General features: G+C 63.6%; 55 protein-coding genes (2 of these 55 only partly in view). 24 read left to right on the plus strand and 31 right to left on the minus strand.

Translation table 11 applies throughout. The features are described from left to right. The 5 genes from QPW08_RS11670 to QPW08_RS11690 all read right to left on the minus strand — a co-directional run. On the minus strand, positions 1-444 hold the 5' portion of the coding sequence (locus QPW08_RS11670) for a nitroreductase (protein ID WP_284125982.1). It extends 228 nt beyond the left edge of the window; 444 of the gene's 672 nt are visible here — the first part of the coding sequence; its start codon is at positions 442-444; its stop codon lies off the left edge, out of view. Next, entirely contained in the window at positions 441-911 is a 471-nt protein-coding gene (locus QPW08_RS11675; RefSeq protein ID WP_284125983.1) for a hypothetical protein, read from the minus strand. The genes QPW08_RS11670 and QPW08_RS11675 overlap by 4 nt, the downstream gene beginning before the upstream one ends. Before the next feature lie 96 nt (positions 912-1,007). Next, on the minus strand, positions 1,008-2,825 hold the full coding sequence (cobT, locus tag QPW08_RS11680) for a cobaltochelatase subunit CobT (RefSeq protein WP_284125984.1): 1,818 nt from the start codon (positions 2,823-2,825) through the stop codon (positions 1,008-1,010). Between the two features lie 94 nt (positions 2,826-2,919). Next, positions 2,920-3,573 carry a fructose-6-phosphate aldolase gene (gene fsa, locus QPW08_RS11685; protein ID WP_284125985.1) on the minus strand — a complete coding sequence of 218 codons (654 nt, stop codon included), beginning with the start codon at positions 3,571-3,573 and terminating at the stop codon, positions 2,920-2,922. Between the two features lie 90 nt (positions 3,574-3,663). Further along, positions 3,664-4,347: a DUF4197 domain-containing protein gene (locus tag QPW08_RS11690; RefSeq protein WP_284125986.1), complete on the minus strand. Its 684-nt coding sequence runs from the start codon at positions 4,345-4,347 to the stop codon at positions 3,664-3,666. A 54-nt stretch (positions 4,348-4,401) separates the two neighbouring features. On the opposite strand from QPW08_RS11690, the gene QPW08_RS11695 reads away from it, so the two are divergent. From QPW08_RS11695 to QPW08_RS11705, 3 genes are all read left to right on the plus strand, one after another. Beyond that, complete coding sequence (locus QPW08_RS11695) at positions 4,402-6,567, plus strand: primosomal protein N' (protein ID WP_284125987.1); 2,166 nt, start codon at positions 4,402-4,404, stop codon at positions 6,565-6,567. A 14-nt stretch (positions 6,568-6,581) separates the two neighbouring features. Continuing rightward, on the plus strand, positions 6,582-7,220 hold the full coding sequence (locus QPW08_RS11700) for a glutathione S-transferase family protein (protein WP_284125988.1): 639 nt from the start codon (positions 6,582-6,584) through the stop codon (positions 7,218-7,220). Between the two features lie 108 nt (positions 7,221-7,328). Continuing rightward, positions 7,329-8,891, plus strand: coding sequence for a cryptochrome/photolyase family protein (locus QPW08_RS11705; protein ID WP_284125989.1), 1,563 nt, complete (start codon positions 7,329-7,331; stop codon positions 8,889-8,891). 9 nt (positions 8,892-8,900) lie between these two features. On the opposite strand, the gene QPW08_RS11710 is transcribed toward QPW08_RS11705, so the two are convergent. The 7 genes from QPW08_RS11710 to QPW08_RS11740 form a co-directional block, all read right to left on the minus strand. Beyond that, entirely contained in the window at positions 8,901-11,153 is a 2,253-nt protein-coding gene (locus tag QPW08_RS11710; RefSeq protein WP_284125990.1) for a copper-transporting P-type ATPase, read from the minus strand. Between the two features lie 43 nt (positions 11,154-11,196). Continuing rightward, positions 11,197-12,087, minus strand: coding sequence for a CPBP family intramembrane glutamic endopeptidase (locus tag QPW08_RS11715; protein ID WP_284125991.1), 891 nt, complete (start codon positions 12,085-12,087; stop codon positions 11,197-11,199). Positions 12,088-12,258: 171 nt separating this feature from the next. Continuing rightward, a complete protein-coding gene (locus tag QPW08_RS11720; RefSeq protein ID WP_284125992.1) occupies positions 12,259-13,401 on the minus strand; it encodes a DSD1 family PLP-dependent enzyme in 1,143 nt (380 codons plus the stop codon). After that, positions 13,401-14,654, minus strand: a complete 1,254-nt coding sequence (locus tag QPW08_RS11725) for a D-arabinono-1,4-lactone oxidase (protein WP_284125993.1) — start codon at positions 14,652-14,654, stop codon at positions 13,401-13,403. The genes QPW08_RS11720 and QPW08_RS11725 overlap by 1 nt, the downstream gene beginning before the upstream one ends. Before the next feature lie 102 nt (positions 14,655-14,756). Beyond that, entirely contained in the window at positions 14,757-15,506 is a 750-nt protein-coding gene (locus QPW08_RS11730; RefSeq protein WP_284125994.1) for an isocitrate lyase/PEP mutase family protein, read from the minus strand. Continuing rightward, a complete protein-coding gene (locus QPW08_RS11735) occupies positions 15,503-16,534 on the minus strand; it encodes a bifunctional transcriptional activator/DNA repair enzyme AdaA (protein ID WP_284125995.1) in 1,032 nt (343 codons plus the stop codon). Before QPW08_RS11735 ends, QPW08_RS11730 begins: the two co-directional genes overlap by 4 nt. A 67-nt stretch (positions 16,535-16,601) precedes the next feature. After that, positions 16,602-17,330 (minus strand): SH3 domain-containing protein, encoded by a 729-nt coding sequence (locus QPW08_RS11740; RefSeq protein ID WP_284125996.1) that lies wholly within the window; start codon positions 17,328-17,330, stop codon positions 16,602-16,604. Positions 17,331-17,394: 64 nt separating this feature from the next. Between QPW08_RS11740 and QPW08_RS11745 the strand changes: the two genes are divergently transcribed. Further along, a complete protein-coding gene (locus tag QPW08_RS11745; RefSeq protein WP_284125997.1) occupies positions 17,395-18,942 on the plus strand; it encodes a S1C family serine protease in 1,548 nt (515 codons plus the stop codon). A 125-nt stretch (positions 18,943-19,067) separates the two neighbouring features. Here the strand turns inward: QPW08_RS11745 and QPW08_RS11750 are convergent, their stop codons facing one another. Next, positions 19,068-19,895 carry a TauD/TfdA dioxygenase family protein gene (locus QPW08_RS11750; protein WP_284125998.1) on the minus strand — a complete coding sequence of 276 codons (828 nt, stop codon included), beginning with the start codon at positions 19,893-19,895 and terminating at the stop codon, positions 19,068-19,070. Positions 19,896-20,101: 206 nt separating this feature from the next. Between QPW08_RS11750 and QPW08_RS11755 the strand changes: the two genes are divergently transcribed. Genes QPW08_RS11755 through QPW08_RS11775 form a run of 5 tightly spaced genes read left to right on the plus strand, consistent with a single transcriptional unit; the run spans position 20,102 to position 24,834 of the window. Further along, a complete protein-coding gene (locus tag QPW08_RS11755) occupies positions 20,102-20,656 on the plus strand; it encodes a F0F1 ATP synthase subunit delta (RefSeq protein ID WP_284126347.1) in 555 nt (184 codons plus the stop codon). Between the two features lie 4 nt (positions 20,657-20,660). Then, positions 20,661-22,190 carry a F0F1 ATP synthase subunit alpha gene (gene atpA, locus QPW08_RS11760; RefSeq protein ID WP_284125999.1) on the plus strand — a complete coding sequence of 510 codons (1,530 nt, stop codon included), beginning with the start codon at positions 20,661-20,663 and terminating at the stop codon, positions 22,188-22,190. Positions 22,191-22,219: 29 nt separating this feature from the next. After that, positions 22,220-23,092, plus strand: coding sequence for a F0F1 ATP synthase subunit gamma (locus tag QPW08_RS11765; RefSeq protein ID WP_284126000.1), 873 nt, complete (start codon positions 22,220-22,222; stop codon positions 23,090-23,092). A gap of 21 nt (positions 23,093-23,113) precedes the next feature. After that, on the plus strand, positions 23,114-24,571 hold the full coding sequence (atpD, locus tag QPW08_RS11770; protein ID WP_284126001.1) for a F0F1 ATP synthase subunit beta: 1,458 nt from the start codon (positions 23,114-23,116) through the stop codon (positions 24,569-24,571). A 5-nt stretch (positions 24,572-24,576) separates the two neighbouring features. Further along, positions 24,577-24,834 (plus strand): ATP synthase F1 subunit epsilon, encoded by a 258-nt coding sequence (locus QPW08_RS11775; protein WP_284126002.1) that lies wholly within the window; start codon positions 24,577-24,579, stop codon positions 24,832-24,834. Positions 24,835-24,924: 90 nt separating this feature from the next. On the opposite strand, the gene QPW08_RS11780 is transcribed toward QPW08_RS11775, so the two are convergent. After that, positions 24,925-25,260 carry a PilZ domain-containing protein gene (locus tag QPW08_RS11780; protein ID WP_284126003.1) on the minus strand — a complete coding sequence of 112 codons (336 nt, stop codon included), beginning with the start codon at positions 25,258-25,260 and terminating at the stop codon, positions 24,925-24,927. A gap of 194 nt (positions 25,261-25,454) precedes the next feature. Here QPW08_RS11780 and QPW08_RS11785 point away from each other — a divergent pair, with 194 nt between their 5' ends. Further along, positions 25,455-27,644 (plus strand): prolyl oligopeptidase family serine peptidase, encoded by a 2,190-nt coding sequence (locus tag QPW08_RS11785; protein WP_284126004.1) that lies wholly within the window; start codon positions 25,455-25,457, stop codon positions 27,642-27,644. Between the two features lie 183 nt (positions 27,645-27,827). Beyond that, the gene (locus QPW08_RS11790; protein ID WP_284126005.1) at positions 27,828-28,073 is read left to right on the plus strand and encodes a DUF1153 domain-containing protein; all 246 of its coding nucleotides are present in this window, start codon (positions 27,828-27,830) and stop codon (positions 28,071-28,073) included. Between the two features lie 123 nt (positions 28,074-28,196). On the opposite strand, the gene QPW08_RS11795 is transcribed toward QPW08_RS11790, so the two are convergent. The 3 genes from QPW08_RS11795 to QPW08_RS11805 form a co-directional block, all read right to left on the minus strand. Continuing rightward, complete coding sequence (locus tag QPW08_RS11795; RefSeq protein WP_284126006.1) at positions 28,197-28,517, minus strand: PilZ domain-containing protein; 321 nt, start codon at positions 28,515-28,517, stop codon at positions 28,197-28,199. 111 nt (positions 28,518-28,628) lie between these two features. Next, the gene (locus QPW08_RS11800) at positions 28,629-28,943 is read right to left on the minus strand and encodes a hypothetical protein (RefSeq protein ID WP_284126007.1); all 315 of its coding nucleotides are present in this window, start codon (positions 28,941-28,943) and stop codon (positions 28,629-28,631) included. Positions 28,944-29,053: 110 nt separating this feature from the next. Next, positions 29,054-29,323: an HNH endonuclease gene (locus QPW08_RS11805; RefSeq protein WP_284126008.1), complete on the minus strand. Its 270-nt coding sequence runs from the start codon at positions 29,321-29,323 to the stop codon at positions 29,054-29,056. Positions 29,324-29,384: 61 nt separating this feature from the next. Here QPW08_RS11805 and QPW08_RS11810 point away from each other — a divergent pair, with 61 nt between their 5' ends. Next, positions 29,385-30,101, plus strand: coding sequence for a glutathione S-transferase family protein (locus tag QPW08_RS11810; protein ID WP_284126009.1), 717 nt, complete (start codon positions 29,385-29,387; stop codon positions 30,099-30,101). Here QPW08_RS11810 and glmU read toward each other — a convergent pair. After that, on the minus strand, positions 30,098-31,459 hold the full coding sequence (glmU, locus tag QPW08_RS11815; protein ID WP_284126010.1) for a bifunctional UDP-N-acetylglucosamine diphosphorylase/glucosamine-1-phosphate N-acetyltransferase GlmU: 1,362 nt from the start codon (positions 31,457-31,459) through the stop codon (positions 30,098-30,100). The two genes, QPW08_RS11810 and glmU, sit on opposite strands and share 4 nt — an antisense overlap. A 60-nt stretch (positions 31,460-31,519) precedes the next feature. On the opposite strand from glmU, the gene QPW08_RS11820 reads away from it, so the two are divergent. The 4 genes from QPW08_RS11820 to QPW08_RS11835 all read left to right on the plus strand — a co-directional run bounded on the left by QPW08_RS11820 (position 31,520) and on the right by QPW08_RS11835 (position 35,340). Further along, positions 31,520-32,215 (plus strand): HAD hydrolase-like protein, encoded by a 696-nt coding sequence (locus tag QPW08_RS11820; protein WP_284126011.1) that lies wholly within the window; start codon positions 31,520-31,522, stop codon positions 32,213-32,215. A 146-nt stretch (positions 32,216-32,361) separates the two neighbouring features. Further along, positions 32,362-33,294: an SDR family NAD(P)-dependent oxidoreductase gene (locus tag QPW08_RS11825; RefSeq protein WP_284126012.1), complete on the plus strand. Its 933-nt coding sequence runs from the start codon at positions 32,362-32,364 to the stop codon at positions 33,292-33,294. Between the two features lie 69 nt (positions 33,295-33,363). Then, positions 33,364-34,521, plus strand: a complete 1,158-nt coding sequence (locus QPW08_RS11830) for a hypothetical protein (RefSeq protein ID WP_284126013.1) — start codon at positions 33,364-33,366, stop codon at positions 34,519-34,521. Between the two features lie 129 nt (positions 34,522-34,650). After that, the gene (locus QPW08_RS11835; protein ID WP_284126014.1) at positions 34,651-35,340 is read left to right on the plus strand and encodes a DUF4328 domain-containing protein; all 690 of its coding nucleotides are present in this window, start codon (positions 34,651-34,653) and stop codon (positions 35,338-35,340) included. Between the two features lie 3 nt (positions 35,341-35,343). Here the strand turns inward: QPW08_RS11835 and QPW08_RS11840 are convergent, their stop codons facing one another. The 4 genes from QPW08_RS11840 to QPW08_RS11855 are packed head-to-tail and all read right to left on the minus strand — an operon-like array spanning position 35,344 to position 38,334. Continuing rightward, positions 35,344-35,697, minus strand: a complete 354-nt coding sequence (locus QPW08_RS11840; RefSeq protein WP_284126015.1) for a DUF2794 domain-containing protein — start codon at positions 35,695-35,697, stop codon at positions 35,344-35,346. Then, positions 35,697-36,401: a serine O-acetyltransferase EpsC gene (gene epsC / locus QPW08_RS11845; RefSeq protein ID WP_284126016.1), complete on the minus strand. Its 705-nt coding sequence runs from the start codon at positions 36,399-36,401 to the stop codon at positions 35,697-35,699. Before epsC ends, QPW08_RS11840 begins: the two co-directional genes overlap by 1 nt. Before the next feature lie 27 nt (positions 36,402-36,428). Continuing rightward, complete coding sequence (locus QPW08_RS11850; protein ID WP_284126017.1) at positions 36,429-37,049, minus strand: P-loop NTPase family protein; 621 nt, start codon at positions 37,047-37,049, stop codon at positions 36,429-36,431. A gap of 10 nt (positions 37,050-37,059) precedes the next feature. Beyond that, positions 37,060-38,334, minus strand: coding sequence for a heavy-metal-associated domain-containing protein (locus QPW08_RS11855; RefSeq protein WP_284126018.1), 1,275 nt, complete (start codon positions 38,332-38,334; stop codon positions 37,060-37,062). A 69-nt stretch (positions 38,335-38,403) separates the two neighbouring features. Between QPW08_RS11855 and purM the strand changes: the two genes are divergently transcribed. The 3 genes from purM to QPW08_RS11870 all read left to right on the plus strand — a co-directional run bounded on the left by purM (position 38,404) and on the right by QPW08_RS11870 (position 42,083). Further along, complete coding sequence (gene purM / locus QPW08_RS11860) at positions 38,404-39,510, plus strand: phosphoribosylformylglycinamidine cyclo-ligase (protein ID WP_284126019.1); 1,107 nt, start codon at positions 38,404-38,406, stop codon at positions 39,508-39,510. 120 nt (positions 39,511-39,630) lie between these two features. After that, the gene (gene purN / locus QPW08_RS11865; RefSeq protein WP_284126020.1) at positions 39,631-40,590 is read left to right on the plus strand and encodes a phosphoribosylglycinamide formyltransferase; all 960 of its coding nucleotides are present in this window, start codon (positions 39,631-39,633) and stop codon (positions 40,588-40,590) included. A gap of 95 nt (positions 40,591-40,685) precedes the next feature. Further along, positions 40,686-42,083, plus strand: coding sequence for a metallophosphoesterase (locus QPW08_RS11870; protein WP_284126021.1), 1,398 nt, complete (start codon positions 40,686-40,688; stop codon positions 42,081-42,083). A 64-nt stretch (positions 42,084-42,147) separates the two neighbouring features. Here the strand turns inward: QPW08_RS11870 and ndk are convergent, their stop codons facing one another. The 6 genes from ndk to QPW08_RS11900 form a co-directional block, all read right to left on the minus strand. Continuing rightward, positions 42,148-42,570, minus strand: coding sequence for a nucleoside-diphosphate kinase (ndk, locus tag QPW08_RS11875; protein ID WP_284126022.1), 423 nt, complete (start codon positions 42,568-42,570; stop codon positions 42,148-42,150). Positions 42,571-42,701: 131 nt separating this feature from the next. Further along, on the minus strand, positions 42,702-43,199 hold the full coding sequence (locus QPW08_RS11880) for a hypothetical protein (RefSeq protein ID WP_284126023.1): 498 nt from the start codon (positions 43,197-43,199) through the stop codon (positions 42,702-42,704). 58 nt (positions 43,200-43,257) lie between these two features. Then, positions 43,258-43,692, minus strand: a complete 435-nt coding sequence (locus QPW08_RS11885; protein WP_284126024.1) for a DNA polymerase III subunit chi — start codon at positions 43,690-43,692, stop codon at positions 43,258-43,260. Continuing rightward, the gene (locus QPW08_RS11890; RefSeq protein ID WP_284126025.1) at positions 43,689-44,129 is read right to left on the minus strand and encodes a hypothetical protein; all 441 of its coding nucleotides are present in this window, start codon (positions 44,127-44,129) and stop codon (positions 43,689-43,691) included. The genes QPW08_RS11885 and QPW08_RS11890 overlap by 4 nt, the downstream gene beginning before the upstream one ends. Continuing rightward, positions 44,126-44,278: a DUF2256 domain-containing protein gene (locus QPW08_RS11895; RefSeq protein WP_284126026.1), complete on the minus strand. Its 153-nt coding sequence runs from the start codon at positions 44,276-44,278 to the stop codon at positions 44,126-44,128. Before QPW08_RS11895 ends, QPW08_RS11890 begins: the two co-directional genes overlap by 4 nt. A 59-nt stretch (positions 44,279-44,337) precedes the next feature. Next, entirely contained in the window at positions 44,338-45,798 is a 1,461-nt protein-coding gene (locus QPW08_RS11900) for a leucyl aminopeptidase (RefSeq protein ID WP_284126027.1), read from the minus strand. 113 nt (positions 45,799-45,911) lie between these two features. Here QPW08_RS11900 and QPW08_RS11905 point away from each other — a divergent pair, with 113 nt between their 5' ends. The 4 genes from QPW08_RS11905 (at position 45,912) to rsmA (ending at position 51,549) form a co-directional block, all read left to right on the plus strand. After that, positions 45,912-48,176 (plus strand): LPS-assembly protein LptD, encoded by a 2,265-nt coding sequence (locus QPW08_RS11905; protein WP_284126028.1) that lies wholly within the window; start codon positions 45,912-45,914, stop codon positions 48,174-48,176. A gap of 172 nt (positions 48,177-48,348) precedes the next feature. Then, on the plus strand, positions 48,349-49,722 hold the full coding sequence (locus tag QPW08_RS11910) for a peptidylprolyl isomerase (RefSeq protein ID WP_284126029.1): 1,374 nt from the start codon (positions 48,349-48,351) through the stop codon (positions 49,720-49,722). Continuing rightward, a complete protein-coding gene (gene pdxA / locus QPW08_RS11915; protein ID WP_284126030.1) occupies positions 49,719-50,723 on the plus strand; it encodes a 4-hydroxythreonine-4-phosphate dehydrogenase PdxA in 1,005 nt (334 codons plus the stop codon). The genes QPW08_RS11910 and pdxA overlap by 4 nt, the downstream gene beginning before the upstream one ends. Then, positions 50,716-51,549: a 16S rRNA (adenine(1518)-N(6)/adenine(1519)-N(6))-dimethyltransferase RsmA gene (rsmA, locus tag QPW08_RS11920; protein WP_284126031.1), complete on the plus strand. Its 834-nt coding sequence runs from the start codon at positions 50,716-50,718 to the stop codon at positions 51,547-51,549. The genes pdxA and rsmA overlap by 8 nt, the downstream gene beginning before the upstream one ends. Here the strand turns inward: rsmA and QPW08_RS11925 are convergent. The 3 genes from QPW08_RS11925 to QPW08_RS11935 all read right to left on the minus strand — a co-directional run bounded on the left by QPW08_RS11925 (position 51,546) and on the right by QPW08_RS11935 (position 54,977). Further along, entirely contained in the window at positions 51,546-52,085 is a 540-nt protein-coding gene (locus tag QPW08_RS11925) for a PilZ domain-containing protein (protein ID WP_284126032.1), read from the minus strand. The genes rsmA and QPW08_RS11925 overlap by 4 nt on opposite strands. Before the next feature lie 91 nt (positions 52,086-52,176). Then, positions 52,177-52,854 (minus strand): D-Ala-D-Ala carboxypeptidase family metallohydrolase, encoded by a 678-nt coding sequence (locus QPW08_RS11930; RefSeq protein WP_284126033.1) that lies wholly within the window; start codon positions 52,852-52,854, stop codon positions 52,177-52,179. A gap of 8 nt (positions 52,855-52,862) precedes the next feature. Beyond that, positions 52,863-54,977, minus strand: coding sequence for a malate synthase G (locus tag QPW08_RS11935; RefSeq protein WP_284126034.1), 2,115 nt, complete (start codon positions 54,975-54,977; stop codon positions 52,863-52,865). 152 nt (positions 54,978-55,129) lie between these two features. Between QPW08_RS11935 and QPW08_RS11940 the strand changes: the two genes are divergently transcribed. After that, positions 55,130-55,859: the 5' portion of a hydrolase gene (locus QPW08_RS11940; protein WP_284126035.1), read on the plus strand. Its footprint extends 470 nt past the window's final position; 730 of the gene's 1,200 nt are visible here — the first part of the coding sequence; the start codon lies at positions 55,130-55,132; its stop codon lies off the right edge, out of view.

Here is a 55,859-nt window from a genome sequence, read left to right on the forward strand (position 1 = left end):
CATGCCGATATCGCTCCACTGCGGCGGGCCCATGTAGCGGGGGGTGTGGACCAACATCAGCACCGGCGCCCCGAAGGCGCGGAAGTTGTTGGCGAACCACATCAGCCGCTGGCCCTTATCCTCGCGGGAGATTTCGAGTGCACCATACATGTCCTCGCCCACGCCGCGGCGGCGCTGCTCATAGGCGCCATCGAGCTCGGGCGGATAGACGTGATACTCCGGCGCAAAGGCTTCGCGCCCTTTGGGCAGGTCCTGCGCGATCCGGGCAAACAGCGCCTGCATCGGTTCGCCGGTCAGGACGATGCCGTGCCACGGCTGGGTGTTCCCGCCCGATGGCGAGCGCTGCGCGGTTTCGAGGATGCGGGTGAGCGTGGCCTGGTCGACGGGTGTGTCGAGAAATGCGCGCACGGAGCGGCGGGACTGGACGGCTTCGGTGACGTTCATTTGGTCTCTTCATTCAGCAATGTTGAAATTTCGACCTCGGGTATCTCATCGAGTTCCTCTTCAGTCATCAAAGGCAATTCGCCAGTCACGATAATATCAACCGTTTCAATTGCTTGATCAAGTTCGCGGAATGCCACGTCAAAACTGGACATCGAAAAATTTCTACCTTCGTCAGCAGCGCCCAGCAATTCGCCAACACAGAATAGAAGGGCTTCTAATCTTAGTCCAAGCGCGACCAACGAGACCATCAGTCGGTCGCTCTCGCCCGGAGCCCTTTCGATCAGGTTTCGAACATAGGTCTCCGCCACCACTAGTCGCGCAAGACCGCTGACGCTTCTACTTTTCTCATAATCGTTGAGTCGCGACTTCAGGAAATTTGTTACCGCGAATGCCCCATGGAGCACTGCGTACTCCTTCTCTAGCCGCTTCTTATCTTCCGACTTTTCCTTGCGGCTATGCTCACCCAAGAGTTAATGAAGGTGGAACCGAAGCCGAGGAATACACCCACGACGAGAAAAGCCCCGTTGATAATGGCAGTGAGGAGACTGTCGTTCACTCGCCCATCACTCCACCTCGAACAAATCAGCCAGCTGCTCGATAATCGTTCCGCCGAGCTGTTCGACATCCATGATCGTCACCGCGCGCTTGTAATACCGCGTCACGTCGTGCCCGATGCCGATGGCGACCAGCTGCACGGGTGACTGCTTCTCGATCCAGTCGATCACCTTGCGCAGGTGGCTTTCGAGATAGCCCGCGCTGTTGACGCTGAGCGTGCTGTCGTCCACCGGCGCGCCATCGCTGATGACCATCAGGATACGGCGATCCTCCGGCCGGGCGATCAGGCGGTTGTGCGCCCACAGCAGCGCTTCGCCGTCGATGTTCTCCTTGAGCAGCCCTTCGCGCATCATCAGGCCGAGGTTGCGGCGCGCGCGGCGCCACGGTTCGTCGGCCTTCTTGTAGAGGATGTGGCGCAGGTCGTTGAGGCGGCCGGGCTGCGCTGGCTTGCCGTCGGCGAGCCATTTCTCTCTGGACTGCCCGCCCTTCCACGCGCGGGTCGTGAAACCAAGTATCTCGGTCTTGACCCCGCACCGCTCCAGCGTGCGCGCCATGATGTCGGCGCTGATCGCGGCGATGCTGATCGGGCGGCCACGCATCGAGCCCGAATTGTCGATCAGCAGCGTGACGATGGTGTCCTTGAACTCGGTTTCGCGCTCGATCTTGTAGCTGAGCGAATGGCCCGGGCTGATGACGACGCGGGCGAGCCGTGCGGCATCGAGCAGCCCTTCTTCCTGGTCGAAATCCCAGCTGCGGTTCTGCTGCGCCATCAGGCGGCGCTGGAGCCGGTTGGCGAGCCGGGTGACGACGCCCTGCAACCCGGTCAGCTGGCTGTCGAGATAGGCGCGCAGGCGGTCGAGCTCCTCGGCATCACAGAGCTCGGGCGCTTCGATCACTTCATCGAAGGCTTCGGTGTAAGGCTTGTAGTCGAAATGTTCGGGCAGCTCGGTCCACGGGCGGTTGGGCCGGACCGGCATCATGCCTTCCTCGCCATCGTCGCCCGGATCGCCGTCGGCCATTTCGTCGCCGACTTCGGCTTCGGTTTCGCCGTCGGCCTCGCCTTCCTGCGTTTCGCCGGCCGCCTCGGCGGGCTGCGGCTGCTGGTCGCCGCCGGTCTCGTCTTCGTTCTCGTCCTGGTCCTGCTCTTCGCCGTCCTCGTTGTCGCCGTCTTCGTCGCCGCTGTCGTCGGGCGCATCGGTGGCATCGGTCAACTCGAGGTGCCGCAGCATGTCGAGTGCGAGCGACTGGAACGCCTTCTGGTCGTCGAGCGATCCGGCCAGGTCCTCGAAATCACTGCCGGTGCGGCTCTCGATATATTCGCGCACCATCTCCACCCCGGCCCTGGCACGATCCGGGATCGGCTTGCCGGTCAGGCTTTCGCGCAGCATCAGGCCGAGCGCGGTCTGCAGCGGCACTTCGCTGTCGTTCTGTGCGCGGGCGATGGGATCGGTGGCGGTCCGCAGTTCCAGCGCCGCGTCGAGGTTTTCCGAAATCCCGCCGTAGTTGTTGGAGCCGATCGCTTCGTAGCGGACCTGCTCGATCGCGTCGTAACAAGCGCGTGCGACCGGATCGCTCGGCGCATGGCGATCATGCAGCGTCTGGTTGTGGTGCCTCAGCTTGAGCGCAAAGCTGTCGGCAAAGCCGCGCGCTTCGGCGGCCTGGTCGGGCGGGACGTTGCGCCCCGGTAGCGGGACGCGGAAATTCTTGCCCTGCGCGCTGGGGCTGTCCGCGCTCCACGCGACTTCGATCTCCGGCTCATGCGCCAGCGCGCGCGCCGTACCGGTCAGCGCGCGTTTGAAGCTGTCGAGGGGGGATTCGTCGCTCATAAAATCCTTGTGCGTCCCAGCGAAGTAAGGGGCCTCCTCCCACTAGCAAAACGCTGGTGGAGAGAGGTCCCTGCCTGCGCAGGGACTCATGCGATCACAGAATACTCTGCCCGGTGGCTTCCCAATCCTTGAGGAAGCCTTCGATGCCCTTGTCGGTCAGCACATGGTTGAACAGCGCCTTGATGACCTTGGGCGGCGCAGTCATCACATCGGCCCCGATCAATGCGCTCTCCAGCACATGCGTAACGTGGCGCACGCTGGCGACGAGGATCTCGGTATCGAAGGCGTAGTTGTCGTAGATGTGACGGATGTCGCGGATCAGGTCCATGCCGTTGACGCCATTGTCATCATGCCGTCCGACGAAGGGCGAAACGAACGTAGCCCCTGCCTTGGCCGCGAGCAGCGCCTGGTTGGCGCTGAAGCAGAGCGTGACGTTCACCATCGTGCCATCGTCGGTCAGCGCCTTGCAGGTCTTGAGGCCATCGACCGTCAGCGGAACCTTGATGCAGACATTGTCAGCGATTTTCCTGAGGACATCGGCCTCTTTCATCATCGTGGCGTGATCGAGCGCGACCACTTCGGCGCTGACCGGACCGTCGGTGATGCCGCAGATTTCCTTGGTCACTTCCATGAAATCCCGCCCCGACTTGGCGATCAGCGAAGGATTGGTGGTCACGCCATCGAGCAGGCCGGTGGCGGCCAGTTCCTTGATGTCGTCGATCTCGGCTGTGTCGGCGAAGAATTTCATGAGTGCTTGAGCTCCGGAAAAGTGATTCCCCGGTTCCCTACCGAAGCATGCGGGCGCTCGCTAGCCCCGCCCTTCGTCCGCTGTCGAAACTTACAGCCGCGAACCGACTCCGAATACCCCGATGAGAAGCGCGTCATTGGTGCTGCCGGGATCGCGGCGGATCAACGCCTCTTCCTTGCCCATCTCCGCCCAGATGGCGTCGTTGACCCGGTTGCCCACGCGGCGGGCGACGCCGGTCACATCGACCCCGGTGATGGCATTGACCGCCTGCGCAACCAGCGGGTCCTCGGCCACGCGGATGGCCTGGTCGAGGCCGGGCAGCACGGCATCGATCAAGGCCGTGCCCATGTCCGCCTTGAGGAAATCGGTCGCCGCGCTGGGCCCGCCGCGAACGAGGTCGACCGCGTTGGCAAAGCCGATGGTCCGCACTGCCTCCGTCACCACCGGCGCTGCGCGATAGCTGGCATCGACCGCAAAGCCGGCGAAGGCGCGTTCCAGCCGGTCCTTGAACAGCTGCGAAGTGAGAATGCGCGAGAGCACGTCCCCGCGCGCGCCTAGCAGCGAAGACAGGCCGATGCGCGCGACTTGCTCGTCCCAGAATCCACCGGGCGCGGCCAGCCGGGCAAAGGCGCGCTCGCTGGAGAGCAGCAGCAAGCGGCGGATCGCTTCGGTCAGGCTGTAGCCGCCGCCGACGGTCGAACACGCCGGCAACGCCAGCAACGAAGCCGCGCCCATGCCCGCGAGCATCCGGCGACGGGTGAGAATATCGGTCATTTCGCAGCCTCCTTGCTTGCGGGACACTACTGCCCCTCGCCATATGATGCCACGATGAACCGCGCTCGCCTGCTCACTTTCAATGCCGCGCTCCCGGTGCTCGACTACCGGGTGCCTGATGGCATGAGCGTAGTGCCGGGCAGCGTAGTGGTCGCCCCGCTCGGTCCGCGCGAGATCCTAGGCGTGGTGTGGGAAGAAGACCGGCTGCCGGCGCAATCGGTGCCCGATGCCAAGCTACGGCCGTTGCGCGATATCGTCCCTGTCCCCCCGCTCAGGCCGGAATTGCGGCGGCTGGTTGAATGGACGGCGGACTACTACTGCGCGCCGATGAGCGCGGTGGCGCGCATGGTGCTCTCCAGCGGTGGCGCGTTGCGTGGCCCATCAACCGCGACCGAATACCGATTGAGCGGCGGCATGCCCGAGCGGATGACCCCGCAGCGCGAACAGGCGATGGAACGGCTCGATGGCGAGCAGGCGACCATTCGCGAACTGGCCGAGCTGGCGGATGTTTCCGAAGGCGTGCTGCGCGGGCTAGTGAACCAGGGCGTGCTGGAGCCGGTCGTGGTCGATATCGACCGCCCCTACCCCCGCGCCCATCCTGACCATGCCGAGCCGATCCTGTCACCCGAGCAACAGGAAGTTGCTAACGAGCTGGTAGCAGCGGTCGAGGCAGAGGAATTCAGCCCGATCCTGCTCGACGGGGTGACCGGCTCAGGCAAGACGGAAACCTATTTCGAGCCGGTCGCGGCGGCGCTGCGGATGGGCAAGCAAGTGCTGGTGCTGTTGCCGGAAATCGCGCTGACCGAGGCCTTCCTGCGCCGGTTCGAGGATCGTTTCGGCGCGGCGCCGGTGGTGTGGCATTCGAGCCAGAAATCGAGCGAACGCAGGCGGGCCTGGCGCGCCATCTCCACCGGCGAAGCGCAGGTTGTCGTGGGGGCGCGCTCGGCATTGTTCCTGCCCTATGCCAATCTCGGCCTGATCGTGGTCGACGAAGCGCACGAGGTGAGCTTCAAGCAAGGCGACGGTGTCCGCTACAACGCCCGCGACGTAGCGGTGATGCGGGGGCATTTCGAGCAGATGCCGGTGATCCTCGCCAGTGCTACCCCGGCGCTGGAAAGCCTGCAGATGGCGGAGAGCGGGGTCTACCGGAAGCTCGAACTGCCGAGCCGCTTCGGCGGGGCCGAGCTGCCGACCATCCGCCTGATCGACCTGACGGAGGAAAAGCCCGAACGCGGGCGCTGGCTAGCCCCCTCGCTGGCGCGCGAGCTGTTCGCCCGGCTTGAACGCGGCGAGCAGTCGCTGCTGTTCCTCAACCGCCGCGGCTATGCCCCGCTTACGCTTTGCCGCAATTGCGGTTTCCGCTTCCAGTGCAGCAATTGCAGCGCCTGGCTGGTCGAGCACCGCTTCACCCGCAAGCTCGCCTGCCACCATTGCGGGCACGAGGAGCAACCGCCCGAGACCTGCCCCGAATGCGGCGAGCCCGATTGCCTGGTCGCCTGCGGCCCCGGCGTGGAGCGGATCGCGGATGAAGTGGCGGAAATCCTGCCCGAAGCGCGGGTCGCCGTCGCTACCTCCGATACTCTCAACACGCCCGACAAGGCGGCGGAATTCGTCGCCATGGCCGAGGCCAAAGCGATCGATGTCATCGTTGGCACCCAGCTGGTGACCAAGGGCTTCCACTTTCCGGAACTGACGCTGGTCGGCGTAGTCGATGCCGACCTTGGCCTCGAGGGCGGGGACCTGCGCGCAGCCGAGCGGACTTATCAGCAGGTGGCGCAAGTCGCCGGGCGCGCCGGGCGCGGATCGAAGCCCGGCGAAGTGCTGATCCAGACCCGACACCCGGAAGCCCCGGTCATCGCCGCACTGGAGGCGGGCGACCGCGACGCTTTTTACGAAGCCGAGACCGAGGCCCGCCGCCATGCCGGCGCGCCGCCCTTCGGCCGCTGGGCCGCGATCATCGTCTCCAGCGAAGACGAGGCCGAAGCGCGCGAAGCCGCCAATCGCATCGGTGACACCCGCCCGCGAATCGAGGACATCGCCATCATCGGCCCGGCCCCGGCCCCGCTTGCCATGCTGCGCGGGCGCTATCGCTATCGCCTGCTGATCAACGCCCGCCGTTCGGCGCGCGTGCAGGATGCCATCCGCGACTGGCTCGCGCCGCTGGACTTCCCGCGTGGTGTGCGCGTATCGATCGATATCGATCCCTACAGCTTCGTTTGAGAGGAACTTGCCCGATGCTCACTGTCCACCACCTGCGCCTGTCGCAATCCGAACGTATCGTGTGGCTGTGCGAGGAACTGGGCATCGATTACGAGGTCAAGCTCTACAATCGCCGCACCGACAACAACCTGGCACCCGACGAGTACAAGGCGCTGCACCCGATGGGCATTGCCCCGGTCATAACCGACGGAGACTTCGTGCTCGGCGAAAGCGGTGCGATCATCGACTGGATCGTGTCCAAGCATGCGCCGGATACCGATCTCGTCCCCGGTCCCGATCATCCCGACTTCGCCGACCATCTGTTCTACTACCACTGGGCCAATGCGACCTTCATGACCAACGGCATGATGGCGCTGGTTGCCAGCCGCATGATCGATGGCGGCGAGATGCCGCCCTTCGTTGCCGATCGCAACGCCAAGGGTTGGGCCATCGTCGAGAAGCGGCTGGGCGAGGCCGAGTATTTCGGCGGCTCGCAGCTGACCACGGCGGATATCATGATGGGCTTCCAGCTAACCACCAGCCGCGCGATGAGCGGCATGGCTATCGACGGCATGCCGAACCTGCAGGCCTATCTCAAGCGCATCGGCGAGCGCCCCGCCTATCAGGCCGCCATGGCAAAGGCCGAGCCGGGTATGCCGCCCAAGCTGGATTGAGGGTGCGTACCCGCGAAGGCGGGTACCTCGGGCCACTGCCGGACCACCTGATTTCCTGAGGCTCCCGCCTGCGCGGGAGCGCACGGGAACTTCGTGCGTTAGGCCACCATGTCCGAACCCGGCCCAATCCTCGTCCCCATCCTCGGCGACCAGCAGACCCGTGCCCTCGCCTCCATCCGGGGGCGGGCCAAGGACGACACCGTCATCCTGATGATGGAGGTGTGGGACGAAGCCACCTACGTGAAACACCACCAGCAGAAGATCGCGCTGATCTTCTCCGCAATGCGACATTTCGCGGCTGAGCTGGAAGATGCCGGCTGGACGGTGGACTATGTGAAGCTGACCGACGAGGACAACTCCGGCAGCTTCACCGGCGAAGTCGCGCGGGCAATCGATCGGCACTCCCCGCGCGCGGTCCATGTCGTCGAAGCCGGCGAATGGCGGGTACAGCAGGCGATTGAGGAATGGCCCGACAAGTTCGACTGCGAAATCCATATACTGCCCGACGACCGCTTCCTGTGCAGCAAGTCCGAATTCAACGACTGGGCCGAGGGGCGCAAGACGCTTCGGATGGAGTTCTTCTACCGCGAAATGCGCCGCAAGACCGGCCTGCTGGTGAAGGGGGAGGAGCCCGAGGGCGGACAGTGGAACTACGACAGCGAGAACCGCAAGCCGCCCAAGCAAGGCCTCTCGGCCCCGCAACGCCCGCTGTTCGAGCCTGACGCAATCACTCGCGAGGTGCTGGACCTCGTGGCAGAGCGCTTCGGCGACCACTTCGGCGATCTCGAACCCTTCCAGTGGCCCGTCACCCGTGACGAGGCCGAGCAGGCAGCCGATGCCTTTTTTGCCGAGCGTCTGCCGCAGTTCGGCGACTACCAGGATGCCATGATTCATGGCGAGGACGACCTGTTCCACTCAATGCTCTCGACCAGCATCAACCTCGGCCTGCTCGATCCGGTCGAGTTGTGCCGCCGGGCGGAGGAGGAGTATCGCGAGGGTCGCGCTCCGCTCAACGCGGTCGAGGGCTTCATTCGCCAGCTGATCGGCTGGCGCGAGTATGTCCGCGGCTTCTACTGGCGCTTCATGCCGGGGCTGGCCGAGGCCAACGAACTCGGTGCCACCCGCCCGCTGCCGGAGTTCTACTGGACTGGCGAGACCGACATGCGCTGCCTCGCCGATTCTATCCGCTCTACTCGCGAGAACGCCCACGCCCACCACATCCAGCGGCTGATGGTACTGGGCAATTTCGCGCTGATCGCCGGGATTGAGCCGAAGGCGGTGCAGGACTGGTACCTGGCGGTCTATGCCGACGCCTTCGAATGGGTCGAGCTGCCCAACGTCAGCGCCATGGTGCTCTATGCCGACGGCGGCAAGTTAGCCTCCAAGCCCTATGCGGCGAGTGGCAACTACATCAACAAGATGAGCAACTACTGCTCCGGCTGCGCCTACTCCGTCAGCAAGAAGACCGGCGAAGGCGCCTGCCCCTTCAACGCGCTCTACTGGCACTTCATGGACCGCCACCGCGAACGGCTGGAGGTGAACCCGCGCATCGGGCGGATCTATTCAACGTGGGACCGGATGGATGAGGCGAAGCAGGCCGAGTACCTCGCCAGCGCGGAGAAATTCCTCGACACGCTGGAGCCGGCAAAGGATGGGTGGGCACGCGACTGATCCGCTACTTCAGATCTCCACCGCGCGTAACCTGAGCGAATTGGTCACCACCGAGATCGACGATGCGCTCATAGCAAAAGCGGCGAACATCGGGCTGATAAGGATGCCGGAGAAGGGATAGAGGACCCCGGCCGCGACCGGCACGCCCAGAGCGTTGTAGCCGAGCGCGAACAGCAGGTTCTGGCGGATGTTGCGCATGGCCGCCCGCGCCAGCTTGCGCGCCCGGACGATGCCATCGAGATCGCCCTTGACCAGCGTTATGCCGGCGCTTTCGATAGCGACATCGGCCCCCGTGCCCATGGCAATGCCGACATCGGCCTGCGCCAGGGCCGGCGCATCGTTGACCCCGTCACCCGCCATCGCGACCTTGCGCCCATGCTGTTGCAGCTCGGCGATGATCCGGGCCTTGTCTGCCGGCAACACATCGGCGCGCACTTCATCTATACCCAGCCGTGCGGCGACAGCCCGCGCTGTGCGGGTGTTGTCGCCGGTCGCCATTATGATGGTCAGGCCCAGCTTGTGTAGCGCAGCCAGCGCATCGGGCGTGCTCGCCTTGACCGGGTCCGCCACGCTGACCATGCCTGCGACCCGATCGCCCGAAGCAACGAACATGACGGTCTCGCCATCATCGCGGCGGGCATCGGCTGTCGAGACCAGCCCTGCGACATCGAGCCCGAGGTCTTCCATCAAGGCGCGATTGCCCAGCGCAACCTGCTTGCCATCGATCCGACCTTTAACACCCTTGCCTGTGACCGCTTGGAATTCCTCCGCCTTGGCCAGTGCAAGACCACGTGCTTCGGCCCCGGCCACGATCGCCTCTGCCAGCGGATGCTCGGACCCGCGTTCCAGCGATGCAGCCAAGCGCAGCAATTCGTCTTCAGGCATGCCATTCCCAGGCAGCACTGCCACCAGCCGCGGCTTGCCTTCGGTCAGCGTCCCGGTCTTGTCGACGACCAGCGTATCGATCTTCTCGAACCGCTCGAGCGCTTCGGCATCGCGGATCAGCACCCCGACCTGCGCCCCGCGCCCGGTCGCAGTCATGATCGACATCGGGGTCGCCAGGCCCAGTGCGCAAGGGCAAGCGATGATGAGGACGGAAACCGCAGCGATCAGGGCATAGGAAAGCGGCGGCTCCGGTCCCCACACGGCCCAACCGGCAAAAGCCAGTACCGCCACTCCGATCACTGCCGGGACGAACCAGCCGGCTACGGTATCGGCATACTTCTGGATCGGTGCGCGCGATCGCTGCGCCTTTGCCACCATCTCCACGATCTGGCTCAGCACGGTGTCCGCACCGATCCACCGTGCTTCCATCACCAGGCTGCCGGTGCCGTTGATGGTCGCACCCGTCAGCGTGTCGCCAGCCGATTTCTCGACCGGCACTGCCTCGCCGCTGATCATGCTTTCATCGACCGAGGAATGTCCCTCTACGACTTCACCATCGACTGGGACCTTCTCTCCAGGGCGCACGCGCAACCGGTCGCCCACCGCGACCTCTTCCAGCGAGATCTCTTCCTCGCTGCCGTCCTCGCGGATCACCCGCGCGGTCTTGGCAGCGAGATCCAGCAGCGCACGGATCGCCTTGCCGGTGCCTTCGCGGGCGCGCAGTTCCATCACCTGCCCCAGCAATACCAGTACTACGATCACGGCGGCGGCTTCGAAGTACACGGGCACGCTACCGTGCATGTCGTGGAAGCCGGCCGGGAACAGCTGCGGCGCGAGGACTGCCACGAGACTGAACAGCCACGAGGCAGAGACGCCCATGGCAATAAGCGAGAACATGTTGAGGTTGCGCGAGCGGAACGAAGCCCAGCCGCGCTCGAGGAACGGCCAGCCACACCACAGCACCACCGGCGTTGCCAGCACCAGCTCTGCCCACCGCGCGGTGCCTTCGCCGAGGCTGTCGCGCAGCATGCCGAGCCCAACCATCGGTCCCATCGCCAGCAGCAGCAGAGGAATGGTAAGGATCGCGCCGATCCAGAACCTGTGAGTGAAATCGGCCAGCTCCGGATTGGGTCCCGCTTCAGCGGCATGGGCGGCGGATTCAAGCTCCAGCGCCATCCCGCAAAGTGGGCACGAACCGGGGGCTACCTGCCGTACTTCGGGATGCATCGGGCAGGTATAGATCGCTCCGGCATAGCCAGCCGGGACCGTGTCGAAGCGCCCGTCCCCCGGTGCGCTTTCGTCGTGGGTGTGATCGCCATGGCCGCAGCATTCGTGCCCGGCCTTTGCCCCATGATCATGGTGCTTATGCCCGTTCATGCTAACCGATATAGGCGCTGGGCGCGTGAATTGCAGGGGGTCGCTATCCCCCTCGCCGCACCCACCATGGCTGCATCACTTCGCCCTTGTCCATCGCCAGTTTGACCAGCCACACGCCAAACGTCGTCGCCACGATCAGCGCTATGACCGAGGCCTCGAGGCCAAACGGATAGCCCGACAGGATCGGATTGCCCCCCAGCTGCGCCTGCACCAACCCGTCAACGTCGAAGCCCGAGACCGGCACGTCCCACACGAAGCCCTGCGTCACGTTCCAGCCTAAATGCAGTCCGATCGGCGCCCATAGCGAGCGGGTGAGCATATAGGCCCCGCCCAGCAAAACGCCCGCCTCCATGGCGATGGCGAAGCTGGAGAACCACGTCGCGTTCTCATTGTTGATATGGACCAGCCCGAACAGTGCCGAGCTGACCACCAAGGCCGCCCAGCTGCCGCCGAATTCCTCGACCCAGCGGAACAGCACACCGCGAAACAGCAGCTCTTCGAAAAACGCCGCATTGACCCCGGCCACCAGCAGCAGCCAGGCCCAGCTCGCCATGCCGCCCCAGCCGATGATCCAGTACACCCCGAGCACGGCGGCAAGCCCGACGATCAGCGTCATCAGCGCGAAGGCGCCGGCAATACCCAGCCCCAGCTCGCGCGCGGCGCCCGGCAAAGCGAGGTCATCGTGTTTGCGCGCGCCCAGTTCGCAGATCACCAGCTTGTAGAGAGCGAACAGGATGACGACGTGCATCGCCACGCTGATGGCGAGCTTAAGCAGCCCTTCCTCCAGCGGCAGGCGCGCAGCGACGAACCCGATCGCGGCGCTAACGCCCAGCACCAGCGCGGTGGCGACGACCAGCGTCACCAGCGGGAAGTCCCAGACCTTGCGCCAGAGCGGGGTTTCGGGGCTGTCGGGTGTGGGGGCTGTATCGGTCATGCGATCCTTCCTGTCGGCCATTCGAGCCTTGTCAGTCCAAAGAATCGCAATCCGGGGCCCAAGTCAATCGCGGCAAGCGGCGTGGCACCGACCTGTCCCTTTGCGGGGCGGCGCGCGGGGCAAAGGTGGGAGTAACACTTTGCTGCAATAGTCTGGGCCTGATCGGAAGAGCTACCGCGCTCGACCGCGCGCGCTGACAGGCCAGATACCAACGAGCGTACCATCCCGCACCACGTGATAGTTGTCATACAGGTTCACGGTCGGATCGCAGTGCGGCACCACAAGGCTCACGAGATCCCCGGGGCGCAAGCTGGTGCCGATATCCGGCCCCACAAGCGCGCCGTGCTCGTCGCCCATGAACGCAAACACCGTCTCTGGCGCTGCGCCGCTGCTGACCCGCGGGCTGCCCCCGTCGGTCGACAATGACTTGAACCCGGAATCGATCGTGACGAGGGCGCTGTGGTTCGCACTGACCACGCGGGAGTCGACCGCTAGCGACGTCTCGAATGGCGCTTCACCGCTGCCGTCGAGGTCACAATCGAGATACTGCGTATCCATGAAGACATAGGATCCGGCCTGGAGCTCGGTAAAAACACCCAGCTTGAGGTCGATCGCATGGGTCCCAGTGCCGGAACCGGTAACGATCTCAGGCGGAAAGCCAGCCTCGGAAAGCGCATCTACAACGGTTCGGAGATAGTCCGTTCGTTCTTCGATAGCTTCCCTGCGTGCGGCGAAATCCTCGATATGCTGCTGCACCCCGCAATAGAACTGTACCCCGCGCAAACGCAGGTGCCCGCAATCGGCAATCGCTCGCGCCAGTTCGACGGCTGCTTCTGCCGAAGCGACCCCGGTGCGGCGGATGCCGGGATCGATATCGACGATAACATCGAGCATCGCCTTGCTATCGGCCAGGGCAGCATCGATTGCGCGCGCCACCTGCGGATGGTCGACCGTCGCCATCAGGCCTTCGGCGCGACCAGCTAGTTGTCCCAGCCGGGCGATCGCCGCGGGGGCAGCCACGGGCGACGTAATCAGCACGCCCGCAATCCCGGCATCGACCATGACTTCGGCCTCACCGATTTTTGCACAGCAGATGCCGACCGCACCGGCGGCAACCTGCCGCTTCGCGATGTCGACGCTCTTGTGCGTCTTGGCATGGGGACGCAACGCTACACCCTTTTCCATCGCTTTCGCCTGCATCGCGGCAATGTTGCGCTCGAGCCGGTCGAGATCGAGCACGAGGACAGGCGTGTTGAGCGCGGCGCGCGATCCCTGCTGGCCAATCAGGTGTTCATGGAGCTCTCGGTCGTCCATCAGCTGAACAGCTCCTCAAGATGCGGGTTCAGGAATTTTCCGGTTGGATCGGCCGCGCGGCGCACTTCGCGATAGCGCTCTGCCATGGGATAGAGCGCATCGACATCACCGCGCTGCAGCGTATGACGCTTGGCCCAATGCGGCCTCCCCCCATGGGCGCGGAAGATGGCCTCGGCCTCGGCAAAGAGTTTGCGCCACGGCATCTTCGCATACTGATGCATGGAAATCGCTGCCACCGGACCGGCGTTCATCGGGCTCATCCAGATATCGTCGGCAGCAACGATGCGGAACTCGAACGGGAACGACACCGGCAACCGCTTCTTGCGGATCCAGCCGACCACCTCTTCCAGCGTTTCCAGTCCGACCGAGACAGGCATCTCGTACTCCATTTCCTCGAATGGAATGGTGCGGTCGGAGGCAAAGATCGTGTGTGCGGGCCCGCGACGATGGCCGCTCATATTGCTGCGCATCATCAGCCTCTGCAGCGTCGGCACCAGCGCGGGAACCGTTGCCCCAATATTGAGCAGGCGGCGGAAGGTGGCCTCTTCCATGTCGGTCGTGGTGGGCGGCGGATCGCATGGATCGCAAGGCTCCAGCGTCTTCAGGATCACGTCGTCGGCGTGAGGAAAAAGCCAGAACTCGACGTGACGCAGTTCGGCCGCCATTTCGAAGTATTTCTCACGGACTTCGGCCCATGGGCGTTTCTCGATCCGCTCGACGAGGTGATAGGCGGGGACGACATCGCACTCGATTTCCGTCGCGATGCCGAACATCCCCAGCGACAACCGCTGGGCTTCGAACAGCTCTGCTTGCGTCGTCGCGTCGCACCAGGTCGCGGTGCCGTCGGCCCCGACCAGGCGGAAGCCGCGCGCGAATGTTGCAATACTGCCCAGGTCCCGGCCGGTGCCATGAGTCCCGGTGGCCATCGCGCCGGCAAGCGACTGCGGATTGACGTCGCCCTGATTCTCCAGTGCCAGTCCCTGCGACCACAGCTCCTGCGTCAGCCGCTTGATGCTCCAGCCGGCGGGGATACGCGCGGTCGTCCGGTCGGCGGCAATTGTGAGCCGACCTTCCATCTCGGCCAGGCTGAAGATGGCTTCATCGCTGGCACACAGCGGCATGAACGAGTGCCCGGCACCAGTGGGCCTGACCTTGCTTGCGGCACGCACCAGTGCACCGAGCTCTTCCTCGGTCTGCGGTCGATGGACCGTACCCTCCGCGCCTACGCTGCCTGACCAGTTGGACCAGCTCATCGCGCAGGAGAGTAACAGGAGGTATCAATGAAGCTAGTATTTTCCAAAAAATGGCACGGTCGGGAAGAGACAATCACCTCTTCTTCGCTCGCGAGACACCGCTCACCCAAACACCTCGCGCGCCCTCTCCCCCAGCCATTCCATCGCCGCCGCCCACGGCCCGTGGCCGTAGCTGATCCGCGCCACGCCCAGCGCCGCCAGCTCGGCATGGGTCCCGCGGCCCGGGGCCCATAGGACGTTGACCGGGAGCGGGGAGCGGTCGCAGATTGCGGCGATGGTCGCGTGGTCGCCGAGGAAGGGGACGAACAGGCTGCCGGCACCCGCTGCGGCATAGGTTTCGGCGCGGGCGATGGTCTCCTCGATCATCGCGGGGGTGTAGTCGTCCGGGCTGACGCCGCGATAGACGTCGGTGCGGGCGTTGACCCACAGGCCGGTGGCAGCTGCGGCAGCGACGTTGGCGGAGGCGGTTTCCACCGGCAGCAGCGCGGTTTCGCCGGGGGCGCGATCCTCCAGGTTGATGCCGACCGCGCCAGCTTCCACCACTGCGGCGGCGGAGCGGGCGACGGCTTCGGGCGTCTCGCCATAGCCGGCCTCGAGGTCGATGCTCACCGGCAGGTCGGTCACGCTCACCACCTCGCGGCAATTGGCCAGCGCGAGTTCGAAGGGGAAGGTCTCGCCGTCCTTGTAGCCATGCGCCTCGGCCACGCCATAGCTGCCGGTGGCGATGGCTTTCGCCCCTGCCCCGGCCACGACCCGGGCCGATCCGGCGTCCCAGATGTTGTAGATGATGACCGGGTCGCCCGGCACATGCAGCGCGGCGAAGGTCTCGTGTTTGCGCGCATCGATCGTCATTGCGCTTCCCTCTTCAGCAGTTCGGTCTTGATATCGAGCCCATAGGCATAGCCGCCCAGCGTGCCGTCAGCGGCGATCACGCGGTGGCAGGGGATGAGGACGGCGATGTTGTTGGCCCCGTTGGCGCTGCCGACCGCGCGGCTGGCCTTGGGGTTGCCGAGCATCGCCGCCTGTTCGCCATAGCTGCGGGTCTCGCCCGGCGGGATCTGCCGCAGCGCCTGCCAGCAGCGTTGCTGGAAAGCGGTGCCCTTGACGTCGAGCGGGATGTCCGCGCCGGTTCCGGGTTGTTCGACGGCAGCGACCACCCGGTCGAACAGCGCGCGGAATTCCTCGCCGCCTTCGACCAGCTCGGCCTTGGGGAAGCGGGCGCGCAGTTCCTCCTCGCCTTCGTTGAAGGAAAGGCAGCACACGCCCTTCTCCGTCGCGGCGACCAGCATCGGGGCGATGGTGGTTTCGACGACGGCGTAGTGGATGGTGCGGCCTGCGCCGCCATTTTTCCAGTCGCTGGCGGTCATGCCCATCTTGCCCTCCATATCGGCGTAGAAGCGGCTCGGCGCTTCGTATCCGGCATCGTAGATCGCGTCGGTGACCCGGCCTGCCCCCGCCAGCGCGTCTTTCGCCCGCTCCTCGCGCAGGGCGCGGGCATAGGCCGCAGGCGAGAGCCCGGTGGCTCGGGTGAAGACGCGCTGGAAATGGGTGGGGGAGTAGCCGGTCAGCTCGGCCAGCTCGTCAAGCGTGGGTCGACCTTCGCTAGCCTTGATCTCGTCGATCGCCGCCAGCACCGCGGCCGCGTCACGCCCCACGTCATCGGGGAGACAGCGCTTGCAAGCACGCAATCCGGCAGCGCGCGCCTCGGCTCCGCTGGCGAAGAAGCGCACGTTCTCGCGGGCCGGATGGCGGGCGGCGCAGCTGGGTCGGCAATAGATACCGGTGGTAAGCACCCCGGTGACGAAGCGCCCGTCATACGCGCGGTCGCGCCGCATGACAGCGGCCCAGGCGGTATCGGGACTGATCTCTTGGTGGGTCATGCCGCCCTTCTAGCGGGCACGGATCAGGCCCGCGTCCCGCAGCTTGCGATCAAAGCGATGCCCGCCCTCACCCCTCGCAATTGCGCTGGTTGAAGAAGCCTTCGCGCCCGTCGCGGGTGCACAGAAGACCGCCGGGGATATATCCCTCGCGCCCGTTGGGCAGGCGCACCTTGTACCACGGATCGCTCTCCAGCCAGCGGCGGTCGGTGCGGGCCAGCAGGGTTACAGTGAAACCCAGCGGCACGCCTGCGACACGCCCGAACTGCGTACCCGGTCCGGCGCGGACATTGCCGCCCCAGGTGATGGCGGTCCCAGCCATGGGTGATTCAGTCCACGTCTCTTCGCCCCGGGTGATGACTTGCACGCCCTCGACAACTGCAGTGTCGTCCGGCGCATAGTCGCCAAGGCCCGGGTCGCCCGCTTCGCCCACCGCGCCATATTGCCAGCCGGGGCCGACCGGGACCGAACGGCTGGCAAAGCACCGGCTCTCGCCAAAATCGCCATAGAGCATAGCTTCGTCACCGCCGATGACCATGGTCATCTCGTCATTGGCATAAACATAGCGCCAGCCGGGGTAGACCTGGTTCAAGGTAAGCACCTCCGGCTCGCCATCCTCGCCTTGCCCGTAATCGCCACCCAGCACCATTTCTCCGGAATATTGCGTCGCATCGTCATTGGCATAGAGCTGCGCTTCGACATCGCCGATGCTGCAGACGAAGGGGCCGGGAATTTCCGCTAGCGCCGGGCTGGCCATCGCCAGAGTCCCGCTTGCCACAATCAAACCTGCAATCCGCATCGCCGCTCTCCCCATACCAGAAAGTGTCTGGTCCTCTGAGGCCACTCTATCCTATGCATGGGCCATGCTGTCGAGCCTCACCCGAAAATTCGCCGTCGCACTGGCCCTGCTGCTGGTGCTGCCGATCACGGCCAGCGCGGACCCGGCCGATATCCAGGCCGCTGCGCGCGGGGTGGTGCGCGTCGTCATCATCGACAGCGACGGTACGCAGGTGTTCCCGCTGAGCCACGGCACGGGTTTTGCCGTTACGCCCACCCGCATTGTCACCAATGCCCATGTCATCCGCGAAGCGGCGATGGACGACCAGCTGCGCATCGGCATCGTGCCCAGCGATGGCGACGATGCCAGCTACGCGCGGATCGTGCGCGCCTCCCCGTCAAAAGACCTGGCGCTGCTGGAGATCACCGGTGAGCTGCGGCTGCCTCCGCTGACACTGGCGGGCATGCGCGAGCGCGATGGGGCGGAGGTTATCTCGGTCGGCTATCCGATGAATGTCGACCAGGCGCAGGGACTCGACATCGACGACATCTTCCGACCCCAGCCGACAGTGAACAGCACCGGGTTCATCTCCGGCCAGCGGCCCAGCCGACAGTTCGATTCGATCCTGCACACTGCCCCCATCGCGCGCGGCAATTCGGGCGGGCCGCTGGTCGACCAGTGCGGACGCGTGCTCGGCGTCAACAGCTTCGGGGCGGAGAGCGAAGGCGCGGATGCCGAGTTCTTCTTCGCAGTATCAAACCGCGAGTTGCTGCCCTTCCTGCAAGCCAATGGCGTGACACCGAGGGTCAACAGCCAGCCATGCCGCTCGATCGCCGACCTCGATGCGGCCGAGCAGGCCCGCACATCCGCCGAACAGGCGCAGCTGCAGCAGGAAATCGCCGCTCGCACCGCGGCGCTGCGCGACAAGCGCGAGCGGGTGCAGCTCGAAGCAGAGTTGGAGGTGCAGGAAAGCCGCGAGAACCAGATGGCCCTGGCGATGATCGCGCTGCTGATCGGCACGGCGGGCGGCTACTCGGTGTTTTTGGCGTGGGGCACCGCGGAAGGCGAGAAGCAGCGCATGGTCGGCGGCACTATCGCCGCCGTGGCGGGCGTGGCTGCGCTGGCGCTGTGGTTCACCCGCCCTGGGCTCGACGCGATCGACCGGATCGTCGCCGCTGCAATGGCGGAGGAAGCCGGGGGCGACACGGCGGGCGGCGCGGTGGTCCCTGCCGATGCCAAGCTGACCTGCACGCTGGTTCCCGAACGCAGCCGCATCACCGGAGAGCCAACCGAAACGGTCGAGTTCGACTGGACCGAGGGCGGCTGCGTCAATGGCCGCACGCAATATGGCTTCCAGGGCGGCGCCTGGACCCGCGTGTTCGTGCCCAATGAAGAAGCCGCGGTCTCCGTCGCGCTTTACGACCCGCAGTCGCGCACCTATCGCACCGACCGCTACCTGCTCACCGCAAGCGCCATGGCCGAAGCCCGCAAGGCCCGCGGCGCCTACACACCTCCGAAGTGCGACGCGGATGGCGCTGCCGGGAAGCTGGGCGACCTGCAAAGCGCAGTGACGAGCACGCTGCCAGAGCAGCCGAACGAGCGACTGGTCTATCGGTGCGAGGTGAAGGAGTAGACGAAAACCTCGACCGTCACCCCGGGCTTGACCCGGGGTCCCACTTCTTCCGGGTTCGCGCTAGGGTCCAAGGATAGTGGGACCCCGGCTCGGGGGCCGGGGTGACGAAAAATTGGTTGTTGCTTCTAGGCAGCCAGCGCCTCGCCCGAGAGCGTGATCCGGTGCATCTCGCGGCGGTGGCCCTGGTAGTCGTTCATCGCATTGTGCCAGGTCGTGCGGTTGTCCCAGATGGCGACCGTGCCGGGCTGCCATTGCAGGCGGCACTGGTTGTCTGCGGTCAGCGCGGCGGCATAGAGCTTTTCCAGCAGCGGCAGGCTTTCCTCGCGGGTCTTGCCGACGAAGTGGATGGTGAAGGCCTTGTTGACATAGAGCAGCTTGCGCCCGGTGTGCGGGTGGCGGATCACCACCGGGTGGACCGCGCCGGTCTTGAGGTCGTGCCCGCGCAGCTCGCGCCCCATGTCGGTCTGGGCATAAAGCCCGTCGGCCTTGTAGATATGGTCGGCGGTGTGGAACGCCTCCAGCCCTTCGATTTCGGCCTTCACATCGTCAGGCAAGGCATCATAGGCGGCGCCCATATGTGCCCACATGGTGTCCCCCCCGCTCGGCGGCAGTTCGCGCGCGACCAGGACCGAACCCATCGCCGGGATCTGATCATAGGAATGGTCGGTGTGCCAATCGCCGCCGATATTGGTTTTCTGGTCGGCCTCTTTCTTGACGATGGCGATCTCGCCGTAGTCCTCGTTGAGCGGGAAGTAGTTGTTGACGTCGATCCCGCCCCAGCGCTTGCCGAAGCGGATGTGGTCCTCCGGCGAGAAGTCCTGGTCGCGGAAGATCGCGACGCCATGCTCGTAGATTGCCTGCTTGATTTCGCCCATCTCGGCATCGCTGCAAGAAGCCAGCTGCACGCCGGAAACCTCCACGCCGCATTGGGGCGCCAACTTGTTTAGTTCCATCGTCCTCTCCCGTCAGGCACTCACTGCGCCTGTTGAACGCAACCTATCGCAACAACACATCTTCGAAAAGATGCACCGGACTCGGGTTGCACTTGGGATGACCCGATGCTAGGCGCGCGCCAGCCTTGCAGGGGTGGTCTTTGACTCGCCCGTTCCGCAAGCGCGATGCATCGTTATTCCCGGACTCCGAAGAGGACCTCAAGCGCGTGGATATTTCCGCCGGTATTCAGGCTAGCCTGGCAGGGCGTTATGCCTCGGCCCTATTCGAACTTGCTGTCGAAGAGGGCGTCGTGAGCGCGGTCGAGGGTGACCTCGACAAGCTGCACGCGGCGCTGGCCGAATCGCCCGAACTCGCTGCCGTCACCACCAACCCTGAAGTCAGCCGCAAGGACCAGGCCGGCGCTATCGCAGGCGTCGCCAAGGTGCTGGGCCTCGCCCCGCTGACCTCCAAGTTCCTGGGTGTGCTGGCCGGCAACCGCCGCCTCTCGCACCTCAGCGACATGATCCGCGCCTTCCGCACCATTGCAGCGGCTCAGCGCGGCGAAGTCACCGCCGAAGTCGCCAGCGCGCACCCGCTGTCGGACGAGCAGCTTGAAACGCTCAAGACCAAGCTCACGCTGCGCGAAGGCCGCACCGTGAAAGTTTCCTCGACCGTCGATCCTGACCTGCTGGGTGGCCTCGTCGTCACCATCGGGTCGAAGCGTATCGACGGTTCGATTCGCACCCGTCTCAACACTCTTGCTCAAGCCATGAAGGGCTAAGTCAATGGATATCCGCGCCGCAGAAATCTCTAAGGTCATCAAGGACCAGATCGCCAACTTCGGCACCGAAGCGCAGGTCAGCGAAGTCGGTTCCGTTCTTTCGGTGGGTGACGGTATTGCCCGCATCCACGGCCTCGACAACGTCCAGGCCGGTGAAATGGTCGAATTCGCCAATGGTGTGCAGGGCATGGCCCTGAACCTCGAAGCCGACAACGTCGGTGTCGTGATCTTCGGCTCCGACGCCGAGATCAAGGAAGGCGACAGCGTCAAGCGGACCGAAACCATCGTGGACGTCCCCGTCGGCAAGGCCCTGCTGGGCCGCGTCGTCGACGCGCTTGGCAACCCGATCGACGGCAAGGGCCCGATCGACACGACCGAGCGCCGCCGCGTCGAGCTCAAGGCTCCGGGCATCATCCCGCGCAAGTCGGTTGACGAGCCGGTGCAGTCGGGCCTCAAGGCCATCGACGCCCTCGTCCCCGTCGGCCGCGGCCAGCGCGAGCTGATCATCGGTGACCGCCAGACCGGCAAGACCGCCGTCGCGATCGACACCTTCATCAACCAGAAGACTGTCAACCAGTCGGACGACGAATCGAAGAAGCTCTACTGCGTCTATGTCGCCGTCGGCCAGAAGCGTTCGACCGTCGCTCAGATCGTGAAGCAGCTCGAAGAAAACGGCGCCATGGAATATTCCATCGTCGTTGCCGCGACCGCTTCGGAGCCGGCTCCGTTGCAGTATCTCGCGCCCTACACCGGCTGCGCCATGGGTGAATTTTTCCGCGACAATGGCATGCACGCCGTGATCGTCTATGACGACCTTTCGAAGCAGGCCGTTGCCTATCGCCAGATGTCGCTGCTGCTGCGCCGTCCGCCGGGCCGCGAAGCCTATCCGGGTGACGTCTTCTATCTGCATAGCCGCCTGCTTGAGCGTGCGGCCAAGATGAACGATGACAATGGCGGCGGTTCGCTGACCGCGCTGCCGATCATCGAGACGCAGGCAGGCGACGTGTCGGCCTATATTCCGACCAACGTGATTTCGATCACCGACGGCCAGATTTTCCTTGAGACCGACCTGTTCTATCAGGGTGTGCGTCCGGCCATTAACGTCGGCCTCTCGGTCAGCCGTGTGGGCGGTGCCGCTCAGACCAAGGCGATGAAGAAGGTTTCGGGCTCGATCAAGCTGGAGCTGGCGCAGTATCGCGAGATGGCTGCCTTCGCTCAATTCGGTTCGGACTTGGACGCTTCGACGCAGAAGCTGCTCAACCGCGGTGCGCGCCTGACCGAGCTGCTCAAGCAGCCGCAGTTCTCGCCGATGCCGTTTGAAGAGCAGACCGTCTCGATCTTCGCCGGTACCAACGGTTATGTTGATAGCGTCCCCGTCGACCGGGTCACCGAATACGAAGCCCAGATGCTGAGCTTCATGCGTTCGGAACACGCCGACGTGCTCAAGACAATCCGCGAAACCGGCAAGTTCGAAGACGACACCAAGGCAGCCACCGTCGCTGCACTGGACGCCTTCGCCAAGCAGTTCGCCTGAACCTGAGAGACGCTAGCTAGGGAGCCGACATGGCCTCGCTGAAAGAACTCAAGGGTCGGATCAACTCGGTCAAATCGACCCAGAAGATCACCAAGGCCAAGCAGATGGTCGCTGCGGCCAAGCTGCGCCGTGCGCAGTCGGCTGCCGAAGCTGCCCGCCCTTATGCGGCGCGGCTGGCCGAGGTCATGGCCTCGCTCGCAGGCAAGGTTTCGGGCGACAGCGCTCCGAAGCTGCTGGCCGGCTCGGGCGGTGACCAAAAGCACCTGCTGGTGGTGGTCAACACCGACAAGGGCCTGTGCGGCGGCTTGAACTCGAACATCGTCAAGGAAGCCAAGCTCCAGGCGAAGAAGCTGATCGCTGCCGGCAAGGACGTGCAGTTCTACCTCGTCGGCAAGAAGGGCCGCGCGCCGATCAAGCGCGATTACGAGCGTCAGATTGCCAAGCATTTCGACACCAGCACGGTGAAGACGCCCGGATTCGAAGAAGCCGACGCCATCGCCGCCGAGCTGATCGCCATGTTCGAGAACGGCGATTTCGATGTCGCGCACCTGGTCTACCCGACCTTCAAGTCGGCGCTGGCGCAGGATCCGACCACCGTGCAGCTGATCCCCGTGCCCTCGCCTGAAGGCGAAGGTGCCGGTGGTGACGCCGTGGTCGAATACGAGCCTGGCGAAGAGGAAATCCTCGAGGAGCTGCTGCCGCGCTACGTCAAGACCCAGCTGTTCGGCGCGCTGCTCGAGCGTGAAGCTTCCGAACAGGGCGCGTCGATGACGGCAATGGACAACGCCACGCGCAACGCCGGCGACCTGATCAACAAGCTGACCATCCAGTACAACCGCAGCCGCCAGGCCGCGATCACCACCGAACTCATTGAAATCATTGCGGGCGCTGAAGCGCTCTAAGCCAGGATCAAGGAAACGAACATGGCCACCGCACCTGCCCTCAACCAGACCACCAACGGCACCATCAGCCAGGTCATCGGCGCTGTCGTCGACGTGCAGTTCGAAGGCGAACTGCCCGCGATCCTTTCGGCGCTGGAAACCAAGAACGGCGACAAGACGCTGGTTCTCGAAGTTGCCCAGCACCTGGGTGAAAACACCGTCCGCACCATCGCCATGGACGGCACCGACGGCCTCACCCGTGGCCAGGAAGTCGTAAACACCGGCGCGCAGATCTCTGTCCCGGTCGGCCCGAAGACGCTCGGCCGCATCATGAACGTCGTCGGCGAAGCGATCGACGAGCGCGGCCCGATCGGCGCTGAAATGACCGCCCCGATCCATGCCGAGGCTCCGGAATTCGTGGACCAGTCGACCGAAGCCGCGATCCTCGTTACCGGCATCAAGGTCATCGACCTGCTCGCACCTTACGCCAAGGGCGGGAAGATCGGCCTGTTCGGCGGCGCCGGCGTGGGCAAGACCGTGCTGATCCAGGAGCTCATCAACAACATCGCAAAGGGTCACGGCGGCGTGTCCGTGTTCGCCGGCGTGGGTGAGCGTACCCGCGAAGGGAACGACCTTTATCACGAATTCCTCGACGCCGGTGTTATCGCCAAGGACGCCGACGGCAACGCCACCAGCGAAGGTTCGAAGGTTGCCCTCGTGTTCGGCCAGATGAACGAACCTCCGGGCGCCCGCGCTCGTGTGGCTCTGTCGGGCCTGACCATGGCGGAATACTTCCGCGACCAGGAAGGCCAGGACGTGCTGTTCTTCGTCGACAACATCTTCCGCTTCACCCAGGCGGGTTCGGAAGTGTCGGCGCTGCTCGGCCGCATTCCTTCGGCGGTGGGCTACCAGCCGACCCTGTCGACCGACATGGGCAATTTGCAGGAACGCATTACCTCGACCACCAAGGGTTCGATCACCTCGGTGCAGGCGATCTACGTCCCGGCGGACGACCTTACCGACCCTGCCCCGGCAACCTCGTTCGCCCACTTGGACGCAACGACCACGCTGAGCCGCGCGATTTCGGAGCTGGGCATCTACCCGGCGGTCGACCCGCTCGACTCCACCAGCCGCGTGCTCGAACCGCGCGTCGTCGGCACCGAGCACTATGAAACCGCGCGCAAGGTCCAGGAAACGCTGCAGAAGTACAAGTCGCTGCAGGACATCATCGCCATTCTCGGCATGGACGAGCTGAGCGAAGAAGATAAGCTGATCGTCGCCCGCGCGCGCAAGATCCAGCGCTTCCTCTCACAGCCGTTCCACGTCGCCGAAGTCTTCACCAACATCCCGGGCGTGTTCGTCCAGCTCGAAGACACCATCAAGTCGTTCAAGGCTGTGGTGGACGGCGAATACGACCACCTGCCGGAAGCGGCCTTCTACATGGTTGGCGGCATCGACCAGGCAGTCGACAAGGCCAAGAAGCTGGCTGAGGACGCATAAGCGAGATGGCACTCCACTTCGAACTCGTCACGCCCGAGCGCCAGGTCCGCTCCGAGGACGTCCACATGGTGGTCGTGCCCGGCACGGAAGGCGAGTTCGGCGTGCTGGAGGGCCACGCGCCCTTCATGTCCACCATCCGCGACGGTGCGGTGCAGGTCTACAAGACCGAAGGCGGCACCCCGGAAGAGATCATGGTCGAAGGCGGCTTTGCCGAAGTCGGCGACGCGGGCTTGACCGTGCTGGCGGAAAAGGTTGTAAGCTAACCCTTCGGGTAGAAACACAACACAGAACAAACGACTGAGGGCGGCCCACGGGTCGCCCTTTTTCGTTGGTGGTGGTGCTCGCTGGAGAGCCTAGGCTGGTTCCTCAGCCACGGTGTCAGGCTTTTCGACCCCGTGCTTCTCGAACCCGAGGTAGGAAACCACGGCGGGATGGAGCGGCGTGTTGAACTCGAACCCGACCAGCTCGCCCTTCTGCCAGATGACATGGCCGACCAGCGAGGTCACGCCTTCGATCTTGAGCAGGACGATATCTCCCGTCCTGGCCATGATGTCGGAGGCAATCAGCTGGGCACCTGCGGTTGAAAGGTTGGCCATGCGTACTGTCACTGGCTTGCCGGCAATGAAGCAATGCAAATCCTGTTCGGTTGCGACCCGTATCCCTTTCCTGCGTTCTACGATCGAATCCATCGCTGAACCTCCCACATCTGCAACATTTGTAAATCTGCGCCAGAACTCCTAACAATCCGTTTGCAATAAGCATTCGTCATCCTGCCGCCCCCGATCATCGCAGCGATCTGTCGTACAGCCCTTCGAACACCTTGTTTTCTCGTGCAGGCTTGGCACAGTGCTGCCATGCACTTCTTGCAAAAGGGGCCCAACCCATGACTTTAACTTCCATGCGGGCGCTGGCCGCCGGCCTTGCGCTGGCTGCCGCTGCCGCCGCAACTCCGCTCGCCGCACAGGATTCCAACACCGTGACCGATACCGAATGGGAAGCTGCCAACGATCCCTTCATCTGGCTGGAGGAAACCCGCAGCGACCGCGCGCTGGACTGGGTGCGCGGTGAAAACGCCAAGACCGAAGACGCGCTGCAGACCGATCCGCGTTTCGAGGAACTCAAGGCTGAAGCCCTAGCCATCTACAACGCCGATGATCGCGTGCCGGGCGTCAGCTTTACGCACTATGGCCTCATCAACTTCTGGCAGGATGCCGACAATCCCAAGGGAATCCTGCGCCGCACCACCATGGAAAGCTGGCGCACCGACGAACCTGAATGGGAAACCATCCTCGACGTCGATGCACTCGCCGCCGCCGAAGACAAGGAATGGGTCTATCGGGGCATGAGCTGCCTGCCGCCCGACGGCACCCGCTGCATGGTCTCGCTAAGCGATGGAGGCAAGGATGCCAGTATCCAGCGCGAGTTCGACCTTGAAACGCTGAGCTTCGTCGAGGGTGGCTTCGAATTGCCGGAAAGCCAGGGTGGAAGCAGCTGGCTCGACCAGGACACCCTGCTTATCAGCCGCAATTTCAGCGAAGAAACCACCACTGAGAGCTTCTATCCGCTCACCACTCGTGTGTGGAAGCGCGGTACGTCGATCGACGACGCCGAAGAGATCTTCCGCGGCGAGAAGGCTGACGTTTCCGCCGGGGCTTACCTGCTGCGCGACGGCGAGGCGGTGATCCATGGCCGCATGGCCTATCGTGGGCTGTCGTTCCACGAGCGCGCCTACTACTTCGAAAAGGATGGCGAATGGCTGCGGCTAAACATTCCCGAGAAAGCCAACCCCTACGGCATCATCGATGGGCAGATCCTGTTCTCGACCGATGTCGACTGGACCCGGGGCGAACAGACCTTCCCCGCCGATGCCATCGTCGCCGCCGACCTTGAGGCCTGGAAAGCCGATCCCAACGGCGCGGAGATGACGCTGGTATGGGCTCCCGGCGAACGCCAGACCAAGCGGGGCGGAGGTTCGACCAAGAGCAGCATGTATGTGAACCTGCTAGACAACGTTCGCGGCAAGGTGCTCAAGTTCGATTATCAGGACGGTGAATGGGTCAGCGAGGAGATCGCGCTGCCGGAAAACGCCACGGTCGGAATCACCACTACATCGGACGAAACCGACGAAATCATGTTCGCGGCGACCGATTTCCTCACCCCGACCCGCTGGTTCTACGCCAAGGACGGTGTGACACTGGAGCAGGTCAAGGAAAGCCCCAGCCGCTTCGAGCCCGAAGGCATGGAGATCGAACAATACGAAGCGACCAGCAAGGACGGGACCAAGATCCCGTACTTCATCGTCAAGCCCAAGGGCATGGTGATGGATGGCACCACCCCGACCCTGCTGACAGGCTACGGGGGCTTCCAGGTGCCGCGCCTGCCGGGTTACCTCGGTTCGACCGGCAAGCTATGGCTCGAGCGCGGCGGGGCCTATGTGCTCGGCAACATGCGCGGCGGCGGCGAGTTCGGGCCGGAATGGCACCAGACCGCGATCCGCGAGAACAAGCAGCGCACCTGGGACGATTTCATCGCCATTGCCGAGGACATCCAGGAGCGCGGCTTCACCAGCGCGGCGCACCTGGGCATCCAGGGCGGCTCGCAAGGCGGTCTGCTGGTCGGCACGGCCTTTACCCAGCGCCCCGACCTGTTCAACGCCGCAATCGTACAGATCCCGCTGTTCGACATGCTGCGCTATCACCTGATCGGTCGCGGGGCCTCGTGGATCGGCGAATATGGCGACCCGCGTATCCCTGAGCAGAAGGCATGGATCGACGGCTATTCACCGTACCAGAAGCTGACCGAGGACCAGGACTTCCCGCGCATCTATTATGTGACCTCCACCGCCGATGACCGCACCCACCCGAGCCACGGCCGTAAGGCCGCCGCGCGGATGGCTGCCAACGGGCAGGACTACCTCTATTACGAGGACATGCAGGGCGGTCACTCGGGCGGCGTCGACAACGAACAACGGGCCAAGCTGCAGGCGATGCAGTGGGTCTACCTGATGCAACAGCTGATGGACGAGCCGACGCCGGGTGAGGAACTCGAAAGAGCTGCACCGACAGCGAACTAGAATATCGGCAAGAATGCAAGGAAAGGGCGGTTCCAGCGCGAGTTGGAACCGCCCTTTCTGCATCTCGTCGCACCCCTGCCTCCATCCGAATGGTAAACCTGCAACTCAGTATGTTTCGAAAGGTGGAATTAAGTCTCTCCGGCAAGAATCGCTTCAACAGGGGGCCAGAACTGGAGATGACGAATGCCATACCCCCCCAACGAGACGATCGCCTCTCGCATCAAGCGCGCAGGACTGCCTGAGAGCCATGACATTCACTGGTCGGACAGCCGCAAGCGCGAAGTCGTCAAGGCTGTGCGGGATCGGTTGATCACCTTCGATGAAGCGCGCTGGCGCTACCTGCTCAGCCGCAAGGAATACGAGACGTGGGAACGCAAGGTCGATGCCCGCGCGGAAGGTCGCAAAAAGAAAGAGCTCGAGCCGAGCTAAACGAACGTCCTGGTTTGTAGAGCTCGGTACCCGGCTGGTCGCCCGCTTTCCTTAACGGCCTGGTCCCCCTGTTCAGGTCACTCCGGGAAAGTCGGGCGGCTTGTCGCGTGCCCGGCGATCGCCTCAGCCGATGACCACCTGGCCTTCGGCGCGGCCTTCTTCGCACAGCCGCTTGGCACTTGCGACGAGGCTGGGATGCAGGACATTCGTAAATTCGACGCCGGCGATGCGGCCCTGGACCCGGGAAACCTTGCCCATGATCGTGGGCATGACCCCCATCTTGAGCGCCACGGTGTCCTGGATCGCTGGCTTTGAGCCGACCGGCAACAGGATGCGCGCACCGTTGCGTGAAATATCCATCAACACGACATTCTGGTGCTGCTCACTGGCATAGGCCCCGACTTGCGATAGTACGCTCCGGCGCGGATGTTTGCGGCGTTCCATGCTTCTTTCCCGATCAGAATACGACAGCGCGACCCGGCCTTCCTGTGCGTCGACAGCAACTACACCAAAGGGGTTAACAGTAAGGACAATGGTGCCCCAGTTTTGTTAACCCTAGGCAGCGGCGCGAGCCTGGGGGCGATAACCTGCCAGCAACCTGGCACCGGCGACAACGCTGTCATGCAAATCGTGCAGGAACCGGATGCCGATGCGCCCATGCGAATTCCAGTGGACGTGTCCCGCCACACTCGGACAATGTCCAACCTTGAGCAAGACCAGCGTGCCGAGTTCGATGTCGCCGGCGTTTTCGATCTCCACCAGCGCTCTCCAGCAGACGAGGTCGACGACCTTGCATGGCTGGAGCGAACCTCCGGCATAGATCTGGGCATCGAAGGTCGGTTTCTTATCGTTGGCAGTTGTGCTTGGCATGGATCGCTCCGGCTTGGTGTTGCGGGTTGCGAGAGCTGCCTAAGGCGGCAAGGGTTAACGCGTTTAAACCGTCGCCAGTAAACTGTTGTATCTACAGTGCCGTTACAGGATCAGCGGCGGTAAGGTGCGTGGAAATCAGGCGGTTTGCCCTGCACCCAGTCGACGAACCGGGCCAGCCGGCCATCTTGCAAGAGGCGCTCGCGATCTTCGCCAATGCGGCGAAGCTCGGAATTGCTGAAATTGGCATGGATCGCCTTGTGGCAGATCGGATGGACCGGAACAGTATCGCGGCCCTTCTTCGATTTCGGGACCGGGTGATGCCATTGCAACCGCGTGGCAATGGGGCGGTGGCACAGCCAGCAAGTCAGATCGCCATCCATACCCCTTCCCTAGTCATCCGCGGCAAAAAGTCTAAGCTGCTGGACGGAAGGGGAAACAGCCATGGCATCGTTGCGCGCCTACCATTTACCCGGACGCTGGGGTCTGGTGACCGTCAGCCCGTTCTGTCTCAAGCTCGACGCCTTTTTCCGCATGACCGGGATCGAACACGAATCGATCACTGCTGCGACTCCCTTTGGTGGACCGAAGAAGAAGGCCCCCTGGATCGAATACCAGGGCCGCAAACTGGCGGATTCGACGCTGATCATCGACTTCCTGAAGACCGAGTTCGGCGTCGATCCCGATGCGCATCTCGATGCGAAGCAGCGCGGCACAGCCGTGGCGATCCAGCGGCTAGTGGAGGAGAACCTCTATTGGTGCATGGTCTATGATCGCTGGTGCCGTGACGTGAACTGGCCGATCCTCAAGGACTCGGTGCTGGGCGATATCCCGGCACCGGTACGGATGATCCTGGCACCTTATGCCCGCAGCGCAGTGAAGAAACAGCTGGCCGGGCAAGGCATGGGCCTGCACGCGCCCGAGGAGATCGACGCCATCGCCGCCAAGGATATCGGCGCGCTGGCGGGCTTGCTGGGTGACGCCCCGTGGTTCTTCGGCGAGCAACCAAGCATGGCCGATGCGACGGTCTATTCACTGCTCGCCAATATCACCTATGTCCCCTTCGCCAGCCCGATGAAGAACGAGATTGGCGGCCATGCCAACCTCGCCGCATGGCTGGAGCGATTCCGCGACCGATACTATCCGGAGAGCAAGGGCTAGCCCTTCTTCTCCGCCGCCTTCTTCTTTTTCATCGTGTCATGGAAGCGGTCGGCCCAGCCGGGTTTGACCGACTGCTCGGCGCGTTCCATCCGCAGTTCGCCGTCGGCAACGTCGCGGGTGACGGTGCTGCCCGCCGCGACGATGGCGTCGCGGCCGATCGTCACCGGGGCGACCAGCGCGCTGTTGGAGCCGATGAAGGCGCGCTCGCCGATCACGGTCTGGTATTTGAAATAGCCATCGTAATTGCAGGTGATGGTTCCTGCGCCGATATTGGCCTTGGCACCCACGGTGGTGTCGCCGAGATAGGTCAAATGGCTGGCCTTGGCGCCGGGGCCGAGGGTGGCTTTCTTCATTTCGACGAAATTGCCGACAAAGCTGCCCTCTTCCATCACTGCACCGGGGCGCAGGCGGGCGTAGGGGCCGACCTTGCAATTGATACCGACAGTCGCGCCTTCGAGATGGCTGAAGGCCCGGATCAGCGCCCCGTCTGCCACCTTGACGCCAGGGCCGAACACGACGTTGGGTTCGATGGTGACATCGCGGCCCAGCTCGGTGTCCCAGCTGAAGAAGACAGTTTCAGGCGCCTTGAGGGTGGCACCCTCCGCCATGGCTTCCTCGCGCTTGAAGGCCTGCCACTGCGCCTCGGCAGCAGCGAGCTCGGCGCGGGAATTGATCCCGGCGACTTCGGCCGGGTCGGTTTCGACCGCCACCACACGCGCGCCTTCGGCAATGGCGTTGGTGGCGACATCGGGGAGGTAGTATTCGCCCTGCGCATTGTCGTTGCCGACCGACTTCAGGAGCCGCCACAAATCGTCGCTATGCGCGATCAGCACGCCCGAATTGCACAGGTCGCAGGCGCGCTCTTCCTCGCTCGCATCCTTGTGCTCGACCATTTTGAGCACAGTCCCGTCATCGGCTGTGATGATACGGCCATAGGCCAGCGTGTCGGCGGGGCGGAAGCCCAGCACTGCAACCTTGGCTCCATTACCCAGCGCATCCACCATCCGCTGCACCGTGGCCGATTTCACCATCGGCGTATCGCCGAAGCACACCATCACCAGCCCGCTGAAATCCTTGAGCGCGTCCTCCGCCTGCAATGCGGCATGGGCAGTACCCAGCTGCGGCTCCTGCAGCGCGACGGAGACATTGCGTCCGCCCAGCGCCTCGCGCAGCTGCTCGTGCCTGTCACCCGCGACCACCACTGTGTGGGCAGGGGCCAGCGCCTCAAGGCTGTCCATCAGGTGATCAAGCATCGGCTTGCCTGCGATCGGATGCAAGACCTTGTGCAGGTCGCTCTTCATGCGCGTACCCTTGCCTGCGGCGAGGATGACGGCGGCGAAACTGTGTTGCGTGCTCATGGGCCGAGCCTTTGCCAGCTAAGTGTTGCAGTTTCCATAGCATGGCGGCATCGCCCGCACATGAGTGATTTTCCCTTCCAGGCCGTCGGCTTCGATCTCGACGGCACGCTGCTCGACACATTTCGCGACCTTGGTGCCGCCGTGAACCATGCGCTGGAGCTCGGCGGGTTCGATCCCGTCCCGGTCGACAGTTCCAAGGACCTGATCGGCGGCGGGGCGAAGATCATGTTGGCGCGTGCGGTCGACCAGCAGGGCGGCATGCCCGGTGGTATCGACGGGGACGAGTTCCGCGCGCTCTACAAGCAGATGCTGCGCTATTATTCCGAGAACAACGCAGTGCATTCGCGCCCTTATCCCGGCGTGGTCGAGGCCCTCGATGCGCTGGCCGACCGAGGGGTGGCCATGGCCGTGGTCACCAACAAGTTCGAGGAATTCGCGACTTCTATCCTGACTCAGATCGGGCTGGCCGACCGTTTCGTCACCATCATCGGCGGCGACAGCATGGGCAAAGGTCCGGATGGCAAGCACCTCGCCAAACCGCATCCACACCCGGTGATCGAAGCCAGAAAGCGCACCGGCAGTGCCCGTTTCGCTTTCGTCGGCGATTCGAGCTATGATGTAGCGGCCGCGCGCGGTGCGGATGTGCCGGTGGTGGTGGCGGCCTATGGCTATTGCGACAAGCCGCCGCACGAGCTCGGCGGGGACGCGATCATCGAGCGATTCGACCAATTGTTGCCCGCGCTCGAACGATTGTAACAACGCATTTGCGTCCTGCCCCTACGGCATGGGGACTCGCCCAATTCCGTGTTGCAACGCAGCAGCGAAAGTGCCACGCAGCCGCCAGATTGACGGGCACGTAAAGTCCGCGACATCCCCTTTTCAGTCTTTCAGGAGGACATTCCATGAGCATCGATTTCAAGGACAAGGTCGCCATCGTCACCGGCGCCGGCGGCGGTCTCGGCCGCGAATATGCGCTTGAGCTGGCGCGCCGCGGCGCGAAGGTCGTGGTCAACGACCTCGGCGGCTCGCGTGACGGCACCGGCCATTCGGACATGGCCCTGAAGGTCGTGGAAGAGATCGAGGCCATGGGCGGCGAAGCCATGTCCAACGGCGGATCGGTCACCGAATACGAGCAGATGGAAAAGATGATCGCCGACGCCAAACAGAAGTGGGGCGGCGTCCACATCGTCATCAACAATGCTGGCGTCCTGCGCGACAAGACCTTCGCCAAGATGACGATGGATGACTTCCGCTTCGTCGTCGACGTGCACCTCAACGGATCGGCCAACGTCAGCAAGGCGGCGTGGGAAACCATGCGCGAGCAGGCCTATGGCCGCATCCTGATGACCGCTTCGTCGACCGGCCTGTTCGGCAACTTCGGCCAGGCCAACTACGGCGCGGCGAAGCTCGGCCTCGCCGGCCTGACCAAGACGCTCCAGCTCGAAGGCGCGAAGTACAACATCAAGGTCAACACGATCTCGCCTGTGGCGGGCACGCGCATGACCGAAGACCTGTTCCCCGAAGAAGCCTTCAAGCTGTTCGACCCGGTCAATGTGGTCCCGGCCGCGCTGTTCCTCGTCAGCGAAGACGCGCCGGCCAATGCCATCGTCGGCGCCGGTGCCGGCGGCTTCCACAGCGCCTGGACCGTGATGAACGATGCGGTCTGGCTGAAGGACGAAGACCGCACGGTCGAAGGCTTTGCCGCCAACTGGGACAAGATCAGCGAATTCTCCAACCTCAAGGCTCCGCAAAGCGGGTCCGAACAGTCGGGTGCAATCCTGACCGCGATGCAGAAGGTCATGGGCGCAGGCGGCCCGACCAGCACGCGCGGGTAATCCTCTGCTGTATTGACACAGTAATACACCGGGCGTATCTCCCTCCCAGCAACAGGGAGGGAGAACCCCGTGTACTCACAAGACGAAATCAATTCGGCGATCGCCGCTGGCGCGCTGACGCAAGAAGCGGCGGATGCGCTTCGGGCACATGTGGTGCAAGTGCGCCATCGGCCCGTCACCGATGAGGAACATTTCCGACTCATCAACAGCTTCAACGATATCTTCGTGGCGATCGGGATCGTCATCATGCTGCTCGCAGCGGGAGCGATCGGCCAGGCAATCGGCGGAGGCATATTCCCCCGCCCGGAAGCTATCGATTGGGCTGTCGCGAGCGACGCCGAGATTGCCAGCTATCGCCAAGGCACATGGTTGAGGGAATCCATGTCGGTCGCCTTTGCCGCAATACTGGTCGCCGCCACATCCTGGCCGCTGGCCGAATTCTTCACCCGTAACCGTCGCATGGCGCTGCCCAGCATCATCCTGTTGGTCGCATTTGTCGGAGCAGTCTTCGCCGGCTTTGTCGGCCTTTCGCTGGCCATGATCGGCAATGGTGAGAACATGGACCGGGTCGGCGCGGTGATGATCGCGCTGTCCGGTCTTTTTGCTGCCGGGGCGGCATGGCTGCACTGGCGCCGTTTCATGGTGCCGATTACAGTGGCAGCAGGTGCTGCAGCCTGCGCCGTGACCGTCATCGCACTCATCCTCGCAGCACTTGGCCCCAAGGTGATCGATGATGGCGAAAGCCTCATCCTCGGGCTCGTGTTCATCGCAGGTCTGGCGATATTCGCCTTCGCCATGCGATGGGACATGAGCGACCGCGAGCGCAGCACGCGCCGCAGCGATGTCGCGTTCTGGCTTCACCTGCTGGCGGCCCCCATGATCGCGCATCCGATCTTCCATGCGCTGGGAGTGACCGATGGCGGCACCATTGGCATCGGCGGAGCGCTGGGCGTGATTGCAATCTATGTGCTGTTCGGCATCGTCGCGCTGGCGATCGACCGGCGTGCGCTGCTGGTCTCTGCCCTCGCCTATGTGCTGGCGGCACTGACGTTCCTGTTCGACGAGTTCGGGGCAGTCGAGCTCAACTTCGCGCTGACCGCGCTGGTGATCGGCTCTGCACTGCTAACGCTCAGCGCCTTCTGGAGCCCGATCCGGCAGAAGGTCGTGATGGCGCTACCAGGAGATGTGCAAGGCCGCTTGCCTGCCACCGCGCTCGCGACGGCATAACTGCATCGGGCGGCTTGCCCCGCCCCACTGAAACGATACAGTCCCTCCTTGCTTTCAAAGGCTTGGGGGGACTGTTTCCATGATTCGGGTCGCAATCGGATGCGCTGCCGCGCGCCAAGGATGCAGCGCATGAGCACGGCCGACGCAGCGAATGCCGGGCTGCGCATGCGGGCCAACTTCGTTCGCGTATGCGCGTGGGGTCTCGCAATCCTCACTGTCATCCAGATCGCGACAAGCGGCTACATCCTGTTCCGGCCAAAAGGTGAGATTGTCGTCACAGCCCCTGGCAGCGATCCAGGCATGGCACCTGAAATGATCGCTGCGATTGTCGTCGGGATCGTCGCGCTGCTCTTCTACCTGCTGGTGTTCGTCTATTTCGTCAGCGCGCTGGTGTGGATCCACAAGGCGCATCGCAACCTGATCGAAGACGGGGTCAGGATGGACCATTCGGCCGGCTGGGCCGTGGGAAGCTGGTTCATCCCGCTGGTCAACCTGGTCGTGCCGATGCGGGCCATGCGCGAGCTCTATAACCGCAGCCACGGGGAAGAAGGCGACCTCGCCCATATCTCCGCCGACGATGTCACAGCATGGTGGACCGCGCTGCTCGTCGGACTGTTCCTCTACACGCTGCTGGGGCTGAAGCTGGCATTCAACATGCTGACCAATGCGATCATCTATGCCCCGGTGTGGGCAGAGTTCGGTATCTCGGCCTTCGCAGCGATACTGCTTGCCGTCGCAGCCGTCCTGTTCAGCCGTCTGGCAGACACGATCACGACAGCGCAAAAGGAATCGGCACGCGTGTCCGGTGTCTTCGAATAGGGATCAGTCGTCGACCGACTTCAGCAAGCGCCGTTCCATCGGGGCCAGCACATTCACCAGTTCGTGACCGCGCTTGAGCACTTGCCCGTGCTCGCCGAACAGCGTCCACATGCCCTGCCGGTTGCGCATGGCAGGGCGCTTCTCCAACCGCGCTTGCGGGCGCTCTGCGGTGCGGCGGAAGGCGGCGAAGGTGGCGCAGTCCTTGGTAAAATCCATCGCATAGTCGCGCCACTGCCCGGCCGCGACCATCCGGCCGTAGAGATCGAGGATGCGTTGCAGCTCGTCGCGCGCAAACCCGACCTGGTTGGGCTTGCGACCGGGGAAGGCGACGACAGTCTCGCCTAGCATTGGATTCATCAGCTATCGGTCCCGCTGCGGCGGGGTGTGTCGGCTTCGAGCATCTGCGCCTGTTTGAGCGCTTCTATCTCAGCCCTGAGGACGCTCAATTCGCCTTCCAGCTTCTCGATGCAGTCGATCCGGTTACCCTCGGCATCTTCGCAATTGGGCGTGCCATAAGGGATGAATTCCTTGATCCACTCTTCAGCCGGGACCAGCGTGGAACGGGCCTTGAGCCCTATCATGGTCGCTCCTTCCGGAACGTCCTCCATAACCACTGCATTGGCACCGATGCGCGCCCGCGTGCCAACGGTGATCGGACCGATCACCTGCGCACCCGAGCCGATAATGACATTGTCGCCGATCGTCGGGTGCCGCTTGCCGCCTACGCCGTTGGTCGGGTTGGTCCCGCCCAGCGTCACGCATTGGTAGATGGTCACATTGTCACCGATCTCGGCCGTCTCGCCGATCACCGTGAAGCCATGATCGATAAAGAAGTTCTTGCCGATCTTCGCACCCGGATGGATGTCGATCGCGGTCAGGAAGCGGCTGAGATGATTGACGAAACGGGCAAGGAAATACATCCGCGCTTCGAACAGCCAGTGCGCCGCACGGTGGAAGCCCAAGGCCCATACGCCGGGATACAGCAGGATCTCCCACCGCGTGCGCGGTGCCGGATCGCGCTGGTGGACCGAGTCCAGGTAGCTGGTGAGACCCTTTATCATTGGCGGGATTCTCCCACTTTTACATCTTCAGAGCAAGCGTGCCTGCTCCGGCCCTTGTACCGCTTCCAGCGCGTCGCGCCAAATTCCCAGGGTCGGAGCCACTTTTCGCTCGAGACTGAGGCGGTCGATATGAGCCACCAGTTTCTCGATATCGGCAAAGCTGCGCGTTGCCCGGGGGACCAGATAGGTAAGCGCATCCTCGCCCAATACAAGCCCACGCCGGGCAGCATGGCTGAGGATCAACTCGCCCACCATGGCATCGTCCGGCGTGCCGATCTCAAGGTGCAGCGCCGCCCCCAACCGCGATTTCAGGTCCGGCAAGGCGACCTCCCACCCTTCCCCGTCAGCGATCAGCAACAGCGGCTCGCCATCCTCCTGCGCCCGGTTCCAGCGGTGAAACAGATCGGTCTCGTCCATGCCGTCGGCGCTGTCGAGCACGGCGCCGCGCCCTGCGCCGGCAAACCAGCGCCCCAGCAGCGACTTACCCGAACGCGGCAGGCCCATCAGGATAGCTGTGCGATAGGGCCAGCCCGAAGTGTCCTGCAGCGCTTCGACGACGCGCACGTTGGCATTGCCGACAACGATGCTGGCAGGATCGCTGGGCAATCCTTCAGCCAGCGGCAGGGCGATCTGGGAGGCGCGAGCCATGGCGCGCGGCTTAACGGCTGATGCGGAGCGCGTTGCTGCCCTGGGTCACAGTGAACCCGCGCGCCCTTAGCGCTCCTGCCAGTTGGTCGAGCGAGCCGGAATAGCTCACCTGCATCACCGAGGTGCCGCCAATGCCCACGCTGGTCGTCGCCGCCGCGCGGACACCCGGTGTGGCTCGCACGCCGGAAAGGGTTGCGTCGAAGGCTCCTGCATCGGGCGTGACGAACTGCACGACATAGGTGCCCGAAGCGGTCACTTGCGAAGTTGTCGGGACAGGCGTCGGCGTCGGTGCGGTGGCCTCACCTTCGCCCGCTGCTGCCGCTTCTTCCGCAGCCCTCTCATTTGCAAGCGCCGCACGCCCCGCTGCAATCAGGCGCTGCAGGATCGGATCGGCATCTATTCCGCGCTGGTTAAGCGTCGGGTCAGGGCGGAGCTTGCCCTCGGCCAGCGCAGTCTCGAATACACCGTCGAAGCGGGTCACGGCTTGAGTCATCATCGCAGGAATTTCGTCAGGCGTCTGTGCGATCAGCGTGAAGCTGTCGAGATAAGTGTTGTCGGGACCATAGCGGGCCGTGAAGGTCCCGCGCACGGGACCACCCGGATATTGGTAGTCCAGCCGGGCAATGGGAACGAGGATATCGGCGGCGTTGAACTGGTCGAGGATGGTATTCCACCACGCCCGGCTGCGACGCCCGGTCTGGCCATAATTCACCAGCAGCGAATCGCTGCCCGCGCCGGAAGGGCGGACAAAGTCGATCCGGCTGGAGCCTGACTGATATTCCGCCCAGGCGCGCTGCCACGGGTTGCGCTGTTCGTAGACCATCGCACTGCCGCCAGAGATCGTGACCGGGATCAGCAGCATCGGGGCCGAGCGCGATTGCTGGGCTCGCCCGCCGAGATATGCGCCCGCACGCTGCCGATCGAAGATTACTCCCAGAGTGGCGATATAGCGCTTCCCGCCCAACTGTTCCTGCTCGATTACTACGGCGGAGACGAGCGATTGCAGCTGGCCATCGGAAATGGCGGGTCCACCGAGCTTGGCCCAGGCTTCGCGCTGGGCGATCTGCCAGCCCTTTTGCCGCGCGTCTTCGTCGCTGTCGCCGCGGACGTCGACCTTGATGCCGCCGACATCGATATCACTCGAAGCAGTGACGACCGGGATGCCGCGTTCGCCATCGACCTGCGCGGTCGCAAGACCCAGCCCGATACCGACCGCTGCCAGCACGGCCAGCAGCGCGATAGTCGAACGAGTCGAAAGGGTTGGAAGGGAAGCGATCAAGGCCATGGGGAAAAACTGAGGCCTTTTGCCCAAAGGACCGTGTGATTCCAAGCGCGAATAGGTAAAGGGCTTGCCATGTCTGCGGATAGTTCTGGAAAAACCGGCTACACCTATGCCGATGCCGGGGTGTCGATCGACGCCGGCAATGCCCTCGTCAAGGCCATCGGGCCGCTGGTGAAAGCAACCATGCGCCCCGGCGCGGATGGCGAAATCGGCGGTTTCGGCGGGTTTTTCGACCCCAAGGCGGCGGGTTACAAAGATCCGCTCCTGGTGGCGGGCAATGATGGCGTCGGCACCAAGCTCAAGCTGGCGATCGACCATGACCGGCACGATGGCGTGGGCATCGACCTGGTCGCCATGTGCGTCAACGACCTCATCGTCCAAGGCGCTGAGCCGCTGTTCTTCCTCGACTATTTCGCCACCGGCAAGCTGGAGAACGGTGTTGCCGAGCGCGTTATCGCGGGGATCGCGCAGGGCTGCAAAATGGCCGGATGCGCGCTGATCGGCGGCGAAACGGCGGAAATGCCCGGCATGTATGCCGAGGGTGACTACGACCTGGCGGGCTTCTGCGTCGGGGCAGTCGAACGTGGGGAACAGCTGACAGGTGACAAGGTTGCGCCGGGCCATGTTCTGCTCGGCCTGGCCTCCTCCGGCGTGCACTCCAACGGCTTCTCGCTGGTCCGCAGGCTGGCGGCGGACAAGGGATGGAAGCTCGATCGGCCTGCGGTATTCGACAACGAGAGGCTGCTGATCGAGCAGTTGCTCGAACCGACCCGGATCTATGTCGCCAGCCTGCTGCCAACGGTCCGCGCAGGGCATATCGATGCGCTGGCACATATCACCGGCGGCGGCCTGCTGGAAAATATCCCGCGCGTGCTGCCCGAAGGTGCCCATGCGGTTGTCGATGCCGATGCGTGGGAACAGCCGCGCCTGATGGCATTCCTGCAAGCGCAGGGCGGGATCGAGCCCGGCGAAATGGCGCGCACCTTCAACTGCGGCGTCGGCATGGTGCTCGCGGTCGCGCCGGAGAAAGTCGATACGGTGACGCAAGCCCTGACGGCGGCGGGAGAGACCGTCGTCCGCGTCGGCACCATCGAGGCGGGCGACAAGGGCTGCACCGTGCGCGGTTCGGTCGGGACCTGGTCCGCCAAGGAGGACTGGGAGGCCGTACATATTGCCTGACCTTTCCCTTTGCCGTCACCCTGAACTTGTTTCAGGGTCCATGTCTCCTGCTGGAACCGCATTGCGGGCTGACAGATGGATGCTGACACAAGTTCAGCATGACGGATGGAGAGGTGCAGAATGACCCTCGCCAAGGTTGCAGTCCTCATTTCCGGCAGCGGCACCAATATGGCGGCGCTGCTCTATGCCAGCCGCATGCCTGACAGCCCTTACGAGATCGTCCTCGTCGCCAGCAACGACCCCCACGCCGGGGGCCTGGCGCTCGCGGAGGCCGAAGGGATTCCGACCTTCGCGCTCAGCCACAAGGGCATGAGCCGCGAAGATCATGACGAAGCGATGGACGGCGCGATCCGCAAGTCGGGCGCGGAATTCGTTGCGCTGGCCGGATACATGCGGATCCTGTCCGAACCGATGGTCAAGCGCTGGGAAGGCCGGATGCTCAACATCCACCCCTCGCTGCTGCCCAAGTACAAGGGCCTGCACACCCACGAACGCGCATTGGAGGCGGGCGATGCGCAGGCCGGGGCCTCCGTCCACCTTGTCAGCGCCGAGCTCGATGGCGGCGAAGTGCTGGGCCAGGCCCGCGTCGCGGTGATGAGCGGCGACACACCCGAAGTGCTCGCTCGCCGCGTACTGATCGCAGAACACCAGCTCTACCCCCGCGTGCTGGCCGAGTTCGTTTCGCGCCCGTTCAACCGCGACTGGCTGCTAGGGGAACTGCGCAAGCGCGCGCTCGCCCTGCCCGAGGCCGAAGAACGCCCCAGCCACGGCGCGCCGGGCTGGCGCAGCGGCGGGAAGAGCGGCAAATATTTCGCCTATTTCAGCGACCAGCACCACGGTGAAGACCACATCGCCCTGCTCGCGAAGACCAGCGGTCCGGACGAACTGGCAGAACTGGTCGAGCGTGATCCGGTGGCGTTCTACAAACCCGCCTATTACGGCGCGAGCGGCTGGGTCGGCGTAATCCTCAACCGCCCCGGCTGCGACTGGTCACAGGTCGAATACTGGCTCCAGCGCAGCTGGCGCGCGGTCGCGCCCAAGCGGCTGACCAAGATGTTGGATGTGGCGGACCAATTCTGAGCCAGCGTCGTTAGCGTCCTATCCTCACCCACCGGTTCCAGCGCAGTTTCCCCCCGATCGCAAGGGTGAAACATGGACCGAGGGGGAATGTGGAAATGAGACCTGTTGTAGCTGGCACTGTGTGTGCCCTTGCCGTGATCGTAGGCGGTTGTTCAGGGGCGGAGGCCGAAACCAATCAGCTGGTTGAAGCGCCCGAAGGATTGGCAACTGCCCCCGCCCTGTCAGGCAAATTCCTGCATCTCAGCGATATTCACTTCAATGTGTTTGCCGACGGCATGATCACACACGTAGCGGGCTTGCCACCTGACCAGTGGAAGGCCCAGTTTGAGAAATACGCCAAGAGCAGCGCTCCGAGCACGGGACATCGGGATACCAACTATTCGCTGCTGATCTCTGCTCTCGATGCCGCCGTTGCGGCGCAGGGACCCAACGGGAAGTATGACTACATCCTCTACACCGGTGACTACCTCCCCCACGGTTTTGGCTATGGCAGTACGCAGGACCAGCAATCGGAATTTGCCTCCAACGTCGTCGAGTTCGTCAACCTGATGATTGCCGACCGATTTCCCGGCGTTCCCATCGTCGCTGCGCTCGGCAACAATGACGGCGGCTGCGGTGACTACAACCTGCATCCCAAGGAGGATTTCCTTGCCGATCTGGGTCCCGACATGCCGGGCCTTTCAAGCACAGCGGAAACCGATTTTGTGGCCAGCGGGAACTACGCCATCCCGCACCCAACGGTACCGGGAACCGATTTCGTCGTTCTCAGCAGCTATTGGTCACGAAAATACGCAGAAGATCAGCACCCCTGCACCGATATCACGGATGACTATGCGCCCGGTACGGCGCAGGCCAACTGGCTCGGCACTACCCTGGGCAGCGGGGCCAGCCCGGGCCCGGCCAGCCGACCAGCCATCCTGCTGATGCACATCCCCCCGGGCCGCGACGGATATGATGGCAATTGGCAGTGGCACCAGCGATTCCAGACTGCATTCGAAGACAAGTTGGGTACAGCCACTCGCCCGCTGCTGGGGGCCTTTGCCGGACACAGCCATATGGATGAATTCCGGGTTGTGTCAGACCAAGGGCAGCCAGTCCTGGCCGTGCGCATAGCCCCTTCGGTCACCACCTGGAACGGCAATGCGCCGTCATTCACGGTGGGGGACTATGACACCAACAATGGCCAGATGACCGATTATGAGGTGCATAGCTGCCGCACGCCCGGCACCGGCGGGCAATGCGGCTGGAGCTGGGAATACCGCTTTAGCAGCAGCTACAACTCAAAGTTCACCCCGACAGATTTGCTGGCCCTCGCCACCAGCATCCAGGATCCGGCCGACCCCAAGGATATGCGCAAAGAGTATCGCACCTATTACAGCGCAAAGGACAGGCTGAGTGCCGAATCCAATTGGCAAAAGGTGGTCTGTGCGATCTCGCTTGTCGACGAAGTCGCCTACAACAAATGCCGCAAGCGTCTGGGAGACTACAGCTAGGCACCAAACGCAAAGGGCCGCCCCTTGCGGAGCGGCCCTTCGTAGGTTCGTCTGAACGCGAGGCTTAGCCGACGATTTCTTCGGGCTTGAAGAAGAAGGCGATCTCGATGGCAGCGTTTTCGTCGCTGTCCGAGCCGTGGACGGTGTTCTCGCCGATCGACAGTGCCAGTTCCTTGCGGATCGTACCGGGAGCAGCTTCGGCTGGGTTGGTTGCGCCCATCACGTCGCGGTTGCGCTTCACGGCGTCTTCGCCTTCGAGCACCTGCACCACCACCGGCTCGCTCATCATGAATTCGACGAGTTCGCCGAAGAAGGGGCGCTCGGAGTGCACGGCGTAGAAGCCTTCGGCCTGTTCCTGCGTCATGCGGATGCGCTTGGAAGCGACGACGCGCAGGCCGGCTTCTTCCAGCATCTTGGTGACAGCGCCGGTCAGGTTGCGCTTGGTGGCATCGGGCTTGATGATCGAAAAGGTGCGGGTGACCGCCATGGGATGTTCCTTCAGTGGTAATATGGGGGAGCAATAATGTTGCGCGCGCCCTTAGCGCCGCCATGCGCGGCGGGCAAGCCAAAGCTCATGTTCCAGAACCAAGCGAAGCGCCGGTGGTGCCCGGCGGGCAGCTAGCCGCCCTGGCCGACAGTCAGCTGGATGCCGGTCGTGCCATCGTTGTTGGTGGTGTTGATGGAGAAGATGCGGTCGCCCTCGCCCTTCCCAGCCAGCATCTTGCCGCCATTTATGGTCATTTCCATCTCGATCTTGATCCCCGCGGCCTCGGCCTGCTTCTTGTAGAAGGACGCGATCTTGTCCGGGCTGTCGGCAGATTCCATCATCACCAGCGAGCCCTTGTGCCCGGTGCCATCGACATTGGTGACGCTCACGACCTTGGCCCCGGGATAGATGGTGTAGCCATCGGGCAGGTCGGCCTTCACATTCTCACCCGAGCGCATGGTGGCGGTGCCTTCCTCGGTCGTGATGGTGGCGTTCATGCCGTCGCCATCGCTGTCGACGGTGTATTCGCCCTGCTCGCCATCCTCGGTCTCGAACGTGCCCGAATTCTCCGACCCGCAGGCCGCCAGGGCCAAGGCAAGGCTTGCTGTCGCGATCGTGGCAATGCGCATCGAATCTCTCCCGCTTGAAAAGCCGAGCATTCCAAAGCGCTGCGCAAAGCGCAATGCTTCAGGCCACCTTGACCCATTTGCCGTCTTCCTGGCGGAAGAAGGATCGCTCGAGGCCTTCGCCGCCATCGAGCGAGCGCCACACCGCGCGGGCAGCCTCTACCGTTGCTTCGTCGAACAGCAGGAAGGCACGGGAGAACCCCTGCGGATCGCGCCACTTGCCGTCGGCAAAGATGACATGGCTGGCCGCGTTGGTGGCCTCGCAGCTGTCGCCGAGGAGGATCGGCTGGCGTTCGGCATGCGGCTCGGACGCGTCGCCATTGGCGAGGAAAGCGTCAGGCCGGGCGTCCCACAGGGCCTTGGAAATCGTTGCCCGCTGCGCCGTGTCTCCGGCAACAACCAGCAGCCGCTCGCCCTCGCCCAGCACCCGCGCGGCGATCATGGCGACGACCTTCTCCGCCGGGTCGCGGTACAACTGCCAGAAGTCGACTTTCATGGGGCCTCGCTATCTGGAAACCCATTCGGAACGTCGCGCCGAAGGACCAATATGACGTAGAACAGGCCTGAACCGATGGCGATTGCGATGAGTGGTACAAAGAAAAGGATTGAGAAGGACTCGCCAAAAGCGATCAGAACCCAGGCAGGGAAAATCTCGAACGCGTAATTGCCATTGCCCCACCTGTCGAAGAAGGTCGTTGGAGTGAAGCAAATGGCCAACAGGATCGCCGAGATTGCATCCGCATTGCGCCCATTGGCCTTTGCCCGGTTCCGGATAGTCTTCACCGTCGCAATCACAAGGATCGCGCCGATCACTATTGGGGCAAGGTACCAGGCGAGCATCGCGCCCAAACCAGATCCATATGCAAGCGCAGGGCTGGAAGCGCAGAGCAGAATCGACCCGGCTGCGATCTTCGTGTGGAAAGCCGTATTCATGAACCCTTGCTTTTCTCGCGCTTACAGCGGTCAGAGCAATAGCGGACATTGTCCCAGTCGCGCTCCCACTTCTTGCGCCACGTGAACGGCAGGCCACAGGATGCGCAAGTCTTGGTCGGCAAGTCGGACTTCTTCCGCATCCTTGGCATTCTTATCGACCTACCGCTGCGCTACTTGAGGCCAGAGGTGCCTATCATCACCCCCTGCTTTATGCTTCCAGCACGTCGCGGACATACTGGTCGATGATGCGCACGCCATAGCCGGTTGCGCCCTTGTCCCAGGTCTGCCCGGCCTTTTCCGAGAACACCATGCCGGCGATATCGCAATGCGCCCACGGGCGATCCTTGTCGACGAAACGCTGCAGGAACTGCGCTGCCGTGATCGACCCGGCACCGCGCGGGCCGATGTTCTTCATGTCGGCGATGGGGCTGTCGATCAGCTTGTCGTAAGCCGACGAGAGCGGGAACCGCCACAGCTTGTCGCCGGTCGACTTGCCGGCGCTGAGCAGCTTTTCCGCCAGCGTATCGTCATTGGCGAACAACCCGCCATGCTCGTTGCCGAGCGCGACAATCATCGCGCCCGTCAGCGTAGCGAAATCGACGATTCCGACGGGGTCGAATTCTTTCTGTACCCAGGTCAGCGCGTCGCACAGCACCAGCCGCCCTTCAGCATCGGTGTTGAGCACTTCGATGGTCTGGCCCGACATCGACGTGACGATATCGCCCGGACGCTGGGCGCGCCCATCGGGCATGTTCTCGACCAGCCCGCACACGCCAATGATGTTGGCCTTGGCCTGGCGCTTGGCGATCGAGACCATGGCGCCAGCCACGGCAGCCGCCCCGCCCATGTCCCACTTCATGTCCCACATGCCCGGCCCCGGCTTGATCGAGATGCCGCCGGTGTCGAAGGTCACACCCTTGCCGACGAAGGCCATCGGGCGCTGGCCCGTCTCGCCGCCGCTCCACTTCATGCACAGCAGGCGCGAATCCTTTTCCGAGCCGAGACCGACGCCTAGCAGCGCGCCCATGCCGAGTTTCTCCATCTCGTCTTCATCGAGCACGACGATTTCGATGCCGGTGCCCTGCAACGCATCGCGGCAGCGGGTGACGAAGCTGGTCGGATAAAGGATGTTGGCCGGTTCCGCGATCAGGTCGCGCGCGAATTCGATGCCTTCGCACAGTGCCGCTTCGGTCTCCCACAGGTCCTCGGCCCGCTTGGGCGCGCCGATCACCGTGGCCGAAACCAGCGTCTTCTTCTGCTCTTCCTTCAGCTTGGTGCGATAGGCATCGTGCCGCCAGCAGCGCAGGCGCAGACCGAGCAGGACCGACGTGACCTCGGCCGAGGTCAGCCCGGAATCGGTGAAATCGACCACGATCGAGGTCTCGCCCGAAGTGACGTACTTCGCCGCCAGCGCTGCGCCGGCTTTCTCACAATTGATAGAGCGTTCGTCCGCACCGTTCTCCCCAGTACCGGAAAGTGCGACCCGCACCAGCTTGCCGCCGCGTTGGACGAAGCCTTCGAACACCTGGCCCGGGCCGCCCTTGAACCGGGCCGCCTTGGCACCTTCGACGATCACGTTCTCGAGCCCGTCGGGCAAAGCGCCGCGGTTGACGATATGGGCGATCAGTGAAGCGCCTGATGGCAGGCTGTCGGCGAAGGTGATGTTCATGGGTTCTCCGGGAGGAATTCGTTTGTCGTTGTGCATAGCCTTGCCGCGCCTTGCGTGCGGTAAAGCGTTGATGTGCGATTGCGATTAGGAGGGCTAAGTGCAATAGGCAAGCCATGCGCCCCGCCCCGGAATCCGCATGGCATGAGCTTGTTCGCTGCGCGACCCGACCGGGGGCGCAGGCGCTTGCGCTTGCCTGCCTCGCGCTCGCTGCGCCTGCAGTTGCCCAGGACGGGCCGGTTGCTGCGGTAGCGGAGACACCCGAACCCGGCGTGCCGCGCGAGATCGACTTCGAAGCCGACATGGTCGACTTTGATTCGGAAGCCGACGTCCTTTCCGCACGTGGCAATGTGATCTTGCGCAGCGAAGATCGCTCGGTCCGCGCCGATGTCGTGTCGTGGGATCGCAAGAGCGGCATTATCGCCGCCACCGGCAATGTCCGCTTCGTCGATGCCGACGGCAACCAGATCTATTCGACGTCGATCGAACTCAACGACAAGTTCGAGGCCGGGGCGATGGCCGACCTGCTGCTGGCGCTCCGCGAAGGCGGGCGGCTGGCGGCGGCATCGGGGCAGCGCAACGAGGACGGCACAGTCCTGCTGACCCGCGCCGCTTACAGCGGTTGCGCCGTCACCACGCCCGACGGCTGCGACAAGAAACCGAGCTGGCGCATTACCGCCGAGCGTGTGGTCTACGACCCGGAAAAGAAGCGCGTGCGCTTTCGTGGAGCCTATCTCGAGCTGTTCGGTGCGCGGCTGCTGCCGATGCCGGGCCTGTCGATCCGCACCGATGGCGGGGCCATATCGGGCTTCCTCATTCCCGATATCCGCATCTCGGAATCGAACGGGCTCGAACTGTCGGGCGAGTATTACATGCGTCTCGCCGACAACAAGGATCTTAGCCTGGGGGCCTATGTCTATACTGCGGCCCCTCCAATGGCCTCGGCCAAGTGGCGGCACCTGACCGACAAGGGCGCGTACCAGGTCACCGCCTATGGCACGCACAGTCGCCGCATCTCCGATTTCACCGGAGTTCCGACCAGCGAGCGGGATTTCCGTGGCTACCTGTTCGCTAATGGCCGGTTCCAGCTCGACACCAACTGGAGCCTCAATACCTCGCTTCGCGTAGCCAGCGACCGCACCTTCCTGCGTCGCTATGATATCAGCCGCGACGACCGCTTGCGTTCGCTGGTCGAGCTCGAGCGGATCGACGACAACTCCTATCTCCAGCTGGCGGGTTATGCCACGCAGACGCTGCGTCTCAACCAGCCACAAGGGCAGGTGCCGATTGCGCTGCCGGTGTTCGACTATCGCCGGCGGCTCGAGGATCCGGTGCTCGGCGGCACGGTCCAGCTGCAAGCCAATACGCTCGCGATTGCGCGCGATGTAGGGCAGGATACGCAGCGCGCTTTTGCCAGCGTGCGCTGGGACCTGCGCAAGATCACCCCGCTGGGCCAGGTCGTGCAGCTGACGGCGCTGGCACGCGGCGATGTCTATCACTCTGACGAGAATGCGCTGACTCAAACTGCCATTTATCGTGGCAACCCCGGTTGGCAGGCGCGCGGCGTCGGACTTGCCGCCATTGACGTGCAATGGCCATTCGCCGGCCCGGCACTGGGCGGTACGCAGGTGTTCACGCCACGGGTTCAGGTGGTCGCCACCCCGCCGATCAAAAACCTCGCCATCCCCAATGAGGATGCCCGCGCGATCGATCTTGAGGATTCGAACCTGTTCGCGCTCAACCGTTTTCCCGGTTACGATCGCGTGGAAGATGGCCTGCGGGTAACCTACGGCTTCGACTGGGAGCTCAGCCGCCCGGGCTGGCGCGTGAAGACCACGCTGGGGCAGTCTTACCGGCTCGACAATGACCGTGACGTGTTGATCGACGGGACCGGGATTTCCGAGAAAGTGTCCGATTTCGTCGGCCGGACCGAAGTGCGGTTCAAGGATTTCGTCTCCGTCACTCACCGCTACCGGCTCGACAAGGACAATTTCGCCATCCGCCGCAACGAGTTCGATGCCACCATCGGCAGCCGGCGGACCTATTTCGAAGTCGGTTACCTGCGCCTCAACCGCGATATTGCGCAGGGGATCGAGGATTTGCAGGACCGCGAGGAAGTGCGCGCCGCGACCCGGATCGCCTTTGCCAATTACTGGTCGCTGTTCGGGGCCGGCGTATTCAACCTGACCGATCGCAATGAAGACCCCACGCTGACCTCGGACGGGTTCCAGCCGCTACGTACCCGTCTCGGCATCGCTTACCAGGACGATTGCCTCGAATTCGGCTTCACCTGGCGGCGCGACTATGTCGACCAGGGCGATGCCCAGCGCGGGGACACATTCCAGCTCTATTTCAGCCTCAGGAACCTTGGCTTTCGCTAGCTATCCACACGCCTCGCATTTTGCAGGGAAAGCGAGATTGGCTTGGCTCGCCAAACACGCTAGATCGCCTTCACTCAGCGTAGGTTAAGCCGGTTTTTGGGATCCGGCGCGCCACACAGACTTGCCCCGGGAGGACGCTTCTCGCAGCATGGGGCGCAAGACAGGATCGACCGTGATCACAACTTCCGTACTTCGAATTTCCGAACGTTTCGCCATGGCCGCAGCAACGCTTGGCCTGGTGGTGTCGCCTCTACCTGCCTCTGCTCAGGAAGCCCAGCCGGAAGCCGGCCCTGTGGCAACGGGCAATGTGCTTGGCATTCCCGACGATTTCTCGTTGTTGGGTGAACCCGATCCCAACGTCCGCAAGGCAACTGCGGTCGTGAACGGCACTGTCATCACCGGCACCGATGTCGATCATCGCACGGCTCTTGTCCTCGCAGCTTCGGAGCGCGAACTGCCGGAAGAAGAGAAGGTCCGTGTGCGCATGCAGGTGCTGCGCAATTTGATCGACGAGACCTTGCAGATCCAGGAGGCGGCAGCGCAGGAAATCACTGTGTCCGGTGAAGAGGTCAACCAGCGTTACCTGCAGCTGGCCGCGCAGAATTTCGGCAACCAGCCGGAAGCAATGGACGCTTACCTGCTTTCGATCGGTTCCTCGCCGGTTTCGCTGAAGCGGCAGATCCAGGGCGAGATTGCCTGGGCGCGCCTCGTCGGCCGCATGATCCGCCCGTTCATCAACGTCTCCGAAGAAGAGGCGCAGGACGTGATCCAGCGCCTCAACGACTCCAAGGGGCAGGATGAATATCACATCATGGAGATCTATCTCTCCGCCACCAGCGAGACTGAAGCGCAGGTCATCGCCAATGCCCGGCAGATCATGGACCAGCTGCGGCAGGGCGGCAGCTTCCTTGGCTATGCCCGGCAATTCTCGGAAAGCTCGACCGCCGCAGCCGGGGGAGACCTGGGCTATGTGCGCCTGGCCACGCTGCCGGTCGAAATGGCCGAGGCGGCACGTACCATGCAGCCCGGCCAGCTGACTGGTCCAGTGCAGATCCCCGGCGGGTTCGTGATCATGTACCTGCGTGACAAGCGGCAGATCCTGATGGCCGATCCGCGCGATGCCATGCTCAGCCTGAAGCAGATTTCGATCGGATTCCAACCCGGTGTGACGCAGGAGCAAGCACAGGCCCAACTGCAGTCGTTCCAGACTGCGGTCCAGTCGATCCGCGGTTGTGGCGATGCCGAACGAGCGGCGCAGACCATCGGGGCCGAAGTCGTGGTCAATGACCAGATCCGCCTGCGCGACCTGCCCGAACAGCTGCAGCCGTCGCTCTTGCAACTGCAAGTCGGCCAGGCCACCCCGCCGTTCGGTTCGATCGATGACGGTGTGCGCGTCCTGATGTTGTGCGGTCGCGACGACCCCGTCGATGAAGGTGCTCCGACTGTCGATGAGATCATCGATCAGATCGAAACCGAGCGGGTGCAGAAGCGCGCTCAGCGCTACCTGCGCGACCTGCGCAACGACGCCTATATCGAGTACAATTGAGCCAGCCGCCGCTCGTACTTTCTATCGGTGATCCGGCGGGGATCGGGCCCGAGCTGATCGTGCGCGCCTGGCTGGCGAGTAAGGCCGAGGGGCTTGCGCCTTTTGTCGTGGCTGGCGGGTCCGCCGTCATGCGTGACGCTGCAACACAGCTCGGGCTCGATAGCCCGGTCGAGGCAGTGGCAAACATTGCCAATGTGGCTGACGCGTTCTCGAGCGCACTTCCAGTGCTGGACGGCCTTGATGGCACCTATTCCCCCGGCGCGCCGAGCAAGGAAAGCGCGCTACTAGCTTTGGCCTCTCTCCAGGTTGCAACCGACCTGGCCCATGCCGGTGAAGCCAGCGGGCTCGTGACCGCGCCAGTGGCCAAGGCCAACCTGGCTGAAGTCGGCTTTGCCCATCCTGGCCAGACCGAATTCCTCGCCGATGCCTGCGGGCTTGAGCCAGACGACGCCGTAATGATGCTCGCGGGGCCATCGCTGCGAGCAATCCCGCTGACAGTGCATGTGGCGCTGGCCGAGGTGTCGAGCCTGCTGACCACGGAGCTGATTGTCGCCAAGGCCCGGATCGCTGCCGCTGTCTTGAGGCGCGACTTCGGCATCGCCGCGCCACGCTTGGCCGTAACGGGGCTCAACCCGCACGCAGGCGAATCCGGCAAGTTCGGTGACGAGGAAGCGCGCATAATCGCGCCTGCCATCAAGCTGCTGCAAGATGAGGGCATCGCCGCTACCGGCCCACACCCCGCAGACGCGCTGTTTGCGCCGCATAGTCGCGCGGGCTTCGATGCAGCGCTATGCATGTATCACGACCAGGCGCTGATCCCGGTCAAGGCGCTGGACTTCGACCAGGGTGTCAATGTCACGCTGGGCCTACCCGTCATCCGCACCAGCCCCGACCATGGCACCGCTTTTGACATAGCCGGCAAAGGTGTGGCGAATCCGGGTGCGATGATCGCTGCCATTCGCTTGGCAGGCGAGATGGCAGCACGGCGGGCGCATGGCTGACCTCCCTCCCCTGCGCGAGGTTATTGCAAAGCATGGCCTCTCGGCGTCCAAGGCGCTGGGGCAGAACTTCCTGTTCGACGCGCAACTGCTCGACCGGATCGCGGCCATCCCCGGCGACCTCGATGGCAAGGCCGTGCTGGAGATTGGCCCGGGTCCCGGTGGGCTGACCCGCGCCCTGCTCAAGGCGGGTGCCCGTGTCACCGCCATTGAGATGGATCGCCGCTGTCTCCCGGCGCTGGCCGAGCTGGCCGAAGCCTATCCCGGCAAGCTGCGCGTGATCGAAGGCGATGCCATGAAGATCGACCATCGCGAGTTGTTGGGCGAGCCCTTCGCGGTTGTGGCAAACCTGCCTTACAATGTCGGCACCGCGCTGTTCGTGCGCTGGTTGTCTGGCGAAGAATGGCCGCCGCAATGGACCTCGCTGACACTGATGTTCCAGCAGGAAGTCGCTCAGCGCATCGTCGCCCAGCCCAACAATTCGGCCTACGGTCGGCTGGCTGTGCTGGCGCAATGGCGCAGCGTCGCCAGCCTCGCAATGAAGGTACATCGCAGCGCCTTCACGCCTCCACCCAAGGTGATGAGCGCGATTGTCCATGTGGTGCCGGAGCGGATGCCGGAAGGTGTCTCTTCACGTACTATGGAACGCTTGACCGAAGCCGCCTTCGGCCAGCGCCGCAAGATGTTGCGGCAGAGCCTGAAGCCCGTGCCGGGAGCCGTGGACGCTCTTGAAACCATCGGTATCGACCCGCAACGGCGCGCCGAAACGCTCGCGGTTGAGGATTTCGTGCAGCTGGCTCGCACGCTTGATCGTCGTCGCAGCCCCTAAGGCTGGCGAGTAGCGATTTTCCGCAACAGTTGGGCGGCAATGTCCAGCGCCTGCAATTTGCTGGCGTATTTCAGGATGATCGCGTCATCTTCGCACAAGGCCTCGGCAAGCTCGTCCAATGCAGCCGCAGTCTCGTTCATGTCGTCGGTGGTGATGTAGGAAGAGTGTGTCGGTGTTGCGCTGACCTGCGCGCGGGCGGCGACCTGCATCTCTTCCTTCAGCCGTCTGAACGTATCGTCGACCGCTTTTTGTGCCTCGGCCCCCGGCATCCATTGCGAAATGTCGGTCTTGCCATCGAACAGCAGGCCGGCCCGCTGCTGGTCGCTCCAGATGACCTTGCCCCGCACGGTCAGCGCGCCACGGCGCAGCTCCACCTGATCGCCAATGCGAGGCAGCGTTTCGCTTTCGATCAGCGCACCTTCGGAAGAGATATTGCGCAATCGCACCGGTCCGCTGGACGCTTCCGCATGGAGGCTGGCCATGACAAACAGTTCGACGCGCTCTTCCCGGCGCTGGTATTGGTCCCCGAAAGGCAAGGCGATCTCCCCGGTGATGGCCGGGCAAGGCTTTTAACCACCATAGTTTACCAGCAGGTTGACGCCGCCACAGGGGAAGCAGGGGAGCGTGTCAGCCAAAAGAGTGGCAGCCACTGCTTTCGGAGCGTTTGCTGTAACCCCAGCTGCGATAGCCAGTGGCATCGATGTGGAAGCGCCCGCTTGCCTTTTCGGGGTCGTCAGGATCAAAATAGGCACCCAGTCCCATGCGGCTCGTCGGTCCCAGCCGTTTGTGGATCGCGCAAAGTCGCCCAAACAGATCGCGGTTGTCGATCGGTTCTACAGCGACCAGGTCTACTGCCGAAAACGACAGATGTCGGCTCTGGCTCGCGCCGCCGATGCATTCATTGAAGGCCTTCGTGCGATAGGAAGAAGCTACTTCCAGAGGCCCCAGTTCCGGCACCACATGGTCGCGCACCAGCTTGAGCGCAGGGACCATATTGGCCCAGTCTTCGCGCGGCGGAATAAGGAATTGCGGGCGCTTGCAGGATCTGTTCGGATTGTTGTCGGTACGGGTCAGCTGCCACACAGGCACTACGTGGCCGACTTGCTCACGATCGAGATAGTGAACCAATTCCGCGAATTGCTCGGCCCGGTTCGGGTCTTCGCGGAGCCATGAATCGAAGGCGTCATGCGAATAGGAACCGGCATTGCCGCCCCCGGGGACAAGCGGACCTTTGCCCAGCACCAGCCATGCCCCTGCCGACAGCAACAGCAGCCCCAGGGCGATGACAAGCAAACGGCGGACCATGGTCTGCTTCAGCCAGCAGCCTTCTTGCGCCGCCGCCACTGATGCAGCAGCGGTTCGGTGTAGCCGCTGGGCTGCTCGACACCCTTGAAGACCAGGTCACAGGCAGCCTGGAAGGCCATGCTGGTGTCCCAGTTGCCGGCCATCGGCTCGTAGAAGGGATCGCCGGCGTTCTGCTCGTCGACCTTGGCGGCCATGCGTTTCAGGCTGTCCATCACCTGATTCTCACTGGCAACGCCATGGAGCAGCCAGTTGGCCATGTGCTGGCTGGAAATGCGCAGCGTCGCGCGATCTTCCATCAGGCCGACGTCGTTGATGTCGGGCACCTTGGAGCAGCCGACACCGGCATCGATCCAGCGCACGACATAGCCGAGCAGGCCCTGAGCATTGTTGTCGAGCTCTTCCCGGACCTCGTCCTCGGACCAGTTGGTGCCGTCCGCCAGCGGGATCTGCAGCAGCAGGTCGAGCGAGGGGATGTCGCCCAGACCCTTCTGGATCGCGAACACATCTTCCTGGTGGTAATGCAGCGCGTGCAGTGTCGCGGCCGTCGGTGACGGCACCCAGGCGGTGTTGGCTCCGGCGCGCAGGTGCCCGATCTTCTGCTCCATCATTTCGGCCATCCTATCAGGCGCAGCCCACATGCCCTTGCCGATCTGCGCCTTGCCGGAGAGGCCATGCTTGAGGCCGATGCCGACATTGCGGTCTTCATAAGCCTTGAGCCATGTGCTGTTCTTGATCGCGCCTTTGCGGACCATCGGACCGGCCCGCATCGAAGTGTGGATTTCGTCCCCCGTGCGATCGAGGAAGCCGGTGTTGATGAACACCACCCGATCCCTAACCGCATGGATGCAGGCGGCGAGGTTGGCGCTGGTGCGACGTTCCTCGTCCATCACCCCGACCTTGATGGTGTGGCGCGGCAGTTCGAGCAGATCCTCGACAGCGTCGAACAAGTCATTGGTAAAGCGGCATTCGTCCGGACCGTGCATCTTGGGCTTCACGATGTAGATGCTGCCCGTCCGGCTGTTTCCGTACTTGCCCAACCCCTTCACATCCTGCGCGCTGATGGCGCTGGTCATCACCGCGTCCATGATGCCTTCGGGTATTTCGCTGCCATCGGCCAGCAGGATCGCCGGGTTTGTCATCAAGTGCCCGACGTTACGCACAAACATCAGGCTGCGGCCCGGAAGCGTCTGCGGATTGCCGTGCCAGTCGACGTAGTCCTTGTCCGGTTTGAGCGCGCGGGTGAGCGTGTTGCCGCCCTTCTCGAAGCTTTCTTCCAGGTCGCCCCGGATGACGCCGAGCCAGTTGGAATAAGCCAGCAGCTTGTCCTCGGCATCGACCGCCGCGACCGAATCCTCGCAATCGGCAATCGTCGTCAGCGCGCTTTCGATCACGACATCGCTGATGCCGGCCTTGTCGGTCTTGCCGACAGCGCTGTCCGGATCCCATTGCACTTCGATATGCAGGCCGTTGTTGATGAACAGGCGGCCCTGCTCGGTTTCGCCAATATACTGGCTGACATCCGCAATCGCGATGCCGCCCGACACGATCCCGTCGAGGGTGAGCTCAGCCCAGCTGCCGCTCTTGAGCGGGATTGCCTGATCCAGAAACCGCCGCGCCTCGGCAATCACCGCTGCGCCGCGTTCCTCATCATAACCGCCCGGCCGCGCGGGCGGCGCGTCGAGCGCATCGGTGCCGTAGAGTGCGTCATAGAGGCTACCCCAGCGGGCGTTCGCGGCATTGAGCAGGAACCGCGCATTGAGGATAGGCACCACCAGCTGCGGTCCGGCCATGGTGGCGATCTCGGGATCGACGTTCTGCGTGCCGATTTCGAACGCGCCTGGCTCGGGCACAAGGTAGCCGATATCGGTCAGGAAAGCCTTGTAGGCCTCTGCATCATGCGGCTGGCCCGCGCGCGCAATGTGCCACTCGTCGATCTGCCGTTGCAGGTCGTCGCGCAGGGCCAGCAGCTGGCGATTCTTCGGCGCAAAGTCATGCACGAGGTCGGAGAAACCCTGCCAGAAACCTTGGGGGTCATTGCCCAGCGGGGCCAGTACCCTGGTATCGACAAACTCCGCCAGCGCGGGGTCGATGCTCAAGCGCGCACGCGATTCATATTGGCTCATGGGTCCTCACCTATGCGGTCCGCGCAGCCTCGTGCAGCTGGCGGTATTCGTTGCGATATCTGTCTGGGGAGGACGATTGGCCCTATGGCGAAGTGGACGGGCAATTGCAACGGGTTGGAAGCGGCGAATTCCCCCGCTAGAGCCGGTTGCAGATGAAACAATCTGTCCCCTTCCTCGAAGCTATCGACCAAGCCGCAATGACCGAGCAGACGCTCGGCTGGAGCGCGGTCAATTCCGGTACCGGCAACCTCGACGGGCTTAAAACCGTCGCCGGCATGCTCGCCGATGCCTTTGCCGCATTACCGGGTGACCTCGAACTCGTTGATCCGGCCCCGGTGACTGCCATCAGCGCCGATGGCGAGGAATTCGAGAAACAGCACGGCCAACACCTGGTCCTTCGCGTCCGGCCCGAGGCCGAGCGGCGGTTGGTGCTGACCGGGCATATGGACACGGTGTTCCCGGTCGATCACCCCTTCCAGGCCAACAGCTGGCTCGATGATGCCATTGTCAACGGCCCCGGTACCGCTGACATGAAAGGCGGGATCGCGGTGATGCTGCACGCGCTGATGGCGCTGGAGCGGAGCGAGAACGGCGCGAAGCTCGGCTATGATGTGATGGTCAACTCGGATGAGGAGACGGGCTCGTTATCCTCGGCCAAGCTGATCGAGAAGCTCGCGACCGGCAAATATGCCGCGCTTACCTATGAGCCGTCCGCCACGCCCGAAGGCACCCTTGCGCATGCACGCGGCGGAACAGGCAACTACTCGCTTATCGTGCGCGGTCGCTCGGCCCATGCCGGGCGCAACCCGCAGGACGGGCGCAACGCACTTGTGGCCGCTGCAGCGCTGGCGGTGGGGCTCAAAGAGCTCCAGACCGATGACT

The organism is Parerythrobacter aestuarii (assembly GCF_030140925.1).
GTDB classification, from domain to species: Bacteria; Pseudomonadota; Alphaproteobacteria; order Sphingomonadales; family Sphingomonadaceae; genus Parerythrobacter; species Parerythrobacter aestuarii.

What these genes read in the sequence shown, in the direction of transcription:
- cobT (WP_284125984.1), bottom strand. Translation starts at nt 2,825, where the DNA reads ATGAGCGACGAATCCCCCCTCGACAGCTTCAAACGCGCGCTGACCGGT.
- fsa (WP_284125985.1), bottom strand. Translation starts at nt 3,573, where the DNA reads ATGAAATTCTTCGCCGACACAGCCGAGATCGACGACATCAAGGAACTG.
- QPW08_RS11690 (WP_284125986.1), bottom strand. Translation starts at nt 4,347, where the DNA reads ATGACCGATATTCTCACCCGTCGCCGGATGCTCGCGGGCATGGGCGCG.
- QPW08_RS11695 (WP_284125987.1), top strand. Translation starts at nt 4,402, where the DNA reads ATGAACCGCGCTCGCCTGCTCACTTTCAATGCCGCGCTCCCGGTGCTC.
- QPW08_RS11700 (WP_284125988.1), top strand. Translation starts at nt 6,582, where the DNA reads ATGCTCACTGTCCACCACCTGCGCCTGTCGCAATCCGAACGTATCGTG.
- QPW08_RS11705 (WP_284125989.1), top strand. Translation starts at nt 7,329, where the DNA reads ATGTCCGAACCCGGCCCAATCCTCGTCCCCATCCTCGGCGACCAGCAG.
- QPW08_RS11710 (WP_284125990.1), bottom strand. Translation starts at nt 11,153, where the DNA reads ATGAACGGGCATAAGCACCATGATCATGGGGCAAAGGCCGGGCACGAA.
- QPW08_RS11715 (WP_284125991.1), bottom strand. Translation starts at nt 12,087, where the DNA reads ATGACCGATACAGCCCCCACACCCGACAGCCCCGAAACCCCGCTCTGG.
- QPW08_RS11720 (WP_284125992.1), bottom strand. Translation starts at nt 13,401, where the DNA reads ATGGACGACCGAGAGCTCCATGAACACCTGATTGGCCAGCAGGGATCG.
- QPW08_RS11725 (WP_284125993.1), bottom strand. Translation starts at nt 14,654, where the DNA reads ATGAGCTGGTCCAACTGGTCAGGCAGCGTAGGCGCGGAGGGTACGGTC.
- QPW08_RS11730 (WP_284125994.1), bottom strand. Translation starts at nt 15,506, where the DNA reads ATGACGATCGATGCGCGCAAACACGAGACCTTCGCCGCGCTGCATGTG.
- QPW08_RS11735 (WP_284125995.1), bottom strand. Translation starts at nt 16,534, where the DNA reads ATGACCCACCAAGAGATCAGTCCCGATACCGCCTGGGCCGCTGTCATG.
- QPW08_RS11740 (WP_284125996.1), bottom strand. Translation starts at nt 17,330, where the DNA reads ATGCGGATTGCAGGTTTGATTGTGGCAAGCGGGACTCTGGCGATGGCC.
- QPW08_RS11745 (WP_284125997.1), top strand. Translation starts at nt 17,395, where the DNA reads ATGCTGTCGAGCCTCACCCGAAAATTCGCCGTCGCACTGGCCCTGCTG.
- QPW08_RS11750 (WP_284125998.1), bottom strand. Translation starts at nt 19,895, where the DNA reads ATGGAACTAAACAAGTTGGCGCCCCAATGCGGCGTGGAGGTTTCCGGC.
- atpA (WP_284125999.1), top strand. Translation starts at nt 20,661, where the DNA reads ATGGATATCCGCGCCGCAGAAATCTCTAAGGTCATCAAGGACCAGATC.
- QPW08_RS11765 (WP_284126000.1), top strand. Translation starts at nt 22,220, where the DNA reads ATGGCCTCGCTGAAAGAACTCAAGGGTCGGATCAACTCGGTCAAATCG.
- atpD (WP_284126001.1), top strand. Translation starts at nt 23,114, where the DNA reads ATGGCCACCGCACCTGCCCTCAACCAGACCACCAACGGCACCATCAGC.
- QPW08_RS11775 (WP_284126002.1), top strand. Translation starts at nt 24,577, where the DNA reads ATGGCACTCCACTTCGAACTCGTCACGCCCGAGCGCCAGGTCCGCTCC.
- QPW08_RS11780 (WP_284126003.1), bottom strand. Translation starts at nt 25,260, where the DNA reads ATGGATTCGATCGTAGAACGCAGGAAAGGGATACGGGTCGCAACCGAA.
- QPW08_RS11785 (WP_284126004.1), top strand. Translation starts at nt 25,455, where the DNA reads ATGACTTTAACTTCCATGCGGGCGCTGGCCGCCGGCCTTGCGCTGGCT.
- QPW08_RS11790 (WP_284126005.1), top strand. Translation starts at nt 27,828, where the DNA reads ATGCCATACCCCCCCAACGAGACGATCGCCTCTCGCATCAAGCGCGCA.
- QPW08_RS11795 (WP_284126006.1), bottom strand. Translation starts at nt 28,517, where the DNA reads ATGGAACGCCGCAAACATCCGCGCCGGAGCGTACTATCGCAAGTCGGG.
- QPW08_RS11800 (WP_284126007.1), bottom strand. Translation starts at nt 28,943, where the DNA reads ATGCCAAGCACAACTGCCAACGATAAGAAACCGACCTTCGATGCCCAG.
- QPW08_RS11805 (WP_284126008.1), bottom strand. Translation starts at nt 29,323, where the DNA reads ATGGATGGCGATCTGACTTGCTGGCTGTGCCACCGCCCCATTGCCACG.
- QPW08_RS11810 (WP_284126009.1), top strand. Translation starts at nt 29,385, where the DNA reads ATGGCATCGTTGCGCGCCTACCATTTACCCGGACGCTGGGGTCTGGTG.
- glmU (WP_284126010.1), bottom strand. Translation starts at nt 31,459, where the DNA reads ATGAGCACGCAACACAGTTTCGCCGCCGTCATCCTCGCCGCAGGCAAG.
- QPW08_RS11820 (WP_284126011.1), top strand. Translation starts at nt 31,520, where the DNA reads ATGAGTGATTTTCCCTTCCAGGCCGTCGGCTTCGATCTCGACGGCACG.
- QPW08_RS11825 (WP_284126012.1), top strand. Translation starts at nt 32,362, where the DNA reads ATGAGCATCGATTTCAAGGACAAGGTCGCCATCGTCACCGGCGCCGGC.
- QPW08_RS11835 (WP_284126014.1), top strand. Translation starts at nt 34,651, where the DNA reads ATGAGCACGGCCGACGCAGCGAATGCCGGGCTGCGCATGCGGGCCAAC.
- QPW08_RS11840 (WP_284126015.1), bottom strand. Translation starts at nt 35,697, where the DNA reads ATGAATCCAATGCTAGGCGAGACTGTCGTCGCCTTCCCCGGTCGCAAG.
- epsC (WP_284126016.1), bottom strand. Translation starts at nt 36,401, where the DNA reads ATGATAAAGGGTCTCACCAGCTACCTGGACTCGGTCCACCAGCGCGAT.
- QPW08_RS11850 (WP_284126017.1), bottom strand. Translation starts at nt 37,049, where the DNA reads ATGGCTCGCGCCTCCCAGATCGCCCTGCCGCTGGCTGAAGGATTGCCC.
- QPW08_RS11855 (WP_284126018.1), bottom strand. Translation starts at nt 38,334, where the DNA reads ATGGCCTTGATCGCTTCCCTTCCAACCCTTTCGACTCGTTCGACTATC.
- purM (WP_284126019.1), top strand. Translation starts at nt 38,404, where the DNA reads ATGTCTGCGGATAGTTCTGGAAAAACCGGCTACACCTATGCCGATGCC.
- purN (WP_284126020.1), top strand. Translation starts at nt 39,631, where the DNA reads ATGACCCTCGCCAAGGTTGCAGTCCTCATTTCCGGCAGCGGCACCAAT.
- QPW08_RS11870 (WP_284126021.1), top strand. Translation starts at nt 40,686, where the DNA reads ATGAGACCTGTTGTAGCTGGCACTGTGTGTGCCCTTGCCGTGATCGTA.
- ndk (WP_284126022.1), bottom strand. Translation starts at nt 42,570, where the DNA reads ATGGCGGTCACCCGCACCTTTTCGATCATCAAGCCCGATGCCACCAAG.
- QPW08_RS11880 (WP_284126023.1), bottom strand. Translation starts at nt 43,199, where the DNA reads ATGCGCATTGCCACGATCGCGACAGCAAGCCTTGCCTTGGCCCTGGCG.
- QPW08_RS11885 (WP_284126024.1), bottom strand. Translation starts at nt 43,692, where the DNA reads ATGAAAGTCGACTTCTGGCAGTTGTACCGCGACCCGGCGGAGAAGGTC.
- QPW08_RS11890 (WP_284126025.1), bottom strand. Translation starts at nt 44,129, where the DNA reads ATGAATACGGCTTTCCACACGAAGATCGCAGCCGGGTCGATTCTGCTC.
- QPW08_RS11895 (WP_284126026.1), bottom strand. Translation starts at nt 44,278, where the DNA reads ATGCCAAGGATGCGGAAGAAGTCCGACTTGCCGACCAAGACTTGCGCA.
- QPW08_RS11900 (WP_284126027.1), bottom strand. Translation starts at nt 45,798, where the DNA reads ATGAACATCACCTTCGCCGACAGCCTGCCATCAGGCGCTTCACTGATC.
- QPW08_RS11905 (WP_284126028.1), top strand. Translation starts at nt 45,912, where the DNA reads ATGCGCCCCGCCCCGGAATCCGCATGGCATGAGCTTGTTCGCTGCGCG.
- rsmA (WP_284126031.1), top strand. Translation starts at nt 50,716, where the DNA reads ATGGCTGACCTCCCTCCCCTGCGCGAGGTTATTGCAAAGCATGGCCTC.
- QPW08_RS11930 (WP_284126033.1), bottom strand. Translation starts at nt 52,854, where the DNA reads ATGGTCCGCCGTTTGCTTGTCATCGCCCTGGGGCTGCTGTTGCTGTCG.
- QPW08_RS11935 (WP_284126034.1), bottom strand. Translation starts at nt 54,977, where the DNA reads ATGAGCCAATATGAATCGCGTGCGCGCTTGAGCATCGACCCCGCGCTG.